Here is a 55,023-nt window from a genome sequence, read left to right as displayed (position 1 = left end):
TTCGCCGTCGGTGCCGCACTCGAGCAGAGTGAGGCCAAGAAGGAGGAGCGGGCGACACCGCTCGATCCGCGGCTGCTGCTCCGCCTGGTGCGGCGGCCCAGGTGGCTGCTGGCCTGGGTGCCCGAGGGCATCGGCACCGCGCTGCAGGCCGTGGCGCTCACCTTCGGGCCGCTCATCCTGGTCGAGCCGCTGCTGGTCACCGGCCTGTTCCTGGCCATACCGCTGGCCGCGGCCCTCAACCGGCGACGCGTCCACGCGCGCGACTACGCCGTGGTGGCGCTCGGCGGGGCCAGCCTGGCCGCGTTCCTCATCGCCGCCGATCCCCGCCCCGGCATCACCGAGCCGTCGGTGGCGGACTGGCTGGGTGTCGCGCTGTGGGCCGGGCCGGTGCTCGGGGTGTGCCTGGCCGGCGCATGGTGGGCCGGCAACTCGGTCCGGGCCGTGCTGCTGGGCGTCTCCAGCGGCCTGCTGTACGGCATCGCCGCCTCGTTGCTCAAGGCGTTGACCGAACAGCTGTCCACGGCGCCGCTCGCGATCTTCACCCGCGGGCAGACCTATGCGCTCATCGTCGTCGGGCTCGCCGCGGTGAGCCTCAACCAGAACGCTTTCCAGAGCTCGCGGATCGCCGTGCCGCTCACGGCGATCACGATCGTCGACCCCGCCGTCGGTGTCGCGATCGGCGTCACCGCGTTCCACGAGCAGATCGCCACCGAGGGGCCGCGGCTCGCGATCGAGGTGGTCGCCGTGATCGCCATGATCGGTTGCATCTGGCTGGCCAGCACCACGCGGTCGGACATCCGCCAGCAACAGGCGGAGCCCGGCGGACAGCCGAGCCCGAGCTGACGGCCGCCGGGCAGCAGAGCGGGTGGGTTTAGCGATGACCTGACCCGACATGCAGATGGGGAGGGTGGAACCGGTGCCGGTGGTGCGCCTCGACCAGCCGGGAGGCGGCCACCGCGTAGATGCCGGCGATCATCAGCGCCAGCGCGGCGATCTGTGCGACGATCACCAGCGGCCCGATCCGCACCGCGCCGCCGAGCACGCCGACTCCGATGGCGATCCCGGCCAGCGGCTCCGCGGCGGTCACCGCCGGATACGAGATCGACAGCGGCGCCAGCTTGTAGGCGCTCTGTGCCAGCAATATGCCGACGGCGGCGACCCCCACGACCGCGTACGGCGTCCAGGTCAGCAGCACCGCCGGCAGCCCGTCGCTGAACAGCCGGTGCGCGGCGGTGCTGGTCAACGCCGCCTGAAGCCCGAACAGCATGCCCGCGCCGAGGCCGAGCACGGACGCCTCGTGCTGTGGCCGCAGCCGCCGGGCCACGTGGACCAGTCCCCAGGTGATCAGTCCGATCGCACCCGCGGCGAGCGCCCACTGCCACAGCGGGGCATCCGGCCGTTGGCCCGGCTTCGGCTGCCCGGCCACCAGAAACGTGGCCAGGCCGAGGACGACGGCGAGCGCGCCGATCCACTCGCGGAGGCCGAGCCGGTACCGGCTCCAGATCGCCGCGACCGGCAGCGCGAACAGCAGCGACGTGACCGTCAGCGGCTCCACCAGCGTGACGGTGCCGAGGCCCAGTGACGCCCCGGTCATGATGTTGCCGGCCACCGCGATGCCGAGACCGCACAGCCACAGCCGCTGCCGGAGCAGGTATCCCAGCAGCCGCCAGTGCAGTGTGGCTCCGGCCGGTGCACGCACCGCCGCGCGTTGCTGGATGGCATTGCCGATGCCGCTCAGCGCCGCGGCGCACACCGCCAGGATGTAGATCATCGCCGCGAGCTACCCGACGGCGCGGTGCCGGACATCCGGTGCCGCTGTCATACCCGTCGTTCCTCCTCGCGTCATCGAACCGGCCTCCGTGCGTCGTGCCGGGTCCGGAATGAGGAGGTGACGCCCGAACCGCAAACGAGCGCCACCGACTGTCACCACGGTTCACGCTACCCGCGGCGAGGACGGGACCACCGCCACCACTGGGTGATTGAACGACCCCGGCTCCACCGGGGTCGGTGGCGCCCACCCGCCGGGGCGGGCGCCACGGATGTTCACCAGGTTCACCGCGAAGGCGCCGCCGGTGTCTGTCTGCTACCCGTGCGAGCCGCCGAGAACAGCATCCCGACCGCGGCGAGGCCGAGCAGCAGCGTCACCGCGCCGGTCACCGCGTTGGTCCAGACGACGCCGGCGCTCACCTGCCGGGTCACGAACGGCGCGATGATGACCCAGACGCCGATCGCCGTCATCGCCCAGCTCAGCCGGTACATTCGCGCCGGCGCCCAGGTCAGGCCAAGCGCGATCACACTCACCATGACCCCCAGGATCAGGTTGTTGATCGTTACGCTCGGCGCGGACGTGTTGAAATGCACGATCCATGGGGAAATGGCCAGCCACGCGCCGGCCAGCAGCACCAGTCCGTCGATGACGCTCGCCTGGCCGCTGGCAGTGATTCGCTCGTACCGCTGACGCATCTCGGCGACGTCCGGATGCTCCGAGATCGTCCGGTAATCAGATACCTCGGACATGACGCACCTCCTGAAGCTCATCTGCGTCGTCCTTACGTTTCCCGCTACCCCTTCGGCCACCCGAATGCACGTCGGCTTACACATCCGGCCGGGCGGTTATGCGGGTGATTCAGGCACGCTGAGGTCGCTCCGCCGCACGGCCGCGAGCCGGGTGGACGCCCGCTGCCCCGGCGGAGTGGACGGCCGGGTTCGGGCGCCCGCTCCGCCGAGGCAGACCGCAGGACGTGGTCAGCCGATCCTGCGGACGAGGACCAATCGGGGCCGGGTCAGCACGGCGGTGGCCGCCACGGCGAGCGCGGGCGCGACGAGCACGGTGATGGCCAGCGGCAGCCACGGCACGTGCCACTCCAGGTCCCCGCGGAACGCCACCATCCCGGCGGCGGGCGCGATGCCGCCGACCATGCCGAGCAGCGTGCCGATCCCGACGAGCAGCCCGGCCTGAGCCGCCGCGATCCGCCGCCGCATGCGCGGATCGGCGCCCACCGCGGCCAGCGTGGACAGGTCGTCGCGCATCTCCGAGGTGGCCAGCCCGACCGCGACCGCGCTGGCGGCCAGCGTGACGATGCCGCTGACCAGCGCGAGCACGAGGAACATCGCGCCGTAGTCGCGGCCGTTGACGATCGGTTTCGCGCCGACCGCGGCCTGCGCGGGGTCGGCGCCGGACGGGTCCGTCTCGACCTGGGCGGCCAGCACGCGGGAGTTGGCGGCGGCGAGCTCGGCCGCCGTCGGGGCGCGGGTGGTGTCGATGACGACGCCACCGGGGCTGGTCTGCAGGCCGAGCCGGTTCGCGGTCTGCTCGGACACCACGGCGCCGGGCAGGTCGGTGTAGTAGTCCGGTGCGGGCACCAGGGTGGCCGGCAGCCGCATGTCGTCACCGATCGCGAGCATCCCGCCGGTGGTCAGGGACGGGTAGAACACGACCGCGCCGCCGTCGTGCAGCGCCGCCAGGGCGGCGGGCGGCGCCTCCGTGCCGGTCACCGCCCGGATCAGCTCCGCGCCGCCGACGGCCACGGTCTGGGACGGGAGTGCCGGCACGCCGGTCGTGCCGTATGCCGGTGCCGGCTCAGGCGCCAGGTGCGCGTGATCGACGAGCACCGTGAGCAGCACGCTGCCCCGGGTGGGCAGGGTCCGCTCCACCTCGCGCAGCCGCTCGGGTGTCAGATGGGTGGCGACCTGTGCGGGCAACAGCACCTGGCCGGTGCGCGCGTTGGGCTGGAGCGCCATGCGCTCGGTGCTCTCCGCCGCGTTGTAGAGCATGAGTGCCATGCTGCCGGCGACCGCCGTGCAGACGGCGGCGGCCGAGGCGGCCGTGCGCAGCCGATGCCGGGCCGCATGCCGGGCCGCCAGCCGGACGGCCGGCGGCCACCGCCTCGCGAGCCGGCCGGCCGCGGCGACCAGGACGGGCGCGAACGCGGTGACGCCGAGCAGGATCGCCACCGTACCGGCGGCGACGGTGACGATGCTGCCGGTCGGGCCGGCCGCCTGTACCGCGACGGCGGCGCCGGCGGCGGAGATCAGCACGCCGCCGATCACCCAGCGCAGGTTGCTGGCTCGCGGCGCGGCTTCCCGGCCGGCGAGCGCGGCTCGCAGGATCTGCCGGGACACGGCGCGCGCCGGTCCGAGCGCGGCGAGCAGTCCGACGGCGACGGCGAACAGCGCGATCCCGGCCAGCCACGGCACCGGTACGGCGCCCGGGGTGAGGGGATGGTTGGCGATCCGTTCGACGACGTCGCGGTTGAGCCAATACGTCAGCGCGCCGAGCGCGACGCCGGAGATCCCGGCGAACGCGCCGAGCACCAGCCCGTTGGCGAGCACCATCCGGGCGACCTGGGAGCGCCCGGCACCGATCGCGCTGATCATGGCCAGCTCGCGGCGCTGCCGGCGGGCGCCGATCGCGAACGCCGCACCGGCGAGCAGGGCCACCTGCGTGCCGGCGAACCCGACCACGAGGACGAAGGCCGCGGTACGCGTCGCCAGCTCGGTCGCGCCGGGCCGCACGTCGCCTCGGTAGATGGTGCTGAACGACGAGACACACGTCCGCCCCCCTTCGCCCGCAGGCTGGCAGGACATGTGCTGGGCGGGGTCCGGTGGTGTCCAGCCCGCTCCGCCCGGCGGAAGCTGCACCAGGATGTGCGGGATGTCCCCGGAGAGCCGCTGGTCGGCCGGGCTGATCACCAGCGGGATGCTCAGCTCGCGGGCGGCGTCGATGACGCCCACCAGGGTGCGCTCCACGGGCGGCAGACCGACGGCGAGCCGGTCACCGACGCGGATCCCGAGCGCCGTGGCCAGCGTGGCCGAGACGGCCAGCTCGCCGGGGCCGCGCGGCGCGCGGCCGTCGCGGATGACGAACATGCCCCGGGTCAGTGGCGCCTGCACGTCGACCGCTGCGTAGTCGCGCAGGCTGTAGGTGTCACCCGCGCGGACCACCGTTCGGCCGTAGGTGACCGGGACGGTCCGGCTGCCGGCGGGCAGGGTCGCGAGTACCGTGCCCGCACCCTCCCCGGTGACCTCGTAGTCGGCTCGGCCCAGCCGCCAGCCCGCCTCGGCGTCCGCCGACGTGTAGGTGGCCGCGTAGGACAGGGCGATCACCGTGCCGGCGTACACCGGCAGGGCCAGCATCAGCACGACCAGCAGTGTGCGGGCCTTGCTCCGCCGTGCCGACCGGCGGGCGATCCGTACCGCCACCCGCCACGAGTGGGTCGCTTCGCGAAGGCTCACGAGCTCAGCAACTCCTCGGCGCGGTCCCGCCCGCCGGTGCTGTCGACCATCACCCCGTCGCGCAGGAACACGATGCGGTCGGCCCAGCTCGCGAACCGCGCCTCATGGGTGACCAGCACCCCGGCCGCGCCCGCGTCCACGCGGGCGCGGATCAGATCGAGGACCGCCTGCCCGGTGGCGGAATCGAGCGCCCCGGTCGGTTCGTCAGCAAGCAGCAGCCGGCGCTGACCGATGAGCGCCCGGGCAACCGCCACCCGCTGCTGCTGGCCGCCGGAGAGCTGGTCGGGAAACCGGTCAGCCTCGCCGGCGAGCCCCACCTCTTCCAGCGCGGCGACCGCTTCGGCACGCGCCGACCGGACGGAGACACCGGCCAGTTCTCTGGGCAGGGCCACGTTCTCGGCGGCGGTCAGCCCGGAGACGAGGTTGAAGTCCTGGAAGACGTAGCCGATCCGGTCGCGCCGCAGCCGGGCCAGCGCCGTCGGCGAGAGCGTCTCCAGTGTGGTGCCCTCGACCCGGACCTGGCCCGAGGTCGGAGTGTCCAGGCCGCCGCCGATCGCGAGCAGCGTGGACTTGCCCGAGCCGGAAGGGCCCATCACCGCGACCAGCTCGCCGGCCGCGACCTCCAGGGTCAGGTCGCTCAGCGCGCGCACGACCGTCTCGCCGGACCGGTAGACCCGGCTCACGTCCGTGAAGCGCAACACCGGCTGCGCGCTCACCGCTCGCTCCGCTCCACCGCGCGCCGCGCAGCCGATCGGGCCGCGCGGCGCTGCCGGACGGGAGCGGCGAGCCGGCCGCCGCGGCGCAGGACGGTCGCCTCCACGTGGTCGAGCCAGCGCACCTCGCCCTCCAGCGCGAAGACCACGCTGTCCAGCAGCAGCACGCCGGCCACGTCGTCGACGGCCTCGGCGTCGCGGCGCAGGCTGGTGTAGTCGCGCATCATCCGCAGCGACTCCGTGCGCTGCCGCTGAACCACCGCGGCGACGTCGACCCCGGGCGTGGTCGCCGCCATCAGCAGCTTGACGGCCAGCTCGTTGCGGGGCCGGTCGGCGTCGGTCACCGGCGTGCTGAACCATCCGTCCAGCGCCGACCGGCCGGCCTCGGTGATCGTGTACATGGCACGCCCGTCGGCATTCGTGCCTTCGGCGGCGACCAGGCCGTCCCGCTCGAGCCGCTCCAGTGTCGTGTACACCTGGCCGACGTTGACCGCCCACGTGCCCCCGGTCCGCTCCTCGAACTCGGTGCGCAACTGGTAGCCGTACTTGGGCCCGTCGGCGAACAACGCCAGCAGGCCGAACTTCACGCTCATCCCAACGACCTTATCGAGTAAGTAGTTACCGAGTAAGTAGTATGTGAGCGTGCGGCGCCGCCGTCAACCCGAGGCATGCCGGCGACGCCGCGGATGGTGAAACTGGCTGCCGCCCGCGCCGCCGGGTACGACGCGGTCATCGCCGAGGCCGGCACGGCGTCGGCCGCGGGGGTGCGGGAGGCCCCGCCGGACCGGCGGGCGGCTGCGCGCAGAGCGACTACTTCCCGCCGCCGCAGCGCGATGCCGCACACGCCGCGGTCGGGGCGCCGCCCGGCCGACCCGACGACGTCGTTCGGGGCATCGCCCCCGGGCCGCGGGCCGACGACCCGTGCGGACGGGTCGTCGGCCCGGGACCGCCGGACCGGCCGGCGGACCCGTCCCCGCCAGGGAGGCCCGTCACGCCGGGTCGGGGCTCAGCCGGACCCGGCGCAGCAGTTGCGCGTTGAGGGCGACCACGATGGTGGAGGCGGACATGAGGACCGCGCCGACGGCGGGGCTGAGCGCGACGCCGGCCCAGGCGAGCACTCCGGCGGCGAGCGGGATGGCGACGACGTTGTACCCGGCGGCCCAGGCCAGGTTCTGGATCATCTTGCGGTAGGAGGCACGGGACAGGCGGATCACGCCGCTGACGCCGCGGGGGTCGGAGGAGGCGAGGACGACGCCGGCGGATTCGATGGCGACGTCGGTGCCGGCGCCGATCGCGATGCCGACGTCGGCGCGGGCCAGGGCGGGGGCGTCGTTGACCCCGTCGCCGACCATGGCCACGGTGAGTCCCCGGGCCTGCAACCCGGCGACGGTCTGGTCCTTGTCGGCGGGCAGCACCTCGGCGAACACCTCGTCCAGGCCGAGGTCGGCGGCGACCGCGTCGGCGACCGGCCGGGCGTCTCCGGTGATCATGACGATCTTCCGGACCCCCGCGGCGCGCAACTCGGCGATGGCCTGCCGGGCCTCGGGGCGCACCTCGTCCTCCAGCGCCAGAGCGCCCAGCACCTCGGCCCCGCCGCCGGAGAGCCGCACCAGGTGCAGCACCGCGGCGCCACGGCTGGACCACGCGGCGGTCCGCTCGGCGAGGTCGGCGGGCACGCTCACGGCCAGCTCGCGCAGCAGGGCCGGCCCGCCGACGGCGTAGCGGGTGCCGTCGACGGTGGCCTGCACGCCGCGGCCGGTCAGTGACCGGAAGTCGCTCGCCTTCGCCTGCTTGCCGGCGGCGGCGACGACGATCGCCTTGGCGAGGGGATGCTCGCTGTCGGCCTCCACGCCGCCGGCCAGCCGCAGCACGTCGTCCTCGGTCGTGCCGCCGGCCGCGGCGATGCCGGTGAGCACGTGCGCGCCGCGGGTCAGGGTGCCGGTCTTGTCGAACAGCACCGTGTCGACGGTGCGCATGCGCTCCAGGGCGAGGCGGTCCTTGACCAGGATGCCCGCCTTCGCGGACACCGCCGTGGACAGCGCGATCACCAGCGGGATGGCCAGCCCGAGCGCGTGCGGGCAGGCGATCACGAGGACCGTCACGGCGCGCACCACGGACTGGTCGACGTCGCCGAGCGCCCACCAGACGCCGAACGTGAGGGCCGCGGCGAGGGTGGCGACGTAGAACAGCAGGGCCGCGAACCGGTCGGCCAGCACCTGGGCGCGCCCGCTGGACTCCTGCGCCTGCGCGACGAGCCGCCCGATGCCGGCCAGGGCGGTGTCCTCGCCGACGGCGTCCACGCGCACCCGCAGCGCCGAGTCGGTGGCCACCGTGCCGGCCACGACCCGGTCCCCGGTCCCCCGCCGGACCGGCTTGGACTCGCCCGTGATCATCGACTCGTCCAGTTCGGCCTCGCCGTCCACGACCCGCCCGTCCGCCGGCACCCGGCCGCCGGAACGCACGAGGACCACGTCCCCGACCCGCAGGTGCGCCACCGGCACCGCCTCGACGGCACCGTCCGGTGACACCCGTTCGGCCTCGTCGGGCAGCAGTGCGGCGAGGGCGGCGAGGGCGCCCTGGGCCTGCCCGATCGCCTTCATCTCCTGCCAGTGCCCGAGCAGCATGATGGTGACCAGGGCGGCGAGCTCCCACCAGAAGTCCAGGTGGAACAGGCCGGCGCTGGTGGCCACCGAGGCGGCGTAGGCGACGGCGATCGCCATCGAGATGAGCAGCATCATGCCCGGGGCGCGGTCGCGGACCTCCCGGACGCCGCCGACCAGGAACGGCCAGCCGCCGTAGAGGAACACGACGGAGCCGAGGACGGGGCCGACCCAGGAGATGCCCGGAACGTCGATCCGGTAGCCGAACCAGTCCATCACCATCTCGCTGGTCAGCACGACCGGCACGGTCAGGATCAGGCTCAGCCAGAACTTGCGGCGGAACATCTCCGGGTCGTGCCCGGCGTGCTTGTCATGGCCTCCGCCGTGCCCCCCGTGCCCGCCGTGGGCGTTGTGGGCGCCGGGCCCTGCCGGTGACGGTGCGTGTCCCGCGTGCGGGGCGGCGGCCGGCGCCGCCTCGTCGGTTGCGGGATGGTGGTGACCGCTGTGGGCGCCGACGTGCGCCCTGCTCGGTGCGTCGGACATGGCACCTTCCCTTCGCTCCACCCGAACATACCCCCGGGGGGTACCAGCGACAAGGTCCCGGCAGCGGATGTGACGTCGGCGACGGTTCGAGTGACCCGCGCGGTTTCTGGCCGGATGCACCGGGCTCGCGGTCAAGCCGGGTGCAGGCGCCTGATGTACCGGAGCAGGACGCCCACCAGGGTCAAGGCTAGTAGCAGGCAAGCGGCCGTCTCGTACATCTGGAACCGCCAGTAGCGGCTGCCGGGCTGATACGTGACGAGTTGCCGCAGCCCCAGTTGGTTGATGGCCTCGGTGCACGCGGCCGGCGAGCTTGACGTGTCGAGGCAGGCCTGCGGGGCGGGCCCGGTGAACGGCCGGCCGGCCCGGTCGACGGTGCGGACCGAGGTGATCCATCCGCCCGGGATGCTCACCGGTGTGGACACCGTCATGGTGCGGCCGTCGATCGTGATCTGGTGCGGCGTGCCGGGACCGAGCGCGAGCGGAACGGTGGTGGTCGCCGGGTCGTCGTAGTGCTCCCGCACCACGGTCGGGACGACGAGCTGCGTCACGGCGACGACGGCGAGCGTGACCGCCATCGCCGGCACGGTCCGGCGAACCAGCGCGCCGGCGCCGACGCCGACGGCGAACGCGAACATGGCGTGGCCGACCGGGGCGAGGTCCCGTGCGCCGAAGATCACCGGCATGAGCCGGTTGGGCAGGCCGAGGCCCACGTCTGCGCCGGGGAGGCCGTCGGCCCGGTCGATGGGTCCGGACCACCAGGTGATCGCCCAGCTGAGCAGGGCGGTGACGATCGCCGCGGTCCCGCCGACAAGGGCGAGCTTGACGCACAGCCAGCGGATGCGGCTGACGCTCTGGGTCCAGGCTAGGCGGAACGTGCGCGCTTCGAGCTCCCGGGCGACCAGCGGTGCGCCCCAGAACATGCCGATCACCGCGGGCATGAGGTACAGGATCGCGATGCCGGCGAAGAACACCAGCGGGTAGACGTCGTCAGCCTGCACGCCGCCGGCAAAGGCGCGCTGCGCGGCAGCGCAGTCGCCGTCGGTGACGCAGGTGCCCAGGCCGCTGGTGGCGTAGACGTGGGCGAGGCCCGGGCCGGTCACGGCGAGGACGGCGGCGAGCACCGCGAGGCAGCCGATCGCCGCCCATGCCTGGGCGCGGAACTGCCGCCAGGTCAGCCAGATCATGCGGTGGTCTCCGTTCCGGCGTGCCGGTCGCGACCCATGATTGCCAAGACGAGGTCCTCCAGGCCGGTGCCGGCCTGCCGGGCGGCGAGCAGGTCGGCGATCCGCCCGGCCGCCTGAACCCGGCCGCCGTCGAGCACGATCAGGTAGTCGCAGATCCGCTCCAGGTCGGACACGAGGTGCGAGGACAGCACGACGCTCATCTCGCGGGCAGCGACGGCCTCGGCGAGGTCGTCGAGGAAGTCCCGCCGGGCCAGGGGGTCGAGGCTGGCGGCCGGTTCGTCGAGCACGAGCAGGTCCGGGCGCTTGGCCAGGGCCAGGGTCAGGGCGAGCTGTGCGCGCTGCCCGCCGGACAGGCGCCCGGCCCGCCTGCGGTGGTCCAGTCCCAGCCGCCGCACGCGGCCGTTCGCGTACACCGAGTCCCAGGTGGGGTTGAGCTTGGCACCGAGCGTGAGGTGTTCGGCGACCGACAGGGTGGTATACGCCGGTGCGTCCTGGGCGACGAACCCGATCCGGACCCGGCTCGACGCGGGCGGCCCGCCGAACACCCGCACCGTGCCGCTGGTCGGGGCGAGCAGCCCGACCGCCAGGTTCAGCAGCGTGCTCTTGCCGGCGCCGTTGGGCCCGACGAGCCCGACGACGTGCCCGGCCGGGATCGACATCGTGCAGGCATGGAGGGCCCACCGGCCCCGGTACCGCTTGCCCAGCATCTGGGCGTCGACGACAGCCGTCATCGTCTCGTCCTCCTTGCGTTCGCGGTCGGTACCACCGTGCGCCCGGCAAGGTGCCCGGGTCGTCGGGCCTGGGTCCAGACTTTCGCGGTGCCGATCGGCCTCAGGTACACCCCGCCGCGTCGGCCTGCGGTCCGACGACGAGCGTCCCGCCGGGCGTTAGCGTGTCCCGTATGGAGAGCCACGCGAAGGAGCGCATGACCGCCGCCCAGTGGATCGCGATCGACTGCGTGACGGCGCCGGCGCTCCTGGCCGGCTCCACGGCGCTGACTCGGATGTCGGCGGGGCCGCAGGGTCCGTCCTGGGCGTTCTGGGCCGGCCTGGCGGCGGCAGCGGCCGCCGGGGCCCTGCGGCGCAGGCGGCCGATGGTCGCGCTCGGTCTCGCCGTGCTCGCCGGGCCGGTCGCCATGGGTGCCGGGGCATTCCCGGCGCCGTGGGTGGTGGTCGCCTTCGTGATGTATCTGGTGCCGTTGCGGTTCCCCCGCCCTGCGGCACTGCGGGTGCTCGCCGGCACGCTGCTGCTCTGCGCTGCTGGGCTCGTCATCGCCCCGCCGGGCGGAGCGGGCCCGAACCGGCTCGGGTCGCTGCTCGAAGGCGCGCTGCTGGTGTCGGTCGCGTGGGCCGTCGGCCATGCGGTCATGCAGCAGCGGTTGCACACCGCGCAACAGGCCCAGCGGCAGCTGACCGAGGAACGCCTGCGGATCGCCCGCGAGCTGCACGACGTGGTCGCCCACACGATGAGCGTGATCGCGCTGCAGGCAGGCGTGGCCAACCACGTGTCCGCGGAGCGCCCGCAGGAGGCGCGCCGGGCACTGTCGTCGATCGAGGAGGTGAGCCGGGCCGCGCTGCAGGAGATGCGCGCGTTACTCGGCGTTCTGCGCGCGCCGGACGAGCCGGTCCGGCCGGCACCGGGCCTCGCGGACGTGCCGGCGCTCGTCTCGCAAGCCGCCAACGCCGGCGTCAACGTCGACCTGGAGGTCACCGGCGAGCATGCCGCGCTGCCCGACGGCGTGGACCTCGCTGCCTATCGTGTCGTGCAGGAGGCCATCACCAACGTCATCAAGCACGCCGCGACAGACCGCTGCCACGTGCGCATCGACCGCGGTCCGTCCACGGTCACGGTGCGGGTGACCGACCGGGGCCGGGGCGCCGGAGCGGCCGCTGCCGGCCACGGCATCACCGGGATGCGCGAGCGGGCCCGCATGTACGGGGGGACCCTCGAGGCCGGGCCGCCGCCGGATCAGCGGGGCTTCCGGATCACCGCCACCTTCCCGGTCCCCCAGCCGGAGCACGCATGATCCGGGTGCTGGTCGCCGACGATCAGACGCTGGTCCGCGGCAGCATCCGGGTCCTGGTCGACACGGCACCGGACCTCACCGCGGTCGGCGAGGCCGCCACCGGCGCCGACGCGGTCGACCTCGCCGTCCGCGAACGACCCGACGTGGTGTTGATGGACGTCCGCATGCCCGGCCTGGACGGCATCGAGGCGACCCGCCAGATCTGTGTCCGGCCGGACACGACCGCGGTGAAGGTCATCATCCTCACCACGTTCGACATCGACGAGTATGTCTTCGCCGCGCTCCGGGCCGGCGCCAGCGGCTTCCTGCTCAAGGACACCCGCCCCGCCGACCTGCTCACCGCGATCCGCGTCGTCGCCTCCGGCGAGTCCCTGCTCGCGCCGAGCGTCACCCGGCGGCTCATCGAGGAGTTCGTCCGCCGCCCGGAGACCGCTCGGCAGCCCGCCGCCGACCTCGCCGACACCACCGACCGGGAGCGGGAGGTGCTGACCCTGGTCGGCCTCGGCCTGTCCAATGCCGAGATCGCCGCACACATGCACGTCAGCCTGTCCACCGCGAAGGCCCACATCGGCCGGCTCCTCATGAAGCTCGATGCCCGGGACCGCGCCCAGCTGGTCATCGCCGCCTACAGCACGGGTCTGGTCCGGCCACCGGCTCGTTGACCCGCTCGGCGCCGCCAGCCCGCGGCCGCGTCGGCTACGCCGAGGTCCCGGCCGGCCGAGGCGTCGCGCCCCGGGTCACCGTTGCCCGGAAACAGAACGCCAGGAGGAACGACAGGCAGAGGGTGTAGAGGACCGGATACCAGATCAGGACGTCGAACAGGACGGGCACGAAGGCTGTGCCGCTCGCTTCGCTCCACCCGCGGTACGGCAGCATGCTGACCCAGTACGCCAGCCATGGGTTGCCCGTGGGACCGGCGCCACTCATCGACACCAGCATCGTCGTCGCGAGCAGCGGCAGCGTGAGGGCCCCGACCACCGCGGCGGCCAGCGCGGCCGGGCGCCGGTTGCGGCGCACCAGGGCGACCACCAGCGCGGCCAGTCCGGCCGCCGCCGTGACGAACGCCGCCGTGCTCGCGACCTCCGCGATGCGATCGGTCCGCCCGGCCAGCAACTGGACCAGGTGGGGCACGGTGAAGAGCGCCAGCGCGGCGCCGATCACCACGGTCGCCGAGCCGAATCCGCCGCCGCGTCTGGCGCACAGCAGGCCGGCGATGAGCCCGACGGGGACGATGGCTGACGGCACCGCGCTGAACCCCAGCAGCGGCACGGCCAGGCACACCAGCACGGTGGCGGCGGCGACCGTCAGCCATCGGGGCGTGCGCCGCAGTGCATCGGGCAGGTCGGCGGTCACGAGCTTCTCCGTTCGATCCGTCAGCGCGGACCAGGCCACGTCGGTGAGGTCGCGCACCGGGGTGCGCGACCGTTCCAGCAGCAGGGCGATCTCCTCGCCGTAGCGATCGCGGACCGCTCGCGGGTACAGCGCGAGCACGACCGCGTGCAGCCGGCGCATCAGGTCACCGCCAGGCGACGCAGGCCCACCGCGGTCATCGACCTGGTGCGCTCCAGTTCCGCCTGGAGCGACTGCCGTCCCACGGGAGTGAGCTGATAGGGCTTGCGCCGGTCCTGGGCCGCCAGGGCCTCGATGAGCCCACGCTCCTCCAGGCGCTTGATCGCCCCGTACAACGTGCCGGGTCCGGGACGGTCGCCGGTCAGCATGCCGATGTCCTCCTGGATGGCATAGCCGTGCTTCGGGCCGTCCGCCAGGCTGATCAGGACGAGCAGCCCGGGCTCGGAGAACCTGCCCAGCTCGGAAAGACCCACGGGAATCCCCTCCTACTACGTAGGACGTAGTATCGCCGTGCGTAGTAAGAGGTGTCAAGCCATCGAGGGGCGTTCCCGCTCAGGAACGGGGGGTCGTGGACAGCTCGTTCGGGAACGCGACGTGGGTGAGGTCCTCGGAGATCCGCCAGACGCGTTCGGCGTCGTCCTCGCTGCGGAGCCGGGAGTAGAGGGCCTGCTCGGCGGGGGCGCCGGAGATGTGCTGGAAGCCGCCGGGACCGTACAGGCGGGCGCCGCGCGCGTCCGGGGAGGTCGCCGCGTACAGGGCCGGGAGCAGCGCGGTCTCGACCGTTCCGAAGAGGATGCCGCGGCTACCCAGCGCGCGGATGAGGCGGCCGCCGATCGTGGGTCGTGGCCGGCCGACCTCGGGGCGGGCTTGCAGGAGGCTGGTGGCGGCGACGCCGGGGTGCGCGATGTTGCTGGTGATGCCCCAGCCCGCGGCCGTGCTGCGCCGGTCCAGCTCGAGCCCGAACAGGCCGAACGCGATCTTCGACTGGCTGTACGCGCGGAACCCGTCGTAGGACCGTTCCCAGCTCAGGTCGTCCCAGTTGATGGCGTTGCGGTTCACGGCGATGCTGATCTGCGAGGTCACCCGGGCACGGCCCGCGCGCAGCAGCGGCAGCAGGTGACCCACGAGCGCGAAGTGACCCAGGTGGTTCGTGCCGAACTGCAGCTCGAACCCGTCGGCGGTGCTCTGCCGGTCCGGTGGCGTCATCACGCCGGCGTTGTTGACGAGGATGTGGATGGGACGGTTGTCGGCGCGCAGCGCGGCGCCCAGCGCGGCGACCGAGCCGAGCGACGCCAGGTCGAGCTCCCGCAGGGACAGCACGGCGTCCGGGTGCTGTTGCCGGATCTTCGCGACCGCGGCCTCGCCCTTGCGAAGGTTCCGCACCGGCATGACGACCTCGGCACCGGCGGCGGCGAGGCGGGTCGCCAGGCCCAGGCCGACGCCGTCGCTCGCGCCCGTGACGACGGCGAGCTTCCCGGAGAGGTCGGGAGCGGAAAGGTCGGGAACGGAAAGGTCAGGAACGGTGACGTCCGGCCGTGTGCGTGCCATGTGCGCTTCCTCGCTTCTCGTGACCGATGTGATCCCAGGCTGCGCCCGCTCCGCGGGGTTATCCACGGCCTCTCAATCCCAGGCTGCGCCCAAGCGGCGGTGGTAGAACGGGAACAGCACCAGGTCAGGAAGGAAGCAGCCGTGATCGATCGAGCCGGGCTCGCCGAGTTCCTGCGCCGCCGCCGGGCGTCGCTGCAACCCGAGGACGTCGGTCTCCCGCGCGGGCAGCTGCGCCGGACCGACGGATTGCGGCGCGAGGAGGTCGCCACGCTCTGCCACATCTCCGCCGACTACTACAGCCGGCTGGAGCGGGAGCGCGGCCCGCACCCGTCCGAGCAGATGATCGCCTCGATCGCGCAGGGCCTGCATCTGTCCCTCGACGAACGCGACCACCTGTTCCGGCTCGCCGGTCACCAACCGCCCACGCGGGGGTCGACCAGCGAACACGTCAGTCCCGGCCTGCTGCGCATCTTCGACCGGCTCACCGACACCCCCGCCGAGATCGTCACCGAGCTCGGCGAGACGCTGCGGCAGACCCCGCTCGGCGTCGCCCTCACCGGCGACCTCACCAGATTCACCGGCCCGGCCCGCAGCATCGGCTACCGCTGGTTCACCGACCCGGCCTGCCGGGCGCTGTACCACCCCGACGAGCACGCGCTGCATTCCCGGGTCTTCGCCTCGGGGCTGCGCACGACGGTCACGCTGCGGGGGCCCGACTCGTGGGCCGCCCACCTCCAGCGCCTCCTGTTCGCCCGCAGCGAGGAGTTCCGGACCGTCTGGAGCGAACACGAGGTCGGCGTCCGCTACAACCACGTCAAGCGGTTCATCCACCCGGAGCTCGGCTCGCTCGAGCTGACCTGCCAGGCACTGCTCGACCCCGAGCAGTCGCACTCCCTGCTGGTCTACACGGCGGTCCCCGGCAGCGAGAGCTACGAGAAGCTGCAGCTGCTCTCCGTCATCGGCGCCCAGTACGGCATCCCGCAGCACGCTCCGGACGCGTGACGATCCGCGCCGCGGTGCGGGACCGCCACGAGCGATCCACGTAGCTTCCGGCCATCACTCTCTGCTACATACCGCACCGGCACGACGATCGGCCCGGCTCCGCTTCGAGTGCCATGAATTACAGGTAGAGGGCTTGGCACGGCTCGTACCGATCAGTAGTGTCAACGCTCGTCTGATCCGGACACTGATCACAATGGGTGACACCGGGCCAGGCCCGCCGAGTCGTGCTCGCATGAGCCGGGGACCCACCGCAACTGGGGTGAATCCACAGGCCGACGGCCTGTGGTAGGGCGACCTTTCGCGCCCGAACCCGTCAGCTAACCCGGTAGGCGGACGCGTAAGGAGAACATGCTCGTGCACGTTCAGGTCAACCCCCACCCAGGCCGGCTCCTCGGCCGCCCCGCACGTGCGCTGCGAGCCGTTCGAGTCCACGTCAGCCGCTGAGGACAGCTGAAGGTCCACGCCGGGCCTGGTCCCGCGGCGACGGTCACGCCCGGACGTGCATCCGCATCGGCGCGGTTTCCGGCCCGGGCCCGGCTGCACGGCGACCGGCTCGCGCGTGATCGCTGCGCGGGCCGGAGTCCGCTGCCTGCGGGCTGCCGGCCGCGCTCCTGGCGCTCCATTGTGGACCAAACGCACTCAGCGCCCGTCAACGACGTTCACCCGTCGGCCGGAGCAACGCACTGAGGTGTCCTCGGCGTGCGGCTCCGGTGGTTTGGAGATTGCAAATGAACCGTGCGTCTATCCGTCACCTCGCCCAGCACGCGGTCGGCACACGCCGATCTCGCGGCGCCGTCCTCCTGGGCGGGCTGCTGGCCGTGGCAGCGGCGACCGGAATCGTCCTGAGCCAGATCGACGGCTCGCAGCCGAGCCGCGCTTCCTCGGCCGTCGCACCCGTTGTCGCCAGCGCGGCTCCGGAAGCGCCGGCCACGCCCAGCCCTGCGGAGAAGGTGCTCGAAGCCCAGTTCCAGCAGCAACCGAACTTCTACTGGTGCGGACCCGCGGCTGCCCGCAACGCGCTGGCCGCCGGCGGCTATGCGGTGACCCAGGCCGACATGGCCTCGAAGCTACGCACGACGACGAGCGGGACCGACTCCGCGTTCGACGTGACCCGGGGGTTGAACGAGATCGTCGGGGCCGACGTCTACCAGACGAGGGAGATCCGGGGGCAGGTCGCGACACCGGCCGAGACCGGCCAGTTGCAGACCGACGTGGTGCGCGCCGTCACCGACGGCCGCGCCGTCGTCGCCAACATCGTGACCTCGGCGTGGGACACCAACGGCATCAGCCACAGCTTTGACGGCGGCCACTACGTGGCCATCGTCGGGTACAAGGACGGAGGCCGGATCGTGAAGGTGGCCGACTCGGCCAACCCCAACGGCGACGGCACGTACTGGATGACGACCGACAACATGGCCACGTGGATCGCTCGGCGCGGCTACTCGTTCTGACCTGCCGCGAGCGCGTCGAGCGGCCGCGGCTCGACAGGACTCGCGGAGCCGGTTGACGGACACCGAGCGGTTGATGCGGACGGCCGGCCAAGGCCTGCTTCGGCGGCGGCTCGCGGTGATGCGGCAAGATGTGTGGGTGAGCACCGCGACCGCCGCCCGAGGGATCGGTGGGCTGTGCGGGCTGGTCTCGGTCGGGCTGTTGTGCGAGGTGTACGCCGCAACCGGCTCGCTCATGGTGATCGCGGTGATCGCCTTGGCCGCCGCCGGCCTGCTCGTCCACCTCGCACCCGACACCGCCGACGGTCGTTCCCGGCGACTGCTGCTGCCGCTCATCGCGAGCGTCGCCGTGTCGACCACCGCCGCGTTGAGCGTGGTGTGGGCGGCGGCCACGCCGGACGGCCCGGTCCCCTGTGTCGGACCGGGCACCGTGGTCTGGGTCGAGCTGGCGCTGACGCTCGCGGTGCAGACCGCGGCCGCCGGCGTCGTCGTCGGCGCGGCGAGCGCCGCTCGGGGCCGGGCGTCGTGGTGGCTGTTCCTGCGGCACACGCCCCGAATCCGCACCTCCCTCGCGGTCGTCCTGCAGAGCTCCGCCTGCATCGCGACCGTCGCGGTCCTCGGCGGCGCCGTGGCCTGCGACGCCGCCCACTCCAAGGTCACCGATGCGGTCGCCGCCGGCACCGTCGCGGCCGCCGTCGCAGCCGTCGACCTGATCCTTGCCGTCCGCCTGCTGAATCTGCTCACCGTCGCACCGGCGTCACCGACGGACCTGACCGCCGTCGAGCTGGCGCTGCTGGCCGCAGACGTGCGGTCCGTGAATCACCTCGCCGTCGTGCAGGTGACCCACGACGAGGTGATGGTGACGGCGCGCATCGGCCTCGCCGCGGATGCCGACGTCGCCGCGACGCTCGCCCGGGCGCGGGCGCACATCCGGGACTTCGTGCCGGAGGCGCGGCACATCTATCTCCAGCCGGACCCGCACCGCTGATCTCCGCGGCGCCGGCGGCGATCAGCCGTCGGAGACGCTGACGATGAAGCCGATGATGACCAGGATCGCGATCACGCCGATCGCGATCAGGGCGCCGCCGCCGGGAGCGTCGTCGCGGTCGTCCGGGTCCTGGTCGTCGTGCGGCACGTGTTCCTCCGAGCGTCGCGAGGTCAGGCGGGGCGCCGATACCCGGTGATCGGACGGCCGTCGAGCTTGGCCATGCGCACCCGGTCGCCGGTCGTGGGGGCGTGCACCATCCAGCCGCCGCCGACGTAGAGGCCCATGTGGTGCAGGTCGCTGAAGAAGAACACCAGGTCGCCGGGGCGCAGGTCGGCCCGGGACACGGCCTTCGTGTCGTCCCACTGCCAGCGGGTGTAGTGGCGCAGCCGCACGCCGGCGGCGGCCCAGGCGGTCAGGGTCAGGCCGGAGCAGTCGTAGCCGTCCGGGCCGGCGGCGCCCCAGATGTACGGCTTGCCGATGAGGGCGCAGGCCCGCTTGGCCGCCGTGCCGCCCGGACCGCCGAGGTAGTCGACCGGGCAGGCCACCGGCCGCAGCTCGCCCGTGCCGCCGTTGCCGTACACCGCCAGGCGCAGCCGCTGCAGATCGGCGACCTTGGCCTCGATCTGCTGCTTGCGGGCGGCAAGGTCGGCGTCCTGCGCGGCCTGCTCGGCGATCACCGCGTCGAGCGCCCGCCGTTCTGCGGCGAGCCGGTCGCGGGCCTCGGCGACGGCCGCGATCGCCGCCCGCTGGTTGCGTGCGATCTCGTTCACGACGGCGAGCTGATCCAGCAGTACCTCTGGTGCATCCGCGTGCAGCAGCACGTCCAGTGCGGTGACCCGCCGTCCCTTGAACGCCGTGACGGCGAGCTCGCTGACCGGCCCCAGCGCGGCGTCGACCTGGGCCTGCAACGGCAGCAGCTGCTGCTGGAGGGCGGCGGCCCTGGCCTGGCTCTGCTTGAGCTGGCCGTGGACGAGGTTGTACTGCTCGATGATCGGCTCGAGCTGGTTCCACGCCTCGTCGATCTGCCGCTCGACCTCGGCCGGGGTCGGCTCGGCGCGCACGGCGCCGGAGCTCGCGAGGAGCGTGACGACCAACGCCAGGCACAGGGTTCCGGCCGCGAGCAGCGCTCGGACCGGCGTCGAGCGATGTCCTACGGGTCGTCGTTGGCCTGGCCGCACGGAAGACCGGCTCCTTCGCTCGTCTCAGCGCCGCCGGCAACGGCGGCCCGCCGGTAGCCGACCATAGGCCACCGGGAACGCCCCGCGCAAGGCACGTACGACGGCACATAGGAGCTAGGCGGCGAGAACTTCCCTCCATTACCGAGGATCGTTCGATGCAACTACGCACCGTAGGTGAAATGTGCCGCGCCGGGCCGACGGCGTCAGCCCGGCGCGGCGGGGTGCTACAGCTGCTCGAGCAGGCGCCGCATCTCGGCGATCTCGGCCGTCTGCCCGGCGGCGATGTCGCCGGCGAGCTTCTTGGCGGCCGGGTCGGCGCCCTGCGCCTGTTCGGCCTTGGCCATCTCGACGGCGCCCTCGTGATGCTTGATCATCATCGTGAGGAACATCTTGTCGAAGCCGGTGCCGGTCGCCTTGGCCAGCTGCTGCATCTCCTGCTGGCTCATCATCCCGGGCATGCCGCCCATCGTGTCACCGTGGTCCATGCCGTGATCCATGCCGCCGGGGCTCGGCACCGGCTCACCCCATGCGGTGAGCCAGCCGGACATGGTGGCGATCTCGGGCTCCTGGGCCTTGCTGATGCGCCCGGCGAGGTCCTTCACCGCCGGGGTGGCGGCGCGGGCCTCGGCGAGCTTCGCCATCTCCAGTGCCTGCCGGTGGTGCGGGATCATGTCGGTGGCGAACCTGACGTCGATGCCGTTGAAGCTGCCCGCCGTCGCGCCGCTGGCGGTCGCCGCCGGCGCGGTCGGCCGGGTGCCCGGGTCGTGGTGGGTGCCGCCGCCGCAGGCGGAGGTGCCCAGCAGTACGAGGCTGACCGCCCCGGTGACGGCGGCGGTGCGAAGGCGGCGCCGCGCTGCGCGGGCCGGTCGGAAGTGGTGCGGGTGCATGTCGACTCCTGTGTGCGAACGGTTGCGGACTCGGACGGATGCCGCCCCCTCGGGCGGTCCGGAGGCCGGCCTACGTTCGCAGGATCGACAGCATCGCCAGGGAGGGCGGGCCACAGCCGGTGCCGCGGGCGGCGTCGACGGCGACGGTGGTGGGCAGAGACGGGAGCGGACCGGTCGGGGCCACGTGGAAGGGCAGCGCCAGGAGCGCCGGCGACCAGCCGGCACCGCCGAGTCCGGGGGCCTGGCACATCGACCCGGCGTGGCCCCGCCCGTGCCCGCCGGCGCCGTCGTCGCCGCTCGGGACGTGCGGTGTGCTCGTGGTCCCCTCGGCGGGTGGCGTCATGGCCACGACCCCGGCGGCGTGATGCCCGCCGGGTGCCGGGATGCCGGCGACGGCGACGGTGTGCATCCACGCCACGGCGACGGCCAGCAGCACGGCGGCGAGCGTCCGCACGGGGAGCGCACGTTCCATCGCGACCGTCACCTCCTATCGTCCGTCGGAGCAAGTCTCCATCATGGGTGGCCGGCCGCGACGCCGGGGTGTTCAGATCAGGGTGATGTTCCGGTCGGCCACCGCGACCAGGACCGGGACCAGCGGCAACAGCGCCGCCACCGCGGCCGCGCCACGCGCTGCCGGGCCCGGCAGCGGCGCCGGCGGGCACAGGAGCCGTTGGAGCCGCTCCGCCGCGTCCCCGCCGGACAGCGCCAGCGAGGAGTGACCGCCGGCCTGCGCGGCCCGGGACTCGGCCATCGTGACGAGCGCCCGGGCCAGGCTCAGGGGCGCGGCCGACCGGACGGCCACGTCGTCGGCGTGCAGCTCGACGAGCCGGTGGGCCTGGTCCTCGGCCAGCCGGAACAGCGGCACCCGCGGAAAGGCGCGGTGCAGCATCCGAGCGATCCGCAGCAGCCGGTAGTGCCGGCCCGAGGCGTGGGCGTGCTCGTGCGCCATCACGGCGCGCAACTCGTCGGGACTGAGCCGGCGCAGCGCGGCGGACGTGACGACCACGTCGCGGTGCCCGCCCGGCACCAGGTACGCCGCCGCCTCGGGCGAGGGCAGCACGGTGGCGCCGAGACCGGGCTCGCGCGTGCCGACCGAACGAATGACCTCCCGCACCCGGCGACCGTGCGCGCGGTCGGCCCGCTGCACCCGCCAGACGGCGTCGAGCAGCCGCCCGCCGGTCACGGCCAGGACGGCGGCCCCGGCGACGGCCACGGCCTGGGCGGCGCGGCCGTGGTCACCGTAGAGCGCGTCGAGGCACAGCCGCCACGCGGTACACATCAGGTCATGCGTGTCGTCCCAGTGCAGCACGGACGTCAGCCCGGCCACGCCGGCCGACACGACGACCGCGACGCAGGTCATCTGCCAGACCAGCAGCGCGAGGCCGGGCGCCCGCACGACCCACCGCGCCCGGGCGAGGCGCGGCCCGCCGGCCAGCAGCAGCCCCGCGAACACGGTCACCAGCACCGCCGTCATCGGCCCGAGATCTTCCGCTCGAACGTGTCCAGTGCGGCGCGCAGCGCGACGGCCTCCTCCAGCGTCATCTGCCGCACGAAGTCCAGCAGTGCCACCTGGCGGTCGCCGCTGTCGGTCAGGGCCTCGCGCATGAGGTTGGCGCCGTACTGCTCCCGGGTGATCACGACGGTGTAGCGGTGTGCCTTGCCGTCGCGTTCCCGCTGCAGCCATCCCTTCCGGAACAGCTTGTCCATCACCGTGAGCACGGTGGTGTACGCCAGCTGCCGTTCGGCCGTCAGGACGGAGTGCACGTCGCGGACCGTGACCGGCTCGGCGACGCCCCACATGTGCTGCATGATCGCAGCCTCCAGGTCCCCGAACCCGCGCATCAGCACCTCCGTGACCGATCCACCCCGGATCTCCTCCGATCGCCGATAGTACGCGGGCGCGCGCTCAGGTTCGCGAGCTCCACCGTCGTGCCGGACAGCGACGTGGCGGCGTCCGGCCGCCGTCGCGATCACGGCATCGACGCCGACGGGGTTGGCCACCAGCGCGACCAGCACGTCGCCCTCCGCCGCGACCGGGGACCGGAACGTCAGTCGCTGGACGAACGGCAGGCTGCGGCGGACCTCGGGCAGGGGATCGTGCGTCAGCTCGGCCCGGTCGAGGCGGAACCCGCCGGACCGGAAGACCTCCAGCAGACGGTGGTGCCCGAGCGAGGGATGCGTCTCGAACGGTGTCGTCCAGCACGAGAGCGCGCCGCCGGCGACCCGGACCTCGGTCCGCATGACCAGCGCCGCCGGAAGCGCGGGGAGGGTGACCGGGGTCTCCCACGGGACCGGCAGCAGGAACGGAACCGATCGGGTGCGGCCGGCCGGCAGGGTGCAGCGGGCGGCGACCTGATGGCGGATCACCGGCAACCCGTCGCCGGTCTCGACGACCAGGGCCACGTGGTCGACCTCGACGGGCCGCGCACCGGCCCGCAGGTGCACCTCGCCCGGTGCCATCGTTCCAGGTCGCACGCACGCCTCGCGGAACGTCGTCGCGGCCAGTTGCACCGGCATCGCAACCGTCAGAGCTCCGGCGGGGACGCCGTGTAGACGGAGACCGCCGTGGACGGCAGCTCGGGCAGCGCGGCGCCGGTCAGGTCGCCGTAGCGGCCGGCCAGCCGGAGCCCGGCGCACTCGGCGAGCAGGTCGAGCTCGGCGGGCAGCACGTATCGCAGCCGGTTGCGCAGCACGCGGGTGCCCTGCGCGGTGTGCGCGACGCGGAACGTCTCGATCGTCTGCGCGGCCGGGTCGAGCCGGCCGGCTGTCATGACGACCTGGCCGGACTGCCAGCTCTCGACGTGCAGCGAGTGGCCGTCGTGCCAGCGGTTCGGGTCGGGGATGAACCCCTCGACGATCAGCGCGCCGCCCGGGGCGAGCCGGGCGGCCGCCGCCCGCAGGCACCGGCGTTGCGCCGCCTGGTCGGGCAGCAGGAACAGGGTGGAGAACGCGATCAGCACGCAGCCGAACGCCTCGTCGACGGGCGGCTCGCACATGTCCCCGAGCCGTGCCTCGACCCGCTCCGCTCCGGGCTTCGCCCGGAGGCGGTCGAGCATCGCCGGTGACGCGTCGACGCCGACGACCCGGAACCCGCCGGCCGACAGCGGCAGCGCCAGGCGGCCGGTGCCGACGCCGAGCTCGAGGACCGTCGCCGGTTTCGCCCAGCGGCCGACGAACCGGACGACGCCGGACGGATCGTCCCGGCTGTTGTACAGCGTGTCGTAGACCTCGGCCCAGCCGTCGCCGTACGCCGCGGTGCCGCCGGGATCGCCGATCGCATCGTGCGCCTCGGCCGTGACTGCATGTCCCATGGTTCGCCTCACGATTCGCCTCGTCATCGAACCGGCCGGGGGCAGGCGTGCCGGCGCGCCGCTGTCCAACGCTGCGTCACACCTCCTGCGGGCCGGGTGATCGGGCTGGCGCCGCCGGAACGGAGGCCAGCGAGCCAAATCCTACGGTGCATAGTAGATGGGACGCAGCCGGATGCAAGTAGCCGTTCGTACCACCGTCAGGCGTGTGTGCGACGTGAAAGCCGTTGGCGCCGGCGGGTCCCGCTCAATACCGTTCTCATATGGACGAGGACGCCGGCGGGGGCCTCCCGACCTTGCAGCGGTGGCTGCACGGGATCGATGACCACGTGCTGCGCCGGTGCTTCGTCGACCGCAACGCGCACCGGTGGTGGGGCGATCCGGTCCTCGTCGCGCTCGACGAGACCCTCGCGATCCTGGAGGCGGCGAAGCCGAGCGGCCTCGGGTCGAAGCGGCGGGCGTTTCGCACGCACCGCGGGACACACCAGCCCGCCATCGAGCCGCTGCTGCCCCTGCGCGCCGAGCTCGTCGTCGCGTCGCTGCTGGCCGAGGCCGCGGTGCCGTTCCGGTTCAACACCGGCTCCGGCCCCGACCTGCTGGTCGGCACCGGCACACCCGAGTTCGGGATCGAGATCAGCTCCCGGGCACCGCGAAGCGTGCGGCACCTCAGCCGGAAGCCGAGCGACGCGCTGCGCGAGCTCGCCAGGTTCGTCGCCGCCGGGGTGCTCCGCGACGAGCGCAAGGTCCGGCAGGCGCAGGCGCTGCCGACCGTGATGGTCGTGGACCTCAGCGGGTCGGATCTGCCCGACGTACGGCACTGGGACACCGCGTTCGCCCCGCTGTGGCAGCCGGGCGACACGTATCTGGCGCTCGGCGCGATGCGCTGCATGACGACGGTGCGAACACCGGAGATCCGTTTCTCCGTCAACCCCTACGCCGACCAGAGCGCGGTGGCCCTCGTCGCCGGGCGCCTGCACGACGTCCCGGTGCTCGCGGACCTCGCCGGCCGGCGCTCCCGCTGAGTCCGGGCGGCGGCTAGCGGCCGGCGCGGATGCCGTCGAGGAGCACCTGCAGGTAGCGCTCGACCCGTCCGTCCGGCTCGGCGCCGATGCGCAGCGCGAAGACGATGCCGCAGACCAGGTGGTGCAGGTCCTCGTCGGTGAGGCCGGGACGCAGCTCCCCGCCCTGCCGGGCGCGCCCGAGCACGGTCCGGGCCAGCCGCCCGAACTCCTCGCGATGAGCGGTGGTGCCCGGGCCGGCGTCCAGGTCCGGCCCGGTGGAGATGATCTCGGCGAAGGTCGGCTCGGCCAGCTGCCGGGTGAGCAGCGCCCGCAGCAGCAGCTCGACGCCGGCCCAGGCGTCGTCGTGCCGGCTCGCGGCCCGCGCGTCGTCGAGCAGCGCGGTGAAGGCGTCGTCGGCGAGGGCCTCGACGAGTGCCCGGCGGGTCGGGAAGTGCCGGTAGACGGTGCCGACACCCATCCCGGCCCGGCGAGCGACGTCGTTGAGCTGCAACGACAGATCCCCCGCGGCCACCATCAGGCGGGCCGTGGCCAGCAACCGGTCACGGTTGCGGGCGGCGTCGGCGCGAAGCGTCGCGGTCACGGCGCCAGTCTACCGAACCGGATTGACAATCCGCTTCCGGTCGCCTTGAATCGGATAGGTCATCCGCTTAAGGCTTGGGAGGACCCGTGCCCGACACCACCACCTGGAGCGTCGCCGATCTCGGCGACCAGACCGGCCGTACCTTCGTCGTCACTGGCGCCAGCAGCGGCCTTGGCGTGGCGATCACCCGCCACCTCGCCGCCCGCGGCGCTCGGGTGATCATGGCGGTCCGCGACACCGGCAAGGGCGACCTCGTGCGCGGCCGGCTGCGGGCCGAGCACCCGAGGGCCGACCTCGAGGTCCGCCACGTCGACCTGCTGGACCTCGACACCGTGCGCCGGTTCGCCGACGGCGTCACTCCCGACGTGCTCGTCAACAACGGCGGCATCGGGACCGTGCCCCGGCGGCTCAGCCCGCAGGGCGTGGAGAGCCAGCTCGCGACCAACCACCTCGGGCACTTCGCGCTCACCGGCCTGCTCCTCGACCGGCTGACCGCCGGGCGCGACCCGGCGGTGGTCACCGTCGCGTCCGGGCTGTACCGCCTGGGCCGCCTCGACCTGGACGACCTCGCCGCCGAACGCCGGTACTCGCCGGGCGGCGCCTACGCCACCTCCAAGCTCGCCAACGTCCTGTTCGGCCTGGAACTCGACCGCCGCCTGCGCGCCGCCGGGTCACCGGTGCGCAGCCTGCTCGCCCATCCCGGCATGGCGAAGACCGACCTGGACCGCAGCGCGCCGCCCTCGGCCCGCGTGGTCGGGACGTTGCTCGGCCTCGTCCTGCGGCAGCCGATCGACGACGCCGTGACGCCGATCCTCTACGCCGCCACCGAGACCTCCGCACCCACCGGCCGCCACATCGGCCCGGGCCGGCCGTTGCGCCGGGCCCGTCCGACGTTCGAGACGTTCTCCGGTGCCGCCACCGACCCCGACCTGGCGACGCGTCTGTGGTCGCGGTCCGCGGAGCTCACCGGGGTCGACATCGCACCGGCCGTGCCGCGCCGCTGACCGCCCGGGACAACGCCCACCCGGGCACCGTAGCGCCGCGGGCGCATCATCGACGGCATGCCGCTGCCCCTGCTCGCCGAGCACGACGCGCCGGTCACCGCGCTCGCCGTCGGAGTGCGGCGCGACCGCGAGCTCGTGGTCACCGGGGACGAGTCCGGCGCGGTGCGGTGGTGGGACGCGGCGACCGGCGAGCTGGCCGGCCGGGCCATCGACGACCTCCAGGGCCCGGTACGGGGCGTCGCGATCGGCGCGGCCGCCGACGCGTCCCTCGTCGCCGCGCGGACCGGCCGGGCCTGGACCGCCGTCGGCACCACGGTGATCGCCACGGCGTGACGGGCCGGCGGCCGGCGTGCTCAGCCGGCCCGCTGGGCCGCTCGCGTCCCCGGAGCCCAGCGCGGCACGAGCCAGCGGCTCCACACCGACGCCGCGCCGACGGCGAGCGCGAGCAGCACGACGCTGCCGGCGACGTCCAGCACGTAGTGGTTGCCGGTGGTGAGCACCACCGCGGTCATGACGAGCGGGAACACCCACGCCAGCAGCGCCGCCCGGGGGTGCGTGGCCCGCAGCGCGACCCACACCGCGTACGCGCACCACAGCGACCAGCCGACGTGCATGCTGGGCATGGCCGAGAAGTGGTTCTGCCCGTTGCCGAGGTCCCGCGAGGCCTGGCTGCCGAAGAGGTCGTGCTCGGCCACGATGTCGACGATCCCCGGCATGGCGAACCGCGGCGGCGACATGGGCACCGCCCAGTACACCGGCAGCACGAGCAGGGCCATCGCGACCAGCGTGCGACGGACCGTCGGGTACACCTCGCAGTGGCGGACGAAGACCCACACCAGCACCCCGAGGAGCGCCGCGTAGTACAGGCGGTAGCAGTACACCGCGGGCTGGATCAGGGCCGGATGCTCGACGAGCCACGCGTTCGCCGAACGCTCGACGTCGAGGTGGAGGGCGCGCTGCACGGCCTGCAACGCCCGGGCGTTGGCCGCGGCGGCGGTGGCGCTCGTCCCGACCGCGGCGTGCACGGACGAGAAGACCAGCACGGCGAGCCCGACGATGACCACCTCGACCAGCACGCGGCGGACCGGTGCACCGACTCGGGGGCGACTCACGGCGCCACCATAGCCGTCGGTCGGCCTCCGCACCGCCCCGTACCGCACGACGGGGCCGACGCTTGGGGCAACGCTCAGACGGCGGCGAGGTCGCTCGTGCAGTGCGGGCAGCGGACCGCGCTCGCCGGCACGTCCTCCATCCGGCAGCTCGGGCAGGTCTTGGTCGGGGGCGGGTCGCCGAACACCGTCTTGCCGCGCCGGTGCATGTAGGCCCGGTACGGCACCACGATCAGGTAGTAGATGACGGCCATGAAGATGACGAAGTAGATCAGGGCGCCGATGAACGCGCCCAGGTCGATCCGCTGGCCGTTCACCGTCCAGCCGATGCCCTTGCCCGTCGCGCCACCGCCCGCCGCCGCGTTGACCAGCGGCGTGATGATGCTGTCGGTGAAGGCCTTGATCAGCGTGCTGAAGGCCAGCGCGACCACCAGGCCCACGGCGACGACGATCAGGTCGCCCTGCATCAGGAAGTTCTTGAAGCCCTTCAACATTCGCACTCCCCCGTGGCCGCTGCTCAGCCCTCTCTACCGAGCCGGCGCCGACCTAAACCAACGAAGGCGGCCACGGCGGCCGCGTGGTCGGGGGTCAGGCCCAGGGCCGCCTGCTCGGCCGCCTCCGCGCGCAGCGTGTCGGGCAGGGAACGCCCGGCGGACGCCGCCAGGAGCCGCTTCGACGCGGCCAGGGCGTGGGGTGCGGCGGCGGCGAGGCGGGCGGCCAGGGCAAGGGCCCGCGGCTCGACCTCCTCGGGTGCGACGACGTCACCCGCGAAGCCCCAGGCGAGCGCCTGCTCGACCGTGAACGGCTCGGCGAGCAGCACCAGCGCCGAGGCCCGGGCGTGGCCGACGGCCCGGACCAGAGTCGCCGACAGGCCCGAGTCGCAGGTCAGGCCGACCTTTGTGAACGCCGTCGCCAGCGTCGCCGTCGCCGACCACACCTGCAGGTCGCAGGCGAGCGCGAAGCCGAGGCCGGCGCCGGCGCAGGTGCCGTTGACGGCGGCGACGACCGGCTTGGGCATCGTCGCCAGCAGCAGCGTGATCGGGTTGTAGTGCCGCTCGACCGTGTCGGACGCGGTGGCCGGGTCGGTGCGCAGCGCCGCGTCGAGCTCACGCAGGTCCTGGCCGCGGCTGAAGACGGTGCCAGTGCCGGTGAGGACCACGGCCCGCACCGTCTCGTCGGCCGCCGCCGCGCGCAGCGCCGCGAGCAGCCCCTCCTTCTCCGCGAGGGTGAGCGTCGGACCCATCCGGACAACAGCGACGTTGCTCATGCGAGCCGCTCGTAGACGACCAGCGGGTTGCCGGCCGGGTCGGTGACCAGGGACCGCCGCTCGTGCGGGCCCGTCACCGGGTCCGCCGCGGCCGCCCCGGCCTCACGAAGCCGCGCCAGGCACGCGTCCAGGTCGTCGACCTGGATGCTCAGCACGGTCCGGCCGGCGACGGGCTGCTGGGAGGCGTCGGCGAGGCCGACGGTCACCGCGCCGTCCGTGACGGCGGCGTAGCGGTCGCCGTCGCGGAACCGGGTCGTGAGCCCGAGCGCGCCGTAGAAGTCGAGCTGCGCGTCGAGGTCACCGGCGGGGACGATGATGTGACCGATCTTCATGGGCGAAACCTCGGCATCACCTCGTGGGCGAACCGCTCGACGATCTCGACGGACCGTTCGATCGGCAGCCCGAGCCACTGGGCACGGAAGACGAAGTGGTTGTAGCCCGCGTCGGCGAAGTCGCGGACCTTCGCGGCGATGTCGTCGGGCGAGCCGAAGAACAGCGCCTTGTGCTTGATGCCCTCCCACTGGGTGGCGAAGTAGTCCATGCCGTACTGGACGTACTCGTCGTAGGAGCGGCGGACCGCGGTGCCGGCGAGGTCGAAGGCGTCGTCGAACGAGTCGGCGACGCACAGGTCGCGGTGGATCGGGAAGACCGCGCCGTCCTCGGTGAAGCCCGCCTCGAGACGGGCCGCGCGGTAGTCGGCGAGATTGCCGACGGCCCAGTTGCGCCGCACGTTCGACGGGGCCAGCCACGGCAGGCCCTGCCGGGCGATACGGGCGATGCCGATCGGGCCGTTGGCGCCGACCCACACCGGCGGGTGGGGCCGCTGCACCGGCAGCACGCTGCAGCGCACCCCGTCGAGCTGGAAGTGCTGACCCTTGTGGGTGACCGTCTCGCCGGTCCACAGCCGCTGCATGACCTCGAGGGCCTCGTTCATCCGGGACACCCGGGTGCGCCGTTCGAGGCCGAACGAAGCGAACTCGATCTCGCGGTACCCCGAGCCGATGCCGAGCACGAACCGCCCGCCGGACATCTGGTCGATGGTGGCGATCTCCTCGGCCCAGTGCACCGGGTGGCCCAGCGGCAGGATGAGGATGCCGGTGCCGAGCTGCATCGTCCCCGAGTGGTCGATGAGCCGGCTCAGCAGCGGCAGGGGCTGCGGGGTGCTCAGCGACGAGAGGTAGTGGTGGATGCCGAAGACCGAGTCGTACCCCAGGTCCCGGATGTGCTGCACGTACTCGACGGTCTCGTCGGTGCGCCGCCGCAGGTCGTCCCCCGGCGCGTACTGGTGGTCGAGGAGGATGCCGAACTTCACGCGGCCTACTCCTCGCGCGAGCGGGTGTCGCTGAGCCGGAAGTACGGCGCGACGAGCCGGTCGCGGTCGGCGAGGGCCTGCCGGATGCCCTTCTCGCGGCGCTCCTTCAGGAAGTTCCAGTCGCCCTCGTCGAAGCTGACGTTGGTCGCCCAGCCGTGCCCGACCCAGCCGGTCATCGCGCCCAGGCCCTTGCCGCGGGCCTCCATGACGACCTGCATCATCGACTTGCCCATCATGAGCGAGTCGAGCGGCATGACGGCGATCGCGTCGGCGTAGTCGTCGACCCAGCGCTGCAGCTCCTCGTGCGGCACGACCTTGGTGACGAGGCCCTTGCGCTCGCCCTCCTCGGCCCCGATGGCCCGCATGGTGAGCATGACGTCCTTCATCGTGGTCAGGCCGACCTTCTCGATCCAGTGGTACATGTCCTGCGGGGCCGGGCCGAGGTAGCGGAACGCCGGGTGGGTGAACCGGGCGTCGGGCGCGGCGATCACGATGTCGGCCGACAGCGCGATCTGGAAGTGCCCGCCGTAGCAGTACCCCTGGACCTGGCAGATGGTGGCCTTGAGCGACTCGATGATCGGGCGGGTGAAGCCGGAGCTGAGCACGTTGCGGTCGGGCAGGATCCGCTGCCGCTGGGCCGGCCGGCGCCGCGACGCCTTGTCGGTGCCGGCCTTGTAGCCGATGTAGTGGCCCAGCTCGGCGGCGTCGGCGCCGGTGCCGAAGTGCTCGCCCTCGCCCTTGAACACGATGACCTTGACCCGGTCGTCGGCCTCGGCCTCACGGACCAGGTCGCCGACCCGCTCGAACGCGGCGACGGGGATGGCGTTGAGCCGCTCGGGGCGGTCGAACGTGATGGTGGCGACGTGGCGCTCCGCGTCGACGTCGTAGCGGACGTACTTGGCGAGGACCTCCGGGTCCACCTCCATGTTCTCGACGTCCCACTGGTTCTCGAGCAGCTCGGCTTCGGTCTTCTTCACGGCGATTCCTTACATTTCAGCGGAAGGCGGGGAACACTTCGGTGGCGAACAGCCGCAGGGAGGCGCGGACCTGCTCGGTCGGCATGCCCAGCCAGCCGGGGCGGAAGATGAGGTGGTCGAAGCCCATGTCGCGCAGGGCCGAGATGCGCTCGACGAGGAACTCCGGCGAGCCGAGCAGCAGCGTGTTGCGCACCAGCTCGTCGAAGCGGTCCCGCTGCCAGCGCAGCGCCGGGTACTCGGCGTAGGTCGAGTACTCGCGGCGGGCGTGCGGCAGCGCCTCCTCGACGGCACGCTCGGTGGTCGGCGCGCAGTAGAGCTCGACGCCGACGGGCCGGCTCACCGTCGCCGGGTCGCGGCCGTACTCGGCGAGCGCGGCGTTGTAGACGGCGAGGTGCTCGGGCAGGAACCGCTTGCTCGGCGAGTTGCCCGGCGCGTACCAGGCGTCGCCGAGCCGGGCGGCGCGGCGCACCGCCTTCTTGCCGCCCGCGCCGACCCAGATCGGCGGGCCGCCCGCGGTCAGCGGCCGCACCCCGATGGTGGCGTCCTTGAGCGGGTAGAACTCGCCGTCGCTGGTGACCGGCTCGCCGCTCCACAGCGCCCGGATGAGCCGCAGGCTCTCGTCGAGGCGGCGGAAGCGGGTGTCCGGGTCGATGCCGAACGCGGCGAACTCGTTCTCCCGGTAGCCGGCGCCGACGCCGAGCACGACCCGGCCGCCGGAGAGGTGGTCGAGGGTGGCGAACTCCTCGGCGACGTGCACCGGGTGGAACATCGGCAGCAGCAGGATGCCGGTGCCGATGAGCATGTCGCCGGAGCGCGGGATGAGGCTCGCCGTCATCGAGATCGGCTGCGGGGTGGCCAGGTTCGACTGGAAGTGGTTGATCGTCCAGACCGAGTCGTAGCCCAGCTCGGCGGCCAGCTCGACGGTGCCGAACAGGTCGCTGAGGTGCCTGCCGAGGTCGTCGCCGTGGGGGTACTGGTGCGACGCCATGATGCCGAACTTCACCGGTCACCTCCAGGGGAGCCTGCGGGCGAGACGCGGCTGAGCTTGCCGGTCGCGCTGCGCTCCAGCGCCGGCACGAACTCGATGCGCCGCGGGGTCTTGAAGTGGGCGAGCCGGTCGCGGGCGAAGGCCACGAGCGCCTCGGCGAGGTCGGTGTCGGCGACGGTGCCGCCGGGCTCGCGCACGACGAGGGCGACCGGGATCTCGCCGAGCCGGTCGTCGGGCCGGCCGAGGACGCGCACGTCGTGCACGAGCGGGTGCTCGCGCAGGGCGTCCTCGATCTCCTCGGGCCAGACCTGGAACCCGCCGCACTTGATCATGTCGCGCTTGCGGCCGACGAGGAACAGCACGCCGTCCTCGTCCACGTAGCCGATGTCGCCGGTGTGCACCCAGCCGTCGCGGACCAGCTCGCGGGAGGCCTCGGCGTCGTCGACGTAGCCGCGGGTGAGCTCCGAGCGGACGACCACCTCACCCTCGGCGCCGGTCGGCTGGGCGGTGCCGGCATCGTCGCGGATCTCGAGCTCCACGCCCGGGTACACCCGGCCGGCCGAGCCCGGCTTCCACAGCCCGGCCTTCATGTCCCGGCCGTTCCAGCCGGCGATGTGCCCGGCCTCGGTCGAGCCGTAGTTGACCAGGATCGGCACCCGGTAGCGCTCCTCGAACGCGCGGCGCACCGGCCACGAGATCGCCTGCCCGGCCACGAGCACCGACTTGACCCCCTCGAACGGCAGGTCCCGCTCGGCGTGCACGATGTCGAACACCATGGTGGGCAGGAAGAAGAAGTTGTCGAAGCGGAACCGCTGCATGAGCTCGGCCAGCCGGTCGATCCCGAAGCGCTCCCAGACCACGGCGGGCCGCCCCACGTAGAACGCGAACAGCAGCGAGTGCTGCCCGCCGCTGTGGAAGAGCGGGAGGGCGATGAGGTTCGCCTTGGCGTCCACGGCGGCGGTGGATTCCCCGTCGGTACCGGTGGAAACGCGCGCCAGCCGGGCGAGGGACCCGCGGGTGCCGCCGTGGGTGACGCTGACCGCCTTGGGCCGGCCGGTCGTGCCGCCGGTGAACAGGATGCACGCTTCGGCCTCGGGGTCGACGTCCACGGCCTCGACCAGCCGCTCGTGCCGCCAGTCGAGCGCGGCGACGCCGGGCAGGGCGGGCCCGAACGCGCGGACCGGCACGGCGGACAGCGTCGCGAGCTCGGCGACGACGCCGGGGCGGCGGTCGTCGACGAGCAGCAGCTGCGGATCGGTCTTGACGACCGACTCGGCCAGCTCCGAGGCGTTGTAGAGGCTGCTGACCGTCACCGGGACGGCGCCGAGCTTCCAGGCGCCGAAGAGGAAGAAGACGATGTCGGGCCCGTTGGTCAGGTAGCAGGCGACCCGGTCACCGGGGCCGATCCCCTCGGCGCGCAGCGCCTCGGCGACCCCGCCGGCGAGCCGGTCGACCTCGGCGAACGTCCACGACCGGCCGTCCTCGCCGTGCAGGCCGACGACGTCGGCGCGGTCGCCGCGGCGGCCCTCCAGGATGCGGGCGAGGTTCGTCACGGCGTCACCACCCGGGGGATGACCTCCTCGCCGAAGCGGGCGAGCTGCTCCATGGCCTCCTCCTGGCTCGCGCCGACGAACTGGTGGCGCAGCGACACCTCGGTGATGCCGAGCTCGGCCTCCCAGCGGCGGAGCTTGGCGACGATCTCGTCGGCCGAGCCGACCAGGCAGTCCTCGGCGAGGTAGCGGTCGAGGTCGAGGGACTGCGCGTCGTCCCACGACTTGTAGCCGGCGTACTGCCGCTGCAGGTGCGGCCGGACCCCGGCGACGGCGGCGTCGTAGCTGTCGGCGATGAACGCCTCGCGGCTCATGGGGTACTCCCGCTGCGGGGCGAACCCGCGCTCCTGCAGCTCCGCGCGGTAGATGCCGAGGAGGTGGGCCAGCTCCTGGTCGTTGCCCTTCGGGCCGATAAGCCAGGGCGCGTCGAGGCGGGCGGCCCGGCGGACCGCGGGCTCCGCGAACGCGCCGATCCAGATCGGCGGCCCGCCCGGCTGGACGGGGCGCAGGGCCAGGGAGGCGCCCGGCACCTCGCCCCAGCTGCCGGCGGCGTCGACGGTCTCGCCGTTCCACAGCGCGCGCAGCAGCGGCACGTACTCGCGCAGGCGGCGCAGCCGGTCGTCCCACGCCACGCCGAACGCGGCGGTCTCCCGCTTGCGGTAGCCGGCGCCGAGGCCGACCGTGAGCCGGCCGCGGGACAGCACGTCGAGGGAGGCCAGCTCCTCGGCCAGGGCGACCGGGTTGAGCAGGGGTGCGAGCAGGACGGCGAAGCCGATGCGGACCCGGCTGGTGGCGTGCGCGAGGTAGCCGGCGAGCGGGATCGGCTGCACGAACGCGGACCGGGCCAGGTAGTGGTGGCCGAGGTAGACGGCGTGGAACCCGGCCGCCTCGGCCGCGGCCGCCTGGGTCACCACGTCGTCGATGCCGTCGGCGGCGTTCGCCGACGGGTCGAACTGGGCACTCAGGAAGCAGCTGATCTTCACCCGGCGACCGCCTGCGCTGCGGACCGGGCCTGCTCCTGCGCCCGGAAGTGCGGGATCACCTTGTCGGCGAACTCCTCCATCGACTTGAGCGCCGCCTTGCGGTCGAGCGTCGGGATGCGCAGCCAGCCGATGTAGTGGTTGATGCCGAGCTGCTCGCGCAGCATCTCGATGGTCTCGATGACCCGCTGCGCGTTGCCGAAGTTGCCGCCGTGGGTGAGCGTCTGCTCCAGCGTGAGCAGCTCGATGTTCTTGGCCACCGCCGCGTAGTACTTGCGCTCCTTCTCGATGGCCTCCTCCGAGCCGGGGATGACCTTGCCCACCGACTTGTAGTAGTTCATCGCCGCCTGGGCCGCGTCGCGCAGGCCGTCCTCGCCGTCGCCGACCCAGACCTGCTGCATGAAGGGCACGTCGTAGCCGGCGATGTCGAAGCCGTTCTCGGCCATGCTCTCGCGGTACAGGTCGAAGTTCTTCTGCATGATCCCCAGGGGTGTGAAGTTCGGCGAGGTGATGATCGACTCGCCGACCGCGCCGCGCTCGCGGAAGCTGTCCGGCGAGACCGTGCCCTGCAGGATCGGCGGCCCGCCGGGCGTGAACGGCCGCGGGTAGGTGGTGACGTTGTCGTACTTGAAGAACCGGCCCTCGTAGGAGAAGTTCTCCTGGGACAGCGCGAGCCGCAGGATCTCCAGTGTCTCCTGGTAGCGCTCCTTGGACTCCTCGAGGGGGATACCGAAGCCGGCGAACTCCGAGGGCTGGTAGCCGCGGCCGACGCCGATCGAGACCCGGCCGCCGCTGAGCACGTCGAGCGCGGCGATGTCCTCGGCCAGGCGCAGCGGGTCGTGCAGCGGCAGGACGAGCACGGCGGTGCCGATGGTGATCCGGCTGGTGCGCTCGGCCACGGCCATGCCGAAGTGGACCGGGCTGCCGAGGATGCCGTACTTCGAGAAGTGGTGCTCGGCCAGCCAGACCGAGTCGAACCCGAGCTCGTCGGCCATCTCGATCTCGTCGAGGGTGTCGCGGAGCACCTGGTGGTCCGATGTGCCCTCGCTCACCGGGAACAGGTTCATGATGCCGAACTTCACGGTCTCTCCTGGAGTATTCCGACCAGCCGGTATGTTACTGGTCTCACGAACGGCCTGCAAGGGTGCCGCAGGCCAGGGCCTCTTTCAAGCGCCGCGGCGCGCGGCGATACGCAGCTCCCCCGTGCGGCGGCGGTGCCACGAGCCGGCGCCGAGCACCGCGTCGAGGACGAGGGCGCGGCGCAGGTACAGGTGGGGATCCGCCTCCATCGTGATGCCCATGCCGCCGTGGACCTGGATGCAGCGCTCGGCGGCGAAGACGGCGGCCCGGCCGGCGGCCGCCTTGGCCGCGTGGACCTGGATCCCGGCGTCGGGGCGGGCGTTGTCGACCGCCCACGCCGCGTAGAGGGTGAGGTCCCAGGCGGCCTTGCGCACGGTGGCGGCCTCGGCGAGCTGGAACGCGACGCCCTGGAACGAGCCGATGACCCGCCCGAACTGCCTGCGCGTGCGGGCCTGCCCGGCGGCCAGCTCGATCGCACCCTGCGCGACCCCGCACAGCTCGGCGGCGACCACGAGCGTGGCCCGGTCCACGGCGGCCGCCACCCCGGGCACGCTGCCGATGGCGGTGGCGGCCACCGTGAGGTCCGAGAGCGGCAGCGACGGGTCGAGCGACTGCCGCGGGGTCACCGTGACGCCGGCCGGGCCGACGATCCGGACCCGCCGGGAGTCGTCACCGTCGCCACCGCCCAGCACGGCGAAGCCGTCAGCCGGCGCGGCGTAGCGGACCAGCGTCCAGGAGGACGGGCCGGCGTCGACGGCCGGGGTGAGCACGCGGGTGCCCTCCAGCACGTCCGCCGGCAGCTCGGTGCCGGCGCCGCAGAGCAGCTGCACGGCCGCCGCGTGGGCCGGGTAGCGGCTCGGCACCAGGTGCTCGCCGAGCGCCTCGACGGCAACGAGCAGGTCGATGAGGCCGGAGCCGATGCCGCCGGCCGCGGTGGGCACCCCGAGCAGCCCGAAGTCCCGCAGCAGCGGGCCGTCGCAGGCCGGGGCGGTCCACGGCGCCGACAGGGCGGCGCGGGCGGTGACCGCCTCGCCCTCGGCGATGGCGTGGACGGTCTTGCCGATCTCCAGCTGTTCCTGGGTGAACGTCGCTCGCATGCGCCTCTCCGCCTAGCGCGAGCGGGGCAGGCCGAGCACCCGCTCCGCGAGGATGGACTTCTGGACTTCCTCGGTGCCGCCCTCGATGGTGTGGGCGCGCGCCCGCAGGTACCGGCGCATCCGGGGTGCCGCGCCGTCGCCGTCGAGGAGCACTCCCCCGGCCTCGTCGAGCTGCACCGCGAGCCGGTTGGCGTTCTGCACCACGCCGGCCCACAGGCTCTTCAGGGCCGAGGTCTCCGGGCCGGGCACGCCGCCGGCCTGGCTCTCACCGAGCATGCGCATCGAGCCGATGCGCACCGCCTCGGCGTCGCACTGCAGCGCGCCGACCGTGTCGACGAACGCACTGTCGCCGGCCAGCCCGCGGGCGAGGCCGACGTCGATCACCCGGTCGACCGCCTGGCGGGCCCACACCCACAGGTTGAGCGCCATGCTGCCGCGCTCGAACGCGAGGGTGGTCAGGGCGACCTTCCAGCCGTTGCCGACGCCGCCGAGCACGTCCTCGTCGGGCACGAACACGTCGTCGAGGAACATCTCGTTGAACTCGGTGTCGCCGTTGATCATCACCAGCGAGCGGACGGTGAAGCGGTCCATCGGCGCCAGGAGGTAGGTGATGCCCTGGTGTTTCGGCGCGTCCGGGTCGGTGCGGGCCAGCAGCAGGCACTTCGAGGCGTTGTGCGCGTTGGAGGTCCAGATCTTCGAGCCGTTGACCAGCCAGCCGCCGTCGACCTTCGTCGCGGCGGTGCGCAGGCTGGCCAGGTCGGAGCCGGAGCCGGGCTCGCTGAAGCCCTGGCACCAGTACGTCTCGCCGCGCAGGATGCCCGGCAGGTGCCGGGCCTGCTGCCCGGCGGTGCCGTGGGCGATGATCGTCGGCCCGGCGAGCATCATGCCGACGCCGTTGAGCGGGTAGGGAGCGCCGCGCACGGCGGCCTCCTCGTTGAAGATGGCCTGCGCCATCGCGTCGAGGCCGCGGCCGCCGTGCTCGACCGGCCAGGACAGCCCGGCCCAGTTGCCGGCGCAGAGCCGGTCCTGCCAGACCCGCGACCACTGCTCGCGCTCGTCCTGGGTCAGCTCCTCCTGGTCGGGCACGTCGTGCAGCGCCTCGTCGAGCCAGGCGCCGACCTCCCGCCGGAAGGCGAGGTCGGCCTCGCTGTCATCGAAGTCCATGGGCACCTTCCAGGAGCTTGGCCTTGTAGAGCTTGCCGTTGGGGTCGCGGGGCAGGGCGTCGTGCACGACGTACTGCGCCGGGCGCTTCGGCTTGGCGAGCACGGTCCCGACGTACTCCCGGAGCGCCTCGACGACCGAGTCCGCGGGCGGCGCGCCGTCGCGCAGCACGATGTGGGCCCGCGGGACCTCGCCGAACTCGGGGTCGGGCGCGCCGACCACGCCGGCGTCGGCGACCCACTCGTGGGCGATGAGCGCGGCCTCGATCTCGGCCGGGTAGACGTTGACGCCGCCGACGAGGATGAGCTCGGCGGCCCGGCCGGTGATGTACAGGAAGCCGTCCGCGTCGACGTGGCCGACGTCCCAGACGGTCATCAGGCCGCCGTGGCGGGCGCCGTCGGTCTTGCCCGGGTCGTTGTGGTACTCGACCTTGTCGTCGCCCTGGCGCATGTACACGATGCCGGTCTGCCCGGCGGGGACCTCGTTGCCCTGCTCGTCGAGGATCTTCAGGGTCGAGATGGAGGCGGGCCGCCCGACGGTGCCGGGGTGCGCGAGCCACTCGTGCGGCCGGGCGATGGTCGTGCCGACCTCGGTCGAGCCGTAGTACTCGTAGACGACCGGGCCGAACCAGTCGAGGATGCGCTGCTTGACCTCGGCCGGGCAGGGCGCCGCGCCGTGCAGCACGTAGCGCAGCGACGAGACGTCGTGGGCCGCGCGCACCTCGGGCGGCAGCTGCAGCAGGCGGTAGAAGTGGGTGGGCACCATGCTGGTGCCGGTGACCCGCTGGTCGGCGACGCGCCGCAGGAAGCCCTCCGGGGTCCAGCCGTCCATCAGCACGAGCGTGCCGCCGGCGTGCAGCGCGCCCATGGCCGGGGTGATGTTGGCGGAGTGGTACATCGGGGCCGACACGAGCCAGGAGCCGAACGCGTCGCGCTCCATGCCGAACTCGTTGAACAGCCAGACGTAGGTGAGCGCGCCGGCGTCGGCGTCGATGCCGCTGAGCGGCCGCTTGACGCCCTTCGAGCGGCCGGTGGTGCCCGAGGTGTACATCATGAGCGAGCCCGCCGGCGTGTCCTGCGGGCTGGTGACGGGCATGCCGGCGGTCAGCTCCGGCAGCGACTCGCCGTCGACGTAGACCCGCACCCCGGCCGGCGCGGCGGCGGCCACGACGTCCGAGACCCGCGGCGAGGCGACGACCACCTTGGCCCCGCTGTCGGCCAGGATGTAGGCGATCTCGGGCTCGGTGAGGTGGTAGTTCAGCGTCACCAGGTACAGCCCCGACTGCATCGCGGCGAGGTACAGCGCGACCATGCCGGCGCTGTTCGTCATCACCGCCGCGACGGTGTCGCCGGCCTCGAGCCCGGCCCGGGTGCGCAGGCCGTGCGAGATCCGGTTCACCTCGGCGTACAGCTCGCCGTACGAGATGCGCCGGTCGTCGGCGGTCACGATCGCACACAGGTCCGGTTCGGCGGCCGCCCACAGCCGAAAACCGGTGCGGTCCTCGCTCATCGGGCTCCTTGAGTTAAATTCCGACCATCCGGTATGTTGTTGCCAACAGTAAGGGAGCCTGCCGACGATGTCCATACCCGCGACCCCCGCAACCCCGGCCGGAGCAGCCCATGCCGCCAGCTGGAACGCCCGGGAGGTGCCCGGGCCGGCCCCCGTCGTCGACGGCGTCTGGGCCGTCCCGGTCCCCCTCAACGGTCACCCCCTGCGCTCGGTGACGGTCTTCCTCATCGAGACCGGCGGCGGCCTGGTGCTCGTCGACGCCGGCTACCGCCACCGCAGCTGCTGGGAGTCGTTCCAGGCGTCCCTCGCGACGATCGGGCACCGCGTCGAGTCGATCGGGGCCGTGCTGCTCACCCACAACCACCCCGACCACGTCGGCTTCGCCGCCCGGGTCCGCGAGATCTCGGGCGCGCAGGTCGTCATGGGCCGCGCCGACGACTTTGCGACGATGCACGCCACCCGCGGCGACTTCCTCACCCAGCTGCGCGCCTCGCTGGAGTTGACCGGCGCGCCCGCGGCGGTGGTCGAGGAGATGTACGCCGACGCCCTGACCGTCGCCGTGCACGACGAGAACCTGGCCCTCGACGTCGCCCTCACCGCCGCCACCGACCTCGCGTTCGGCGGCGTCACGATCCACGCCGTGCCCACCCCCGGCCACACCTACGGCCACTTCGTCTACTACGACACCCGCGGCCTGGTCTTCACCGGCGACACGATGATGGCCGAGGGCCCGACCCAGCTGGCGATCGTCAGCCGGCCGGGCGACGACCCGGCCGGCGACCTGTTCGCCTCGCTGGCCCGCATCCGCGACCTGGGCGCGACGGTCGCCTGCCCGGCGCACCAGTACCCCTACGGCGACGTGGCCGCGCGGGCCGGGGCGCTCGCCGCCTACCACCGGGCCGAGGTCGAGACCGCGCACGCCCTGGCCGGCCCGGGCGACACCGCGTGGGACGTCGCCCGGCGGATGACCTGGCGTAAGCCGTGGGACGAGCTGGGCCGGGGCACGAAGCGGTTCAACCTCGTGCACACCCTGGCCCTGCTCGGGCACCGTCAGCCGTAGGTCCAGTCCGGCGTCATCGACCCGCGCAGATCGCGCAGGGTGCGCTTGAGGACCTTGCCGGAGGGGTTCGTCGGGAACTCCTCGACGATGTAGACCTCCTTCGGCACCTTGAACCGGCCGAGCCGCGCCCGGGCGTGCGCGATGAGCGAGTCGGCCGTCAGCCCCGGGCGGCCGATGACGAACGCGACCGGGACCTCCTGCCACTTCGGGTCCGGCGCCCCGACGACCGACGCCGCGAGGACCAGCGGGTGGTCGGCGAGCACGTTCTCGATCTCGGCGCTGGACATGTTCTCCCCGCCGCTGCGGATCATGTCCTTGAGCCGGTCCCGGATGTAGAGGTACCCGTCGGCGTCGAAGCAGCCGACGTCGCCGGTGTGGAACCAGCCGTCGCGGAACGCGCTGCCCGTCGCCGCCGGGTCGTCGAGGTACCCCGGACTCACCTTGGGCCCGCGGGCGACCACCTCGCCGTTCTCCCCCACCGGCACGTCGTCGCCGTCCGCGTCGACGACCCGCACCTGCACCCACGGCACCGGGATGCCGACCGAGCCCTGCTTGGACTCCATGTGCGCCTCGTCGAGGTAGGTCAGGCCGCTGCACGTCTCGGTCAGCCCGTAGCCCTCGATGAGCCGGGCGTTGGGGAACAGCTCCCGCGCGACGGCGAACAGCGCCGAGGTCACCTGCGAGTAGATGAGCCAGCGCACCGAGGACAGGTCGGCCGGCTCCTCGACCCGGCGGACCATGTCGAGCATCGTCGCGGCCATCACCATGCCGGTGATCCGCTCCGCCTCGATCGCGCGCCGCACGGCGAGCGGGTCGAACCGCCGCTGCAGCACCATACAGCCGCCGACGTGCCAGATGCCGTAGCCGGGCAGGTCGGTGCCGCCGACGTGGTACAGCGGGGCGAAGTTGAGGATCCGGTCGCCCGGGCGCAGCCCCAGCTCGACGATCTGGGCGTGCATGTTCATGTTCACGTTGCCGTGCGTGAGCATGACGCCCTTCGGCAGGCTCGTCGTGCCCGACGTGTAGACGATCCGCTGCAGCGCGTCGTCGCCGAGGTCGGCGTCCGCGACGCGTTCGCCGCGGTGGTCGTCGGCCAGGGCCCGCAGGTCGAGCCAGCCGTCGCCGATCGGTTCGAGCGCGAAGCGGCGCACCGCCGGCAGGCCCTCGATCGCGGCGGCGGCCAGCGGCGCGTACTCCGGCACGGTGGCGACCGCCTGCACGCCGGCGTGGCCGAGCAGGTGGGCCAGCTCCCCCGCGGTGAGGCGGTAGTTGAGCGGGACGAAGACGGCGCCGAGCTTCGACAGCGCGAGGGACAGGATGAGGAACTCGGGCACGTTGTTGGCCACGATCGCCACCCGGCCGCCGGGGCCGACGCCCTGCGCGGCCAGGCCGGCGGCGAGCGCGTTGACGTCGTCGTCGAGCTGCCGGTGGGTCCACCGGCGGCCCTCGAACACGAGCGCGTCGCGGTCGGCGAAGCGCAGCGCGTTGCCGCGCAGCATGGCGGCGATGTTGGCGGTGCTCATGCCCGCAGCCCCCGTTTCAGGACCTTGCCGGAGTCGTTGCGCGGCAGCGACTCGACGAACTGCACGTACTTCGGCACCTTGAACCTCGCCAGGTGGGCGAGGCAGTGCGCGCGGATGTCCTCGCCGGTCGCGCCCGCGCCGGGGCGCAGGATGACGAACGCCTTGGGCACCTCGTCCCACTGCGGGTCGGGCACACCGATGACGGCGACCTCGGCGACGTCGGGGTGCTGGGCGATGACCCGCTCGATCTCGGCGCCGGCGACGTTCTCCCCGCCGGACTTGATGAGGTCGACGCGGCGGTCGACGAACCAGAGGTACCCGTCCTCGTCGAGGCGGCCGACGTCGCCGGTGAGGAACCAGCCGTCGCGGCGGGTGCGCCGGTTGGCCTCGTCGTCGTTCCAGTAGCCGGGCGAGATCTTCGGCCCGCGCACGATGATCTCGCCCTCGACGCCGGGGGCGACCGGCCGGAAGTGGTCGTCGACGATGCGGAGGTGCACGCCCGGGAACGGCGCGCCGAGCGCCCCGATCTTCGACTCCTCGTGGGCGGCGTCCATGTAGCACACGCCGTTGCACAGCTCGGTCATCCCGAACGTGTCGATGAGCCGCACGTGCGGCAGCCGCTGCTTCACCGTGCGCCGCACGCTGGGCGCGACGCCGGCGAACAGCAGGTAGCGCAGCGCCGACAGGTCCAGCGACGGCAGGTCGAGCATCCCGAACAGGATCTGGGCGGCCAGCACCATGCCCGTGATCCGCTCCTCGGCGGCGATCCGGGCGATGTCCTCGGCCTTGAACGTCGGCGTGAGGACCATCGTCGCGCCGGCCGTGAAGATCGCCAGGCCGGGCGCCTCCAGGCCGCTGACGTGGAACAGCGGGGCCGAGACCAGGATCCGGTCGTGCTGGGTCAGCTCCAGCTCGAGGACCTGGGCGAGGTGGTTGGCGGTGAGGTTGCCGCAGGTGTGGATGACGCCCTTCGGGTGGGCCGTGGTGCCGGAGGTGTACAGCAGCCGGTGCACGTCGTCGGGCGCCTTCTCGGCGTCGGGCACCCGCACCCCGGCCGGCTGCGCGGCGAGCAGGTCGCCGAGCCGCTCGGCGGTGCCGACGCGCCGCTCGCCGTTGGCGACCAGGGTCCGCACGCCGGTCTTCGCCGCGAGGTGCTCGGCGTCGTCGACGAAGTCGTCGTCGTAGAGCAGGGCGGTGATGCCGGCCTGGTCGAAGACGTACGCCTGCTCGGTGGCGTGCAGCCGCCAGTTGAGCGGCACCGAGACGGCGCCGATGCGGGCCAGGGCGAGCAGCTCCAGCACGTAGGTGGCGGTGTTGCGGCCGAGCACGCCGACCAGGTCGCCGGCGGTGACCCCGGCGGCGAGCAGCGCGGCGGCGTGCCGGTCGACGTCGGCGTCGAGCTCGGCGTAGGTCCACCGGTGCGACCCGTCGACGAGGGCCTCGCGGCCGGCCCGGCGCAGCGCCTGCAGCCGCAGCGTCTCGGCGAAGTTGCTGGTGGCCATCAGCCGGTCGCCAGCGACGCGCGGTAGGCCAGGATCTCCTCGCGGGTCGGCAGCGACACGAACTCCAGCAGGTTGCCGTCGAGGTCGCGGGCCGCGAACGCGGTGATGTAGCCGTAGTTCTCCAGCAGCGTGCGGTGCGGCTCGGACAGGCACTCGGCACCCAGCGCCACCATCCGCGCGTGCAGCTGCGCCATCTCGTCGAGCGGCACCTCGAAGCTGAGCAGGAAGGTGCCCAGCTCCAGGTGCCCGGCGGTGGCGGTGCGCCGCTTCTCGCCGCTCCACTCGATGAGCTCCAGCTGCCCGATCCTGCTGGGGCCCTGCAGGTACTGCACCCGCCCGGTGGTGCCGGCGGGCAGCCGCAGCGCCACCTCGATCCCGGGGCCGCCGACGTCGGTCCGCAGCGTCTTGCGGTACCCGAGGGCCTGCTCGTAGAAGTCCGCGGCCCGGTCGACGTCGGAGACGGTCATGGCCACGTGGTGCACTTCGCTGACCGGCATGGGGGTGTGACTCGCTTTCTATTCGGTTCCGCTGTCGCTGGAGAGCACCCGCTGGAGCAGCGTCACCTCGTCGGCGCCGCTGTCCGGGACGATGAACCCGTCGAGGGAGCAGATGTCGTCGAGGGACGCGAGGATGTCGTCGGGCGAGGCCGGCTCGGGGCCGGAGTACCAGCCCGGGGTGACGCCGAGGAAGATCCGCCCGACCCGGCCGCCGCCGACGGTGAGGATGTGCCGGTTCAGCGTGCACTGCTCGGAGGCGAGGAACGTGGCGACGGCGGCGACGTGCCGCGGGTCGAACCGGTCGGCGAGCTCGCCGAGCAGCCCCTCGGTCATCCGGGTCGCGGCCGTCGGCGCGATCGTGTTGACGAGGATGCCGCGCCGGGCGCCCTCCAGCGCCAGGACGTTCATCAGCCCGACGAGCCCGGCCTTGGCCGCGCCGTAGTTCGACTGGCCGAAGTTGCCGAACAGCCCGGACGAGGAGCTGGTGAGCACGATGCGGCCGTAGCCCCGCTCGACCATGTGCGGCCAGGCGGGGCGCAGCACGTTGAACGCGCCGGCGAGGTGCACGTCGAGCACCGCGGTGACGTCGTCGTCGCCCATCTTCGCCAGGGTCCGGTCGCGCAGGATGCCGGCGTTGTGGATGACGGCGTCGACCCGGCCGAACGCGTCGACGGCGGTCCGGATGACGGCGGCGCCGCCCTCGGCCGTGGCGACCGAGTCGGTCGAGGCGGCGGCGGTCCCGCCGGCCTTCGCGATCTCCTCGACGACCTGCTCGGCGGCGCCCGATGCGCCGGAACCCTCGACCGTCCCGCCGAGGTCGTTGACGACGACCGACGCGCCACGCTCGGCGAGCGCCAGCGCGTGTGCCCGGCCGATGCCGTTGCCGGCGCCGGTCACCACGACGACGCGGCCGCTCAGGTCCACGCGCGCGCTCATCGCTCGCTGCCCAGGACGGCGACGAACGCGACGCACGAGCCCGGCTGCCCGCCGAGGTTCTGCGCGACGGCCAGCCGGGCGTCCGGCACCTGCCGGTCGCCGGCCTCACCGCGCAGCTGGGTGAAGCACTCGAACATCATGCGCAGCCCGGTCGCGCCGATCGGGTGGCCGAACGACTTGAGGCCGCCGTCGGTGTTCACCGGCAGCGCGCCGCCGAGGTCGTAGCGGCCGTCGAGGATGTCGCGCCAGGCCTTGCCGCGCTCGGAGAAGCCGAGGTCCTCCATGAGCACCACCTCCGTGGGGGTGAAGCAGTCGTGGACCTCCGCGAGGGAGATCTGGGATGCGGGGTCCGTGACGCCGGCCTGCTCGTAGGCCACCCGGGCCGCCTCGACCACCTCGGGGAACGTCGTGAAGTCGTAGCCGTCGGCGGCCAGCCCGGCGCCGGAGCCGGCGACGAAGCCCATGCCGCGCAGGAAGACCGGCTTGTCGGTGTACCGGTACGCGTCCTCGGCCCGCACCAGGATCGCCGCGGCGGCGCCGTCGGAGACGCCGGAGCAGTCCATGACGCCGAGCTGCCCGGCGATGCGCGGGCCCCGCTCGACGGCCTCGGCGGTGACGGCCTTCTGGAACTGGGCCCGGGCGTTGCGGGCGCCGTTCGCGTGGTTCTTCACCGCGACCCGGGTGAGCGCGTCCCGCATGCCGCGCGCGTCCACGCCGTACGCCTCCTGATAGGCGGGGGCGAGCAGCGAGAACCCGGCGGGTGCGGTCCAGTCGACGGCGGTGCCGTCGTCGGGCGGGTAGACGGCGGACAGGCCGGACTGCGACGAGTCCTTGAGCTTCTCGACGCCGGTCGCCATCACCATGTCGTAGGCGCCGGACGCGACGGCGAACGCGGCGTTGCGGAACGCCTCCGAGCCGGTGGCGCAGTAGTTCTCGACGCGGGTGACGGGCTTGCCGACCAGCCGCAGCGGCCGGGCCAGGGTCTGCCCGGACATGCCGGAGCCCTGGGTGCCGACCCAGAACGCGTCGACGTCGCCGAGGGTGACGTTCGGCAGGGCGCCGACGCACTCGGTGACGGCGTCGACGAGGAGGTCGTCGGCCGAGGAGCTCCAGTGGTCGCGGAACTGGGTGCAGCCCATCGCGACGATCGCGACGTCGTGGGCCATGCGCCTACTGCCCATCGGTGAAATCCTTTGCGGGACGCAGTTTCCAGAAGTAGTTGTGGATGCCGTCGGTGGTCCAGAGCCGCCGGAACGTCGGCGTCAGCGCCATGCCGACGGTGACGTCGCCGGACGGGGTGTCGGTGGCGTAGGCGGTGAGCCTTCCGCCGCCGTCGACGTCGGCGACGACGATCGCGACGTCGGGCTCCGGCATCGTCGTCAGGTGGTCACGGGTGACGGAGACGACCCGGGCCGTCCGGTCGCGCAGCGAGACCTTCCCGCCACCCTCGCCGGCGAGTTCACCGGCGATCCCGCAGGAGGCGCAGACCCGGCTCGGCGGGGTGGTGATCCGGCCGCAGGCGCCGCACCGGCTGCCCTCCAGACGGTACTTCCAGCCGGCGCGGCGGTGCATCGGCGGGGCGGCCGGGGCGGGCGCGGCCGGCCGGGCCGGTCCCTGCACGTCGAGCAGGCCGCGCCAGCGCAGGTACCGGCCGTAGCCGAGGGTCTGCCGGTCGGCGAGCCGCTCGCGCACGGCCGGGCCGCGGCGCGCGGACCGGACCCCGTCGGCGACCCGGAACACGAACGCGTCGGCGCCCTCGGTCGCGGACAGCAGCAGGATCGTCTGCCCCGGCTCGGCCCGGTCGAGGGCGTCGGCGAGCAGCAGGCCCGGGTGGGCGGCGCCGGTGAACCCGGTGGCCCGCTCGACCGCGGCGTCGTCGCCGGAGCCGCGCAGCCGCTTGCGCAGGGCCGCCGCGGCACGGGCGTTCGACGAGGAGACGACGACGTGGTCGACCGCGTCGAGGGCGGCCTCGGCCAGGGCCCGGCGGGCGGCGGCGAGGCCGGCGTCGGCGAGGATCTCGGCGGTGAACCGCTCGTCCCAGACCCGGTCGTGCCGCTCGCCGGGCAGCCGCCAGCGCTCCAGGATCTCGGCGGTGTGTGCGGCCCGGCCGAGCAGGACCGCCGCGGCGGTGCCGCCCACGAACGCCGCCGCGGCGTCGCCCTGGGCGAGCTCGTCGGGGGCGCCGGGGCGGGTGGTGCGCAGGTCGGCGAGGGCCGCCGCGGCGCCGGTCGCGGTGACGAGGTCCAGGGCGGTCGCGCCGGAGCGGTGCCCGCGCAGGTCGGCGGCGGCGACGCCGGGGTCGAGGCCGAGGGCCTCGTGCACGATCCCGGCCGACGTCTTCGCCTCGTACGGTGCGCTGGTCGTGGCGAGCAGCAGGGACCGCCCGGCGGGCAGGTGCCGCAGCGCCTCCACGGCCATGGTGACGGTGTCCTCGTCGAACGACGCGACGCTGCGGGCGGGCCCTGCGGGTCGCGCCGGTCCGCTGGCGTCCAGCCGGTTGTCGGTGAGCGCGTAGGCCGGGAGATAGGCGGCGTACGCACCGATGCCTGTGGTGGAAATGGTCAGCTCCACGACGGTATGGCGGCCAGCAGCCGCTTCGTGTACTCCTGCTCGGGGTGGTCCAGGACGTGCTCGATGCTGCCCTGTTCGACGACCCGCCCGCCGCTCATCACGGCGATGCGGTCGCACAGGTCGCTGGCGAGCATGAGGTCGTGCGTGACGAACAGCAGGCCGATGCCGAGCTCGTCGACGAGGGTGCGGAACAGGCCCACCACCTTCGTCTGGGTGGTGACGTCCAGGGCGGTGGTGCACTCGTCGGCGATCACCAGCGCGGGGCGGGTGACGACGGCGAGACCGATGGCGACCCGCTGGCGCAGGCCGCCGGAGAGCTGGTGGGGGTAGCTGTCGAGGACCCGCTTGGTGTCGGTGATGCGCATCTGCTCCAGCACCTCGACCGAGCGCCGCTCGACGTCGGCCTTGGTGATGCCCTTGACGTGCCGGCGCAGCACCTCGGCGAGGTGGGTGCGGACCTTCATGAGCGGGTTCAGCGAGCGCGAGGCGTCCTGGAAGACCATGCCGACGGCGGTGCCGCGGACCCGGTCGGTGCGGTCGACGCCGGGCGCGACGACGACGTCGCCGGCGAGCTCGATCGCGCCCGCCGTGACCCGGACGTTGCGCTCGAGGAGCCCGACGACCGACCGGGCGAGGGTGGTCTTGCCGCTGCCGGACTCGCCGACGACGCCGACGATCTCGCCGCGGCCGACCGCCAGGTCGACGCCGGCGAGGAGGGACAGGTCGTCGTGGGCGAGCCGGGCGGTGATGGACAGGCCCCTGACGTCGAGCAGGCCGGTCTTCATCGGCGCCTCTTCCGCGGGTCGTGGTGGGTGAGCAGGGCGTCGCCGAGGAGGTTCACCAGCAGTACCAGCAGGGTGATGGCGAGGCCCGGGAAGAACGCGATCCACCAGGCCTGGCTGAGCTCGTCCTGGCCCGAGGCGAGCAGCGAGCCCCAGCTGACCATCGGCGGGACGACGCCGAGGCCGAGGAAGCTCAGCGCGCTCTCGATGAGGATCGCGGTGCCGACCTGCAGGGTGCCCAGGGCCACGATGGTGCCGGCGAGGTTGGGCAGGACGTGCCGGAACACGATCCGCGGCTCGGACGCGCCGGCGGCCCGCAGGCCGAGCACGAACTGCCGCTCGCGGATCGCGAGCGTCGCCGAGCGGGTGACCCGGGCGCAGACGGCCCAGCCGGTGAGCGCCAGGACCAGGAACAGCACCGGCAGCGAGCTGCCCCGGTTCGAGATGATGGCCAGCGCGATGAGGATGAACGGCAGGGCCAGCTGGGCGTCGATGAGCACCGAGATGATCCGGTCGACCCAGCCGCGGAAGTAGCCGGCGAGCACGCCGAGCAGCGTGCCGGGGCCGATCGCGACGACCGCGCCGACGAGGCCGATCACGATCGTGATCCGGCCGGCCGAGACGAACTGGCGCAGCACGTCCTGGCCGAGCTTGTCGGTGCCGAGCGGGTGCGACCAGGAGCCGCCGGCCAGGAAGCCGGGCGCGCGACGGGTCGCGTCGAGGTTCTGCCCGGCCTCGGGGAGCAGGCCGGTCAGCGGCAGGACGAAGACCAGGATCGCGGCGGCCACGAGCGGCAGGGCGAGCCAGAAGACCGAGGTCCGCCGGCGGCGGCCGCGCCGCGGCGGGTTGACCGGCACGGTCCCGTCGCCGGTCGCCGTCTCGAGTTCGAGCTGGGTCACGAGGTCACCTCACCCTCGGGTCGACGATCGAGTGGATGACGTCGACGAGCAGGTTCAGCAGGACGAAGGTGAGCGCGCCGAAGACGACGATCGCCTGCACGAGCGGGAAGTCGCGGAACTGGATGGCCTGCAGCGCGAGCTGGCCGAGGCCGGGCCAGGAGTACACGTACTCGACCGCGACCGCGCCGGACAGCAGGATGCCGGTCTGCAGCACGACGATGGTCAGGATCGGCATCATCGCGTTCTTGAACGCGTGGCGCCAGACGACCCGCAGCGGCGCGATGCCGCGGGCGCGGGCGGAGTCGATGTAGGGCTCCGCGAGGGCCTCGCTCATCGACGCGCGGGTCAGCCGGGCGATCTGCGCCATGGGGTACACCGACATGGTCAGCGCGGGCAGGACGAGGTGCCGCGGGGTGCCGGACTGCCCGGCCGGCAGCCAGCCGAGCTTCACGGCGAAGAGCACCACGAGCATCATGCCGAACCAGAACACCGGCACCGACTGCCCGAGCAGGGCGAGGGTCGAGGCGGCCCGGTCCCACCAGGTGCCCTCGCGGCGCGCGGCGAGCACGCCGAGGGGGACGCCGATGAGGATGGCCAGGCCCATGCCGCCGGCGACGAGCTGGAGCGTGAACGGCAGCCGGTCCATGATCATGGTGGTGTTCGGCTGGTAGAACTGCAGCGACTGGCCGAGGTCGCCGGTGACGACGCCCTTGAGGTAGTCGAGGTACTGCACGATGAGCGGCCGGTCGAGGCCGAGCTCGTGGCGCAGCTGGACGCGCTGCTCCTCGGGGGCCATCGGGCCGAGGATGGTGGCGGTCGGGTCGCCGGAGAGGCGGCCGAGCAGGAACGCCATGCTCAGCGCGATGAGCAGCGAGGCGAGCAGGGCGGCGACCCGCGCGCCGACGCGCCGGACCGTGCCGGCCCTGAGCCGCGGCTTCGGGCGCGTCTCCGTGCTGGTGTTCATCGGCGGGACCTCCAGCGCGCGCCGGGCATGGCGGCCAGCAGCTCGCGCGTGTACTCGTTCTCGGGGGTGGCGAAGACCGTCTCGCACGGCCCGGACTCGACGACCCGGCCGCGGTACATGACGTGCACGACGTCGCAGACCGAGCGGACGACGGCCAGGTCGTGGCTGATCATGAGCAGGGCCGCCCCGGTGGTCGCCCGGATCTCCTTGAGCAGGGCGAGCACGTCGGCCTGGACGGAGACGTCGAGGCCGGAGGTCGGCTCGTCGGCGACGATGAGCCGCGGGCGCATGAGCAGCGCGCGGGCGATGCAGACCCGCTGCGCCTGGCCGCCGGAGAGCTGGTGCGGATAGCGGTCGAGCAGCTCCGGCGCCAGCCGGACCCGGCCGAGCAGGCCGGTGTCGTCGATCCAGTCGGTGCGCCGCGGCTGCAGCGTGCGCAGCTCGCGCAGGCCCGACCGGACGGACTGGCGCGGGTCGAGCGAGCCGTGCGGGTCCTGGAAGACCACCTGGACCTCGGGCCGCAGCCGGCGCAGCTCCTTGCGGCCGACCGAGGACAGCGAGTGCCCGAGCAGCCGGATGTCGCCCTCGCCCCGGGTGCCGAGGCCGGTGGCGGCCATGGCGAGGGTCGTCTTGCCGGAGCCGGACTCGCCGACGACGGCGACGCTCTGGCCGGCCTCGATGCGCAGCGACACGTGGTCGACGGCCCGGAAGACCTCGCCGGTGGACCGGTTGCGGTGGTCGACGACGAGGTCGTCGACCACCAGCACCGGGGTGTCGGTTTCGGGGGTGCGGAGGTGCCGGGCGGCGACGTCGCCGCCCGGCACTCCCGTCTCGACTGCCTCGGGCATCGTCAGCGGGTCGTCTTCGTGAAGTCGACGGTGTTCAGCGGGCCGAACGCCACACCCTTGACGCCGTTGGTCGCGTAGTTGAACACCTGCCGGTAGAGCGGCACGTAGCAGTGCTTGTCGACCACGCCCGTGGTGTTGAGCTGCTCGTACATCGGCGCGGCGGCCTGGGCGCTGTCCTGCTCCAGGGCCTTGCCGATCAGCTCGTCCGTCTGCGGGTCGGGGCAGTTGCCGGTGATCGACTTGGTCTTCATGAAGCCGCTGGCGAAGTAGTCCGGGGTGGCGACGTTCGGGACACCGGCGAAGATGGCGATGCCGGGGACCTGGCGGCCGACGACCCGCTTGACCAGCGTGCCGTAGTCGATCGGGACGTAGGTGACCTTGAAGCCGGCCTTCTCCAGGGCGCCGCCGACGGCCTGCGAGACCTCTTCGATGTTGGTGTACTGCGCGGCCGGGTAGGTGATCTGCACGGCCGGTGCGGAGGCGCCGACGAGTTCCTTGGCCTTGGCCGGGTCGGCCTTGACGCTCTGCGCCGGCTGCTGGCCCGGGAGGATGTTGAGCAGGCCGGAGTCGGCGACGGCCTGGCCGTCGAAGATGCCCTTGACGATGGCGTCCCGGTCGATGGCCAGGGCGGCCGCCTCGCGCAGCTTCGGGTCGTCGAACGGCGCCTTGGTCGAGTCGAGGAACGCGATGATCTTCATCGCGGTCTCGGTGCTGACCACGGTGATGCCGGCCTTCTTGGCCTCGTTGGACTGCGCGGGCGGCAGGTCGAACGAGACGTCGACGCTCTTGCTCTGGATCAGCGCGAGCCGCTGCGCGGCCTCGTTGGCCCAGGTGAAGGTGATGCCGTCGTTGGCGGCCGGGGTGCCCCAGTAGTTCGGGTTCTTCTTCACCGAGATGTCGCGGCCGGCGTGCGCGCCCGCCCAGACGTAGGGGCCGGTGCCGATCGGCTCGGCCGCGAAGCCCTCCGAGCCCTTCTCCTTGTAGTACTTCGGCGGCACCAGGTAGACCGTGGTGAGCAGGTCGGGGATGTTGTACTGCGGGGTCTTGGTCTTGACCACGACGGTGCCGGCGTCCGGGGCGTCGACGGCGGACACGTTCGTGAAGTAGGACTTCAGCTGCGACGCGGCGGCGTCGCGGGTGAGCAGCAGGGTGTTGGCGACCGCGGCCGCGTCGGCCTTCTCGCCGTTGCTGAAGCTGACACCGTCGCGCACCTTCAGCGTCCAGGTGGTCGGGTCGGTGCGGGTCCAGCTCGTGACCAGGCCGGTGTCGGTCATGGCCAGGGCCTTGTCGGTGTTGATCAGGGGTTCGAGCATCGTCGCCCAGACGATCTGGGCGGAGCGGGCGCCGACGATGGGGTCGAGGGTGGCGGGCTGAGCGGCGAGCAGCGCCCGGACGGTGAGCGGGCCGGCCGACTGGCTGCTGCCCGGCTCCGACCCGCCACAGGCGACGAGGCCCGCGCTCGCGATCGTCAGGGCGGCGGCCAGCGCCAACGGCCGCCGGGATCGCAAGAATCTGATGGTCATTATGGACGTCCTTCACAAGCGATGGACCTGTCATGTCACCGCGGTCAGCGGCCGTGACGCTGGCCACAAAGTACCGACCAGCCGGTATCAAGTCAACAGGTCCACGGCGTATCGCGGTTGTGACGATCGGATGACATCCATGGCCCGGCCAGCGACGTTGTCTTCATACCGACCGGTATGTATGATGCGCCGGTGACCATCACCCTGACCCGCGAACACGACGGCCGTGTCGCTCGGGTGCGCTACGACAACGCGGGGCGCGGCAACTGCTTCGACGACGCGGCGCTGCGCGAGCTGGTCGACACGCTGGAGGCCGCCGCCGCCGACGAGGCCTGCGCGGTCGTCCGCCTCGACATGGCCGGCCGGCACTTCTGCGGCGGCTGGGACACCTCCTCGTTCGCCGCCCTCGCGGCCACCACCGCCGCCGCCGTCGCCGGCGGCCTGCGCGCCGGCGATGCCGCCCTGCGGCGCGTGCGCACCCTGCCCGTGCCCGTCGTCGCCGCGGTCCGCGGCAAGGTCATCGGGTTCGGCGCCGGGCTGCTCGCCGCGGTGCACCTCCCGGTGGCCGCCGACGACGCCGTGCTCACGCTGCCGGAGGCCCGCTACGGCTTCGCGCCGGCCGGCGTCGGGCACACGATCGCCCAGGCGCTCCCCCGCGCCCACGCCTACGACCTGCTCACCGGCGCCGCCACGGCGACCGCGGCGCAGCTGCTCGCCTGGGGCCTGGTGGCCCGGGTCGTGCCCGCCGCGGACCTCGACGGCGCGGTCGACGCCCTCGTCGGCACGCTGGCCGCGGTGCCGGGACCGACGCTGCGGGCGGTGGTGGAGGTCGTCGAGTCAAGCCTCGCCACCGGCTCCCCGGATCGGGCCTACGAGGTCTCCGCCCGCACGATCGTCGCCGGAGCGCCGCGATGAGCGGGCGGTTCCGGGCCGGCGAGGCCGTGTGGGTGGAGCTGTGCACGCCCGACCCGGCCAAGGCCGAGGACTTCTACCGCGCGCTGCTCGGCTGGAGCGTCCGCCACGAGCAACTGGGCAGCACGACGTACCGCATGTGCAGCGTCGGCGGCCGCGACGTCGCCGGCATCTCCGACGCCGCCGGCCTGCACGGCGGCCGGCCCCGCGGCTGGATCACCTACTTCGCCGTCGACGACATCGACCGCTCGGCCCGGCTGGCGGTCACGCTCGGCGGCGAGCTCGTCACGCCGCCGCGATACCTGCCGGCCGCCGGCACGGGCGCCGCAGTCATCGACCCGTTCGGCGCCGCCTTCGGCCTCTACCAGGGCGAGTCGCGGGCCGGCGTCGAGGTGCTCAACGCGGTCGGCGCGCTGTGCTGGAACGAGCTGGACACCGGCGAGCCGGCCGCCTCGGTCGACTACTACCGGGCCCTGTTCGGCTACGCCACCCAGCAGCGCGACGACTCGCCGACGGCCCGCCCGTACACCGTGCTCATGCTCGGCGACGTGCCCGTCGCCGGCGTCCTCGAGCTCGACAACGAGTGGCCCAACCTCATCCCGTCGAAGTGGATCACGTACTTCACCGTCGCGGACCTCGACGAGGCCCTCGGCCGGGTGACCGCCCTCGGCGGCCTGCCCACGGTCGGACCCGTCGACAGCCCGCACGGGCGCCTGCACCTGGTGAAGGACCCCGGCGGGCACACGCTGTGCCTCATCCAGCTCGAGGGCGGGCTCCGCCACGACCCCTCCGACGACCCCTCCGACCGGGCGGTGCGCCGATGATGACCGAGCCCCTCTTCGACTCCGCCCAGTTCCGCCAGGTCTGCGGGCACTTCCCGACCGGCGTGACGGCGGTGACCGCGGTGACCGGCCCGTCCTCGGGCTCGGCCGTCGCCGCGCTGACCGTCAACTCGTTCACGTCGGTATCACTGGAGCCGGCGAAGGTGCTGTTCTGCGTCGCGAACTCCTCGTCGAGCTTCCGGGTGCTCATGGAGTCGGCCCGCATCGCGATCCACATTCTCAGTCAGGACCAGGAGGACGTGGCCCGGCGGTTCGCGACCTCGGGCCTGACCGGCGCCGAGAAGCTCAGCGGGGTGTCCTGGGTGCCCGGCCCCGACGGGGTGCCGCTGCTGCCCGGCACGCCCGCGGTCCTCGCCGGCCGGCGCAACGAGGTGATCACCAGCGGCGACCACGTGATCGTGCTGCTGGACGTCGATCACGTACACCTGAAGCCGACAAAGGTCCCGGCCCTGTCCTTCTACCGCGGCCGCTTCGCAGCCCCCACCCCGGTCCCCGAGTAACCCCCCCGCCCCCTCCT

At 73.1% G+C, this 55,023-nt stretch carries 56 protein-coding genes and 1 riboswitch (1 of these 57 cut by a window edge); of the genes, 13 read left to right on the top strand and 43 right to left on the bottom strand.

Features of this window, described 5'->3' with window-relative positions:
* On the top strand, positions 1 to 843 hold the 3' portion of the coding sequence (locus IEZ31_RS24940) for a DMT family transporter (protein WP_190252389.1). It extends 45 nt beyond the left edge of the window; only the last 843 of its 888 coding nucleotides appear in the window; the start codon falls outside the window, past its left edge; it ends in the stop codon at positions 841 to 843.
* 28 nt (positions 844 to 871) lie between these two features.
* On the opposite strand, the gene IEZ31_RS24935 is transcribed toward IEZ31_RS24940, so the two are convergent.
* The 8 genes from IEZ31_RS24935 to IEZ31_RS24905 all read right to left on the bottom strand — a co-directional run bounded on the left by IEZ31_RS24935 (position 872) and on the right by IEZ31_RS24905 (position 11,006).
* The gene (locus IEZ31_RS24935; protein ID WP_190252388.1) at positions 872 to 1,771 is read right to left on the bottom strand and encodes a DMT family transporter; all 900 of its coding nucleotides are present in this window, start codon (positions 1,769 to 1,771) and stop codon (positions 872 to 874) included.
* A 281-nt stretch (positions 1,772 to 2,052) separates the two neighbouring features.
* Positions 2,053 to 2,517, bottom strand: a complete 465-nt coding sequence (locus IEZ31_RS24930; protein ID WP_190252387.1) for an SPW repeat protein — start codon at positions 2,515 to 2,517, stop codon at positions 2,053 to 2,055.
* Between the two features lie 228 nt (positions 2,518 to 2,745).
* The gene (locus IEZ31_RS24925; RefSeq protein WP_190252386.1) at positions 2,746 to 5,235 is read right to left on the bottom strand and encodes an FtsX-like permease family protein; all 2,490 of its coding nucleotides are present in this window, start codon (positions 5,233 to 5,235) and stop codon (positions 2,746 to 2,748) included.
* A complete protein-coding gene (locus IEZ31_RS24920) occupies positions 5,232 to 5,951 on the bottom strand; it encodes an ABC transporter ATP-binding protein (RefSeq protein ID WP_229835813.1) in 720 nt (239 codons plus the stop codon). Before IEZ31_RS24920 ends, IEZ31_RS24925 begins: the two co-directional genes overlap by 4 nt.
* A complete protein-coding gene (locus IEZ31_RS56790; RefSeq protein ID WP_229835812.1) occupies positions 5,948 to 6,541 on the bottom strand; it encodes a PadR family transcriptional regulator in 594 nt (197 codons plus the stop codon). The genes IEZ31_RS24920 and IEZ31_RS56790 overlap by 4 nt, the downstream gene beginning before the upstream one ends.
* A gap of 396 nt (positions 6,542 to 6,937) precedes the next feature.
* The gene (locus IEZ31_RS24915; RefSeq protein WP_190252384.1) at positions 6,938 to 9,091 is read right to left on the bottom strand and encodes a heavy metal translocating P-type ATPase; all 2,154 of its coding nucleotides are present in this window, start codon (positions 9,089 to 9,091) and stop codon (positions 6,938 to 6,940) included.
* 131 nt (positions 9,092 to 9,222) lie between these two features.
* Positions 9,223 to 10,275: an ABC-2 membrane transporter-related protein gene (locus IEZ31_RS24910; protein WP_190252383.1), complete on the bottom strand. Its 1,053-nt coding sequence runs from the start codon at positions 10,273 to 10,275 to the stop codon at positions 9,223 to 9,225.
* Positions 10,272 to 11,006 carry an ABC transporter ATP-binding protein gene (locus tag IEZ31_RS24905; protein WP_190252382.1) on the bottom strand — a complete coding sequence of 245 codons (735 nt, stop codon included), beginning with the start codon at positions 11,004 to 11,006 and terminating at the stop codon, positions 10,272 to 10,274. Before IEZ31_RS24905 ends, IEZ31_RS24910 begins: the two co-directional genes overlap by 4 nt.
* A 170-nt stretch (positions 11,007 to 11,176) precedes the next feature.
* On the opposite strand from IEZ31_RS24905, the gene IEZ31_RS24900 reads away from it, so the two are divergent.
* Complete coding sequence (locus IEZ31_RS24900; RefSeq protein WP_190252381.1) at positions 11,177 to 12,301, top strand: sensor histidine kinase; 1,125 nt, start codon at positions 11,177 to 11,179, stop codon at positions 12,299 to 12,301.
* The gene (locus IEZ31_RS24895; protein ID WP_190252380.1) at positions 12,298 to 12,963 is read left to right on the top strand and encodes a response regulator; all 666 of its coding nucleotides are present in this window, start codon (positions 12,298 to 12,300) and stop codon (positions 12,961 to 12,963) included. The genes IEZ31_RS24900 and IEZ31_RS24895 overlap by 4 nt, the downstream gene beginning before the upstream one ends.
* Before the next feature lie 34 nt (positions 12,964 to 12,997).
* Here IEZ31_RS24895 and IEZ31_RS24890 read toward each other — a convergent pair whose 3' ends face one another.
* The 3 genes from IEZ31_RS24890 to IEZ31_RS24880 all read right to left on the bottom strand — a co-directional run bounded on the left by IEZ31_RS24890 (position 12,998) and on the right by IEZ31_RS24880 (position 15,199).
* A complete protein-coding gene (locus IEZ31_RS24890; protein ID WP_190252379.1) occupies positions 12,998 to 13,813 on the bottom strand; it encodes a hypothetical protein in 816 nt (271 codons plus the stop codon).
* Positions 13,813 to 14,124: a PadR family transcriptional regulator gene (locus IEZ31_RS24885; protein WP_190252378.1), complete on the bottom strand. Its 312-nt coding sequence runs from the start codon at positions 14,122 to 14,124 to the stop codon at positions 13,813 to 13,815. Before IEZ31_RS24885 ends, IEZ31_RS24890 begins: the two co-directional genes overlap by 1 nt.
* A gap of 79 nt (positions 14,125 to 14,203) precedes the next feature.
* Positions 14,204 to 15,199, bottom strand: a complete 996-nt coding sequence (locus IEZ31_RS24880; protein WP_190252377.1) for an SDR family oxidoreductase — start codon at positions 15,197 to 15,199, stop codon at positions 14,204 to 14,206.
* Between the two features lie 141 nt (positions 15,200 to 15,340).
* On the opposite strand from IEZ31_RS24880, the gene IEZ31_RS24875 reads away from it, so the two are divergent.
* From IEZ31_RS24875 to IEZ31_RS24865, 3 genes are all read left to right on the top strand, one after another.
* Complete coding sequence (locus IEZ31_RS24875; RefSeq protein WP_190252376.1) at positions 15,341 to 16,201, top strand: helix-turn-helix transcriptional regulator; 861 nt, start codon at positions 15,341 to 15,343, stop codon at positions 16,199 to 16,201.
* 205 nt (positions 16,202 to 16,406) lie between these two features.
* A riboswitch (cyclic di-AMP (ydaO/yuaA leader) is annotated at positions 16,407 to 16,548 on the top strand.
* A gap of 381 nt (positions 16,549 to 16,929) precedes the next feature.
* Positions 16,930 to 17,652, top strand: a complete 723-nt coding sequence (locus tag IEZ31_RS24870; protein ID WP_190252375.1) for a C39 family peptidase — start codon at positions 16,930 to 16,932, stop codon at positions 17,650 to 17,652.
* A 136-nt stretch (positions 17,653 to 17,788) separates the two neighbouring features.
* Entirely contained in the window at positions 17,789 to 18,637 is an 849-nt protein-coding gene (locus IEZ31_RS24865; RefSeq protein WP_190252374.1) for a hypothetical protein, read from the top strand.
* Between the two features lie 21 nt (positions 18,638 to 18,658).
* Here the strand turns inward: IEZ31_RS24865 and IEZ31_RS58230 are convergent, their stop codons facing one another.
* The 7 genes from IEZ31_RS58230 to IEZ31_RS24835 form a co-directional block, all read right to left on the bottom strand.
* Entirely contained in the window at positions 18,659 to 18,784 is a 126-nt protein-coding gene (locus tag IEZ31_RS58230) for a hypothetical protein (RefSeq protein WP_268241688.1), read from the bottom strand.
* 23 nt (positions 18,785 to 18,807) lie between these two features.
* Positions 18,808 to 19,731, bottom strand: a complete 924-nt coding sequence (locus IEZ31_RS24860) for a C40 family peptidase (protein WP_190252373.1) — start codon at positions 19,729 to 19,731, stop codon at positions 18,808 to 18,810.
* Positions 19,732 to 20,039: 308 nt separating this feature from the next.
* Positions 20,040 to 20,702, bottom strand: coding sequence for a DUF305 domain-containing protein (locus IEZ31_RS24855; RefSeq protein WP_190252372.1), 663 nt, complete (start codon positions 20,700 to 20,702; stop codon positions 20,040 to 20,042).
* A 70-nt stretch (positions 20,703 to 20,772) separates the two neighbouring features.
* Positions 20,773 to 21,174 carry a DUF6153 family protein gene (locus IEZ31_RS24850; protein WP_190252371.1) on the bottom strand — a complete coding sequence of 134 codons (402 nt, stop codon included), beginning with the start codon at positions 21,172 to 21,174 and terminating at the stop codon, positions 20,773 to 20,775.
* A gap of 72 nt (positions 21,175 to 21,246) precedes the next feature.
* On the bottom strand, positions 21,247 to 22,176 hold the full coding sequence (locus IEZ31_RS24845; RefSeq protein WP_190252370.1) for a M56 family metallopeptidase: 930 nt from the start codon (positions 22,174 to 22,176) through the stop codon (positions 21,247 to 21,249).
* Complete coding sequence (locus IEZ31_RS24840) at positions 22,173 to 23,219, bottom strand: BlaI/MecI/CopY family transcriptional regulator (protein WP_190252369.1); 1,047 nt, start codon at positions 23,217 to 23,219, stop codon at positions 22,173 to 22,175. The genes IEZ31_RS24845 and IEZ31_RS24840 overlap by 4 nt, the downstream gene beginning before the upstream one ends.
* 8 nt (positions 23,220 to 23,227) lie before the next feature.
* Positions 23,228 to 24,013, bottom strand: a complete 786-nt coding sequence (locus tag IEZ31_RS24835) for a class I SAM-dependent methyltransferase (RefSeq protein ID WP_190252368.1) — start codon at positions 24,011 to 24,013, stop codon at positions 23,228 to 23,230.
* A 260-nt stretch (positions 24,014 to 24,273) separates the two neighbouring features.
* Here IEZ31_RS24835 and IEZ31_RS24830 point away from each other — a divergent pair, with 260 nt between their 5' ends.
* Positions 24,274 to 25,032, top strand: coding sequence for a hypothetical protein (locus IEZ31_RS24830; RefSeq protein ID WP_190252367.1), 759 nt, complete (start codon positions 24,274 to 24,276; stop codon positions 25,030 to 25,032).
* A gap of 13 nt (positions 25,033 to 25,045) precedes the next feature.
* On the opposite strand, the gene IEZ31_RS24825 is transcribed toward IEZ31_RS24830, so the two are convergent.
* Entirely contained in the window at positions 25,046 to 25,612 is a 567-nt protein-coding gene (locus IEZ31_RS24825) for a TetR/AcrR family transcriptional regulator (RefSeq protein WP_190252366.1), read from the bottom strand.
* A gap of 86 nt (positions 25,613 to 25,698) precedes the next feature.
* Between IEZ31_RS24825 and IEZ31_RS24820 the strand changes: the two genes are divergently transcribed.
* A complete protein-coding gene (locus IEZ31_RS24820; RefSeq protein ID WP_190252365.1) occupies positions 25,699 to 26,616 on the top strand; it encodes an SDR family NAD(P)-dependent oxidoreductase in 918 nt (305 codons plus the stop codon).
* Positions 26,617 to 26,673: 57 nt separating this feature from the next.
* Positions 26,674 to 26,949, top strand: coding sequence for a WD40 repeat domain-containing protein (locus tag IEZ31_RS24815; protein WP_190252364.1), 276 nt, complete (start codon positions 26,674 to 26,676; stop codon positions 26,947 to 26,949).
* A 20-nt stretch (positions 26,950 to 26,969) separates the two neighbouring features.
* Here IEZ31_RS24815 and IEZ31_RS24810 read toward each other — a convergent pair whose 3' ends face one another.
* The 13 genes from IEZ31_RS24810 to IEZ31_RS24750 all read right to left on the bottom strand — a co-directional run bounded on the left by IEZ31_RS24810 (position 26,970) and on the right by IEZ31_RS24750 (position 39,647).
* Positions 26,970 to 27,728: a phosphatase PAP2 family protein gene (locus IEZ31_RS24810; RefSeq protein WP_229835811.1), complete on the bottom strand. Its 759-nt coding sequence runs from the start codon at positions 27,726 to 27,728 to the stop codon at positions 26,970 to 26,972.
* A gap of 74 nt (positions 27,729 to 27,802) precedes the next feature.
* Positions 27,803 to 28,219: an MscL family protein gene (locus IEZ31_RS24805; RefSeq protein WP_190252363.1), complete on the bottom strand. Its 417-nt coding sequence runs from the start codon at positions 28,217 to 28,219 to the stop codon at positions 27,803 to 27,805.
* A 23-nt stretch (positions 28,220 to 28,242) separates the two neighbouring features.
* Positions 28,243 to 28,992, bottom strand: coding sequence for an enoyl-CoA hydratase/isomerase family protein (locus tag IEZ31_RS24800; protein WP_190252362.1), 750 nt, complete (start codon positions 28,990 to 28,992; stop codon positions 28,243 to 28,245).
* Positions 28,989 to 29,324 (bottom strand): VOC family protein, encoded by a 336-nt coding sequence (locus IEZ31_RS24795; RefSeq protein WP_190252361.1) that lies wholly within the window; start codon positions 29,322 to 29,324, stop codon positions 28,989 to 28,991. Before IEZ31_RS24795 ends, IEZ31_RS24800 begins: the two co-directional genes overlap by 4 nt.
* Positions 29,321 to 30,304, bottom strand: a complete 984-nt coding sequence (locus tag IEZ31_RS24790) for an LLM class flavin-dependent oxidoreductase (protein WP_190252360.1) — start codon at positions 30,302 to 30,304, stop codon at positions 29,321 to 29,323. Before IEZ31_RS24790 ends, IEZ31_RS24795 begins: the two co-directional genes overlap by 4 nt.
* Positions 30,305 to 30,309: 5 nt before the next feature.
* Positions 30,310 to 31,281: an enoyl-CoA hydratase/isomerase family protein gene (locus tag IEZ31_RS24785; RefSeq protein WP_190252359.1), complete on the bottom strand. Its 972-nt coding sequence runs from the start codon at positions 31,279 to 31,281 to the stop codon at positions 30,310 to 30,312.
* Positions 31,282 to 31,297: 16 nt separating this feature from the next.
* On the bottom strand, positions 31,298 to 32,284 hold the full coding sequence (locus IEZ31_RS24780; RefSeq protein WP_190252358.1) for an LLM class flavin-dependent oxidoreductase: 987 nt from the start codon (positions 32,282 to 32,284) through the stop codon (positions 31,298 to 31,300).
* Positions 32,281 to 33,822, bottom strand: coding sequence for a class I adenylate-forming enzyme family protein (locus IEZ31_RS24775; RefSeq protein ID WP_190252357.1), 1,542 nt, complete (start codon positions 33,820 to 33,822; stop codon positions 32,281 to 32,283). The genes IEZ31_RS24780 and IEZ31_RS24775 overlap by 4 nt, the downstream gene beginning before the upstream one ends.
* Positions 33,819 to 34,802, bottom strand: coding sequence for an LLM class flavin-dependent oxidoreductase (locus tag IEZ31_RS24770; RefSeq protein ID WP_190252356.1), 984 nt, complete (start codon positions 34,800 to 34,802; stop codon positions 33,819 to 33,821). The genes IEZ31_RS24775 and IEZ31_RS24770 overlap by 4 nt, the downstream gene beginning before the upstream one ends.
* On the bottom strand, positions 34,799 to 35,881 hold the full coding sequence (locus IEZ31_RS24765) for an LLM class flavin-dependent oxidoreductase (RefSeq protein ID WP_190252355.1): 1,083 nt from the start codon (positions 35,879 to 35,881) through the stop codon (positions 34,799 to 34,801). Before IEZ31_RS24765 ends, IEZ31_RS24770 begins: the two co-directional genes overlap by 4 nt.
* An 84-nt stretch (positions 35,882 to 35,965) precedes the next feature.
* Positions 35,966 to 36,976 carry an acyl-CoA dehydrogenase family protein gene (locus tag IEZ31_RS24760; RefSeq protein ID WP_190252354.1) on the bottom strand — a complete coding sequence of 337 codons (1,011 nt, stop codon included), beginning with the start codon at positions 36,974 to 36,976 and terminating at the stop codon, positions 35,966 to 35,968.
* Between the two features lie 12 nt (positions 36,977 to 36,988).
* Positions 36,989 to 38,140: an acyl-CoA dehydrogenase family protein gene (locus IEZ31_RS24755; RefSeq protein WP_190252353.1), complete on the bottom strand. Its 1,152-nt coding sequence runs from the start codon at positions 38,138 to 38,140 to the stop codon at positions 36,989 to 36,991.
* Positions 38,127 to 39,647: an AMP-binding protein gene (locus IEZ31_RS24750; RefSeq protein ID WP_190252352.1), complete on the bottom strand. Its 1,521-nt coding sequence runs from the start codon at positions 39,645 to 39,647 to the stop codon at positions 38,127 to 38,129. The genes IEZ31_RS24755 and IEZ31_RS24750 overlap by 14 nt, the downstream gene beginning before the upstream one ends.
* A 67-nt stretch (positions 39,648 to 39,714) precedes the next feature.
* Between IEZ31_RS24750 and IEZ31_RS24745 the strand changes: the two genes are divergently transcribed.
* Positions 39,715 to 40,707: an MBL fold metallo-hydrolase gene (locus tag IEZ31_RS24745; RefSeq protein WP_190252351.1), complete on the top strand. Its 993-nt coding sequence runs from the start codon at positions 39,715 to 39,717 to the stop codon at positions 40,705 to 40,707.
* On the opposite strand, the gene IEZ31_RS24740 is transcribed toward IEZ31_RS24745, so the two are convergent.
* Genes IEZ31_RS24740 through IEZ31_RS24690 form a run of 11 tightly spaced genes read right to left on the bottom strand, consistent with a single transcriptional unit; the run spans position 40,698 to position 52,752 of the window.
* On the bottom strand, positions 40,698 to 42,230 hold the full coding sequence (locus tag IEZ31_RS24740) for a class I adenylate-forming enzyme family protein (RefSeq protein WP_229835810.1): 1,533 nt from the start codon (positions 42,228 to 42,230) through the stop codon (positions 40,698 to 40,700). The two genes, IEZ31_RS24745 and IEZ31_RS24740, sit on opposite strands and share 10 nt — an antisense overlap.
* Positions 42,227 to 43,732: a class I adenylate-forming enzyme family protein gene (locus tag IEZ31_RS24735; protein WP_190252350.1), complete on the bottom strand. Its 1,506-nt coding sequence runs from the start codon at positions 43,730 to 43,732 to the stop codon at positions 42,227 to 42,229. The genes IEZ31_RS24740 and IEZ31_RS24735 overlap by 4 nt, the downstream gene beginning before the upstream one ends.
* A complete protein-coding gene (locus IEZ31_RS24730) occupies positions 43,732 to 44,229 on the bottom strand; it encodes a VOC family protein (protein WP_190252349.1) in 498 nt (165 codons plus the stop codon). Before IEZ31_RS24730 ends, IEZ31_RS24735 begins: the two co-directional genes overlap by 1 nt.
* A gap of 18 nt (positions 44,230 to 44,247) precedes the next feature.
* Positions 44,248 to 45,165 (bottom strand): SDR family NAD(P)-dependent oxidoreductase, encoded by a 918-nt coding sequence (locus IEZ31_RS24725; RefSeq protein ID WP_190252348.1) that lies wholly within the window; start codon positions 45,163 to 45,165, stop codon positions 44,248 to 44,250.
* Positions 45,162 to 46,346 carry an acetyl-CoA acetyltransferase gene (locus tag IEZ31_RS24720; RefSeq protein WP_190252347.1) on the bottom strand — a complete coding sequence of 395 codons (1,185 nt, stop codon included), beginning with the start codon at positions 46,344 to 46,346 and terminating at the stop codon, positions 45,162 to 45,164. Before IEZ31_RS24720 ends, IEZ31_RS24725 begins: the two co-directional genes overlap by 4 nt.
* Positions 46,336 to 47,736 (bottom strand): zinc ribbon domain-containing protein, encoded by a 1,401-nt coding sequence (locus tag IEZ31_RS24715; protein WP_190252346.1) that lies wholly within the window; start codon positions 47,734 to 47,736, stop codon positions 46,336 to 46,338. The genes IEZ31_RS24720 and IEZ31_RS24715 overlap by 11 nt, the downstream gene beginning before the upstream one ends.
* Positions 47,727 to 48,521: an ABC transporter ATP-binding protein gene (locus IEZ31_RS24710; protein ID WP_190252345.1), complete on the bottom strand. Its 795-nt coding sequence runs from the start codon at positions 48,519 to 48,521 to the stop codon at positions 47,727 to 47,729. Before IEZ31_RS24710 ends, IEZ31_RS24715 begins: the two co-directional genes overlap by 10 nt.
* The gene (locus tag IEZ31_RS24705) at positions 48,518 to 49,417 is read right to left on the bottom strand and encodes an ABC transporter permease (protein ID WP_190252344.1); all 900 of its coding nucleotides are present in this window, start codon (positions 49,415 to 49,417) and stop codon (positions 48,518 to 48,520) included. The genes IEZ31_RS24710 and IEZ31_RS24705 overlap by 4 nt, the downstream gene beginning before the upstream one ends.
* Positions 49,418 to 49,421: 4 nt before the next feature.
* Positions 49,422 to 50,381 carry an ABC transporter permease gene (locus IEZ31_RS24700; RefSeq protein ID WP_190252343.1) on the bottom strand — a complete coding sequence of 320 codons (960 nt, stop codon included), beginning with the start codon at positions 50,379 to 50,381 and terminating at the stop codon, positions 49,422 to 49,424.
* Positions 50,378 to 51,229 (bottom strand): ABC transporter ATP-binding protein, encoded by an 852-nt coding sequence (locus tag IEZ31_RS24695; RefSeq protein ID WP_190252342.1) that lies wholly within the window; start codon positions 51,227 to 51,229, stop codon positions 50,378 to 50,380. Before IEZ31_RS24695 ends, IEZ31_RS24700 begins: the two co-directional genes overlap by 4 nt.
* Before the next feature lie 2 nt (positions 51,230 to 51,231).
* Positions 51,232 to 52,752 carry an ABC transporter substrate-binding protein gene (locus IEZ31_RS24690; RefSeq protein ID WP_190252341.1) on the bottom strand — a complete coding sequence of 507 codons (1,521 nt, stop codon included), beginning with the start codon at positions 52,750 to 52,752 and terminating at the stop codon, positions 51,232 to 51,234.
* Between the two features lie 192 nt (positions 52,753 to 52,944).
* Here IEZ31_RS24690 and IEZ31_RS24685 point away from each other — a divergent pair, with 192 nt between their 5' ends.
* From IEZ31_RS24685 to IEZ31_RS24675, 3 genes are read left to right on the top strand one after another with little or no spacing between them, the layout of a single operon-like run.
* Complete coding sequence (locus IEZ31_RS24685; RefSeq protein ID WP_190252340.1) at positions 52,945 to 53,667, top strand: enoyl-CoA hydratase/isomerase family protein; 723 nt, start codon at positions 52,945 to 52,947, stop codon at positions 53,665 to 53,667.
* Positions 53,664 to 54,488 carry a VOC family protein gene (locus IEZ31_RS24680; protein ID WP_190252339.1) on the top strand — a complete coding sequence of 275 codons (825 nt, stop codon included), beginning with the start codon at positions 53,664 to 53,666 and terminating at the stop codon, positions 54,486 to 54,488. Before IEZ31_RS24685 ends, IEZ31_RS24680 begins: the two co-directional genes overlap by 4 nt.
* Positions 54,485 to 55,006, top strand: coding sequence for a flavin reductase family protein (locus IEZ31_RS24675; RefSeq protein ID WP_190252338.1), 522 nt, complete (start codon positions 54,485 to 54,487; stop codon positions 55,004 to 55,006). Before IEZ31_RS24680 ends, IEZ31_RS24675 begins: the two co-directional genes overlap by 4 nt.
* Positions 55,007 to 55,023: the final 17 nt, after the last annotated feature.

Origin of the sequence: Dactylosporangium sucinum (assembly GCF_014647515.1) — a bacterium.
GTDB classification, from domain to species: domain Bacteria; phylum Actinomycetota; class Actinomycetes; order Mycobacteriales; family Micromonosporaceae; genus Dactylosporangium; species Dactylosporangium sucinum.
The sequence above is the reverse complement of the archived record's forward strand: the minus strand, read 5'-3'. Positions and strand labels throughout refer to the sequence as shown.

What these genes read in the sequence shown, in the direction of transcription:
- IEZ31_RS24720 (WP_190252347.1), bottom strand. Translation starts at nt 46,346, where the DNA reads ATGGGCAGTAGGCGCATGGCCCACGACGTCGCGATCGTCGCGATGGGC.
- IEZ31_RS24695 (WP_190252342.1), bottom strand. Translation starts at nt 51,229, where the DNA reads ATGCCCGAGGCAGTCGAGACGGGAGTGCCGGGCGGCGACGTCGCCGCC.
- IEZ31_RS24830 (WP_190252367.1), top strand. Translation starts at nt 24,274, where the DNA reads ATGGACGAGGACGCCGGCGGGGGCCTCCCGACCTTGCAGCGGTGGCTG.
- IEZ31_RS24900 (WP_190252381.1), top strand. Translation starts at nt 11,177, where the DNA reads ATGGAGAGCCACGCGAAGGAGCGCATGACCGCCGCCCAGTGGATCGCG.
- IEZ31_RS24805 (WP_190252363.1), bottom strand. Translation starts at nt 28,219, where the DNA reads ATGTTGAAGGGCTTCAAGAACTTCCTGATGCAGGGCGACCTGATCGTC.
- IEZ31_RS24895 (WP_190252380.1), top strand. Translation starts at nt 12,298, where the DNA reads ATGATCCGGGTGCTGGTCGCCGACGATCAGACGCTGGTCCGCGGCAGC.
- IEZ31_RS24735 (WP_190252350.1), bottom strand. Translation starts at nt 43,732, where the DNA reads ATGGCCACCAGCAACTTCGCCGAGACGCTGCGGCTGCAGGCGCTGCGC.
- IEZ31_RS24930 (WP_190252387.1), bottom strand. Translation starts at nt 2,517, where the DNA reads ATGTCCGAGGTATCTGATTACCGGACGATCTCGGAGCATCCGGACGTC.
- IEZ31_RS24690 (WP_190252341.1), bottom strand. Translation starts at nt 52,752, where the DNA reads ATGACCATCAGATTCTTGCGATCCCGGCGGCCGTTGGCGCTGGCCGCC.
- IEZ31_RS24700 (WP_190252343.1), bottom strand. Translation starts at nt 50,381, where the DNA reads ATGAACACCAGCACGGAGACGCGCCCGAAGCCGCGGCTCAGGGCCGGC.
- IEZ31_RS24890 (WP_190252379.1), bottom strand. Translation starts at nt 13,813, where the DNA reads ATGCGCCGGCTGCACGCGGTCGTGCTCGCGCTGTACCCGCGAGCGGTC.
- IEZ31_RS24795 (WP_190252361.1), bottom strand. Translation starts at nt 29,324, where the DNA reads ATGAAGATCGGTCACATCATCGTCCCCGCCGGTGACCTCGACGCGCAG.
- IEZ31_RS56790 (WP_229835812.1), bottom strand. Translation starts at nt 6,541, where the DNA reads ATGAGCGTGAAGTTCGGCCTGCTGGCGTTGTTCGCCGACGGGCCCAAG.
- IEZ31_RS24835 (WP_190252368.1), bottom strand. Translation starts at nt 24,013, where the DNA reads ATGGGACATGCAGTCACGGCCGAGGCGCACGATGCGATCGGCGATCCC.
- IEZ31_RS24710 (WP_190252345.1), bottom strand. Translation starts at nt 48,521, where the DNA reads ATGAAGACCGGCCTGCTCGACGTCAGGGGCCTGTCCATCACCGCCCGG.
- IEZ31_RS24880 (WP_190252377.1), bottom strand. Translation starts at nt 15,199, where the DNA reads ATGGCACGCACACGGCCGGACGTCACCGTTCCTGACCTTTCCGTTCCC.
- IEZ31_RS24915 (WP_190252384.1), bottom strand. Translation starts at nt 9,091, where the DNA reads ATGTCCGACGCACCGAGCAGGGCGCACGTCGGCGCCCACAGCGGTCAC.
- IEZ31_RS24675 (WP_190252338.1), top strand. Translation starts at nt 54,485, where the DNA reads ATGATGACCGAGCCCCTCTTCGACTCCGCCCAGTTCCGCCAGGTCTGC.
- IEZ31_RS24815 (WP_190252364.1), top strand. Translation starts at nt 26,674, where the DNA reads ATGCCGCTGCCCCTGCTCGCCGAGCACGACGCGCCGGTCACCGCGCTC.
- IEZ31_RS24935 (WP_190252388.1), bottom strand. Translation starts at nt 1,771, where the DNA reads ATGATCTACATCCTGGCGGTGTGCGCCGCGGCGCTGAGCGGCATCGGC.
- IEZ31_RS24910 (WP_190252383.1), bottom strand. Translation starts at nt 10,275, where the DNA reads ATGATCTGGCTGACCTGGCGGCAGTTCCGCGCCCAGGCATGGGCGGCG.
- IEZ31_RS24850 (WP_190252371.1), bottom strand. Translation starts at nt 21,174, where the DNA reads ATGGAACGTGCGCTCCCCGTGCGGACGCTCGCCGCCGTGCTGCTGGCC.
- IEZ31_RS24680 (WP_190252339.1), top strand. Translation starts at nt 53,664, where the DNA reads ATGAGCGGGCGGTTCCGGGCCGGCGAGGCCGTGTGGGTGGAGCTGTGC.
- IEZ31_RS24750 (WP_190252352.1), bottom strand. Translation starts at nt 39,647, where the DNA reads ATGAGCGAGGACCGCACCGGTTTTCGGCTGTGGGCGGCCGCCGAACCG.
- IEZ31_RS24845 (WP_190252370.1), bottom strand. Translation starts at nt 22,176, where the DNA reads ATGACGGCGGTGCTGGTGACCGTGTTCGCGGGGCTGCTGCTGGCCGGC.
- IEZ31_RS24745 (WP_190252351.1), top strand. Translation starts at nt 39,715, where the DNA reads ATGTCCATACCCGCGACCCCCGCAACCCCGGCCGGAGCAGCCCATGCC.
- IEZ31_RS24760 (WP_190252354.1), bottom strand. Translation starts at nt 36,976, where the DNA reads ATGCGAGCGACGTTCACCCAGGAACAGCTGGAGATCGGCAAGACCGTC.
- IEZ31_RS24730 (WP_190252349.1), bottom strand. Translation starts at nt 44,229, where the DNA reads ATGCCGGTCAGCGAAGTGCACCACGTGGCCATGACCGTCTCCGACGTC.
- IEZ31_RS24855 (WP_190252372.1), bottom strand. Translation starts at nt 20,702, where the DNA reads ATGCACCCGCACCACTTCCGACCGGCCCGCGCAGCGCGGCGCCGCCTT.
- IEZ31_RS24800 (WP_190252362.1), bottom strand. Translation starts at nt 28,992, where the DNA reads ATGAGCAACGTCGCTGTTGTCCGGATGGGTCCGACGCTCACCCTCGCG.
- IEZ31_RS24905 (WP_190252382.1), bottom strand. Translation starts at nt 11,006, where the DNA reads ATGACGGCTGTCGTCGACGCCCAGATGCTGGGCAAGCGGTACCGGGGC.
- IEZ31_RS24755 (WP_190252353.1), bottom strand. Translation starts at nt 38,140, where the DNA reads ATGGACTTCGATGACAGCGAGGCCGACCTCGCCTTCCGGCGGGAGGTC.
- IEZ31_RS24725 (WP_190252348.1), bottom strand. Translation starts at nt 45,165, where the DNA reads ATGAGCGCGCGCGTGGACCTGAGCGGCCGCGTCGTCGTGGTGACCGGC.
- IEZ31_RS24870 (WP_190252375.1), top strand. Translation starts at nt 16,930, where the DNA reads ATGAACCGTGCGTCTATCCGTCACCTCGCCCAGCACGCGGTCGGCACA.
- IEZ31_RS24840 (WP_190252369.1), bottom strand. Translation starts at nt 23,219, where the DNA reads ATGCCGGTGCAACTGGCCGCGACGACGTTCCGCGAGGCGTGCGTGCGA.
- IEZ31_RS24740 (WP_229835810.1), bottom strand. Translation starts at nt 42,230, where the DNA reads ATGAGCACCGCCAACATCGCCGCCATGCTGCGCGGCAACGCGCTGCGC.